53 protein-coding genes (2 of these 53 only partly in view) are annotated in these 56666 nt (G+C 63.2%); 25 read left to right on the top strand and 28 right to left on the bottom strand.

Annotated elements, in window-relative coordinates:
- From Q5064_RS00935 to Q5064_RS00925, 3 genes are all read right to left on the bottom strand, one after another.
- On the bottom strand, positions 1-650 hold the 5' portion of the coding sequence (locus Q5064_RS00935; RefSeq protein ID WP_302961480.1) for an RNA ligase family protein. The gene continues 379 nt to the left of window position 1, outside the view; only the first 650 of its 1029 coding nucleotides appear in the window; the start codon lies at positions 648-650; its stop codon lies off the left edge, out of view.
- A gap of 201 nt (positions 651-851) precedes the next feature.
- Positions 852-1487, bottom strand: a complete 636-nt coding sequence (locus Q5064_RS00930; protein ID WP_302961477.1) for a GyrI-like domain-containing protein — start codon at positions 1485-1487, stop codon at positions 852-854.
- A 69-nt stretch (positions 1488-1556) separates the two neighbouring features.
- Entirely contained in the window at positions 1557-2414 is an 858-nt protein-coding gene (locus tag Q5064_RS00925) for an AraC family transcriptional regulator (RefSeq protein WP_302961475.1), read from the bottom strand.
- 408 nt (positions 2415-2822) lie between these two features.
- Here Q5064_RS00925 and Q5064_RS00920 point away from each other — a divergent pair, with 408 nt between their 5' ends.
- The 5 genes from Q5064_RS00920 (at position 2823) to Q5064_RS00900 (ending at position 6575) form a co-directional block, all read left to right on the top strand.
- Positions 2823-3422, top strand: a complete 600-nt coding sequence (locus Q5064_RS00920; RefSeq protein WP_302961472.1) for an abortive phage infection protein — start codon at positions 2823-2825, stop codon at positions 3420-3422.
- 68 nt (positions 3423-3490) lie between these two features.
- Positions 3491-4273 (top strand): nucleotidyl transferase AbiEii/AbiGii toxin family protein, encoded by a 783-nt coding sequence (locus Q5064_RS00915; RefSeq protein WP_368389088.1) that lies wholly within the window; start codon positions 3491-3493, stop codon positions 4271-4273.
- A gap of 72 nt (positions 4274-4345) precedes the next feature.
- Positions 4346-4948, top strand: a complete 603-nt coding sequence (locus Q5064_RS00910; protein ID WP_302961470.1) for a class I SAM-dependent methyltransferase — start codon at positions 4346-4348, stop codon at positions 4946-4948.
- On the top strand, positions 4945-5505 hold the full coding sequence (locus Q5064_RS00905) for a YdeI family protein (protein ID WP_217952767.1): 561 nt from the start codon (positions 4945-4947) through the stop codon (positions 5503-5505). The genes Q5064_RS00910 and Q5064_RS00905 overlap by 4 nt, the downstream gene beginning before the upstream one ends.
- Before the next feature lie 68 nt (positions 5506-5573).
- Positions 5574-6575, top strand: a complete 1002-nt coding sequence (locus Q5064_RS00900; protein ID WP_302961466.1) for a hypothetical protein — start codon at positions 5574-5576, stop codon at positions 6573-6575.
- A gap of 199 nt (positions 6576-6774) precedes the next feature.
- On the opposite strand, the gene Q5064_RS00895 is transcribed toward Q5064_RS00900, so the two are convergent.
- Positions 6775-7920, bottom strand: coding sequence for a helix-turn-helix transcriptional regulator (locus Q5064_RS00895; RefSeq protein ID WP_302961463.1), 1146 nt, complete (start codon positions 7918-7920; stop codon positions 6775-6777).
- A gap of 313 nt (positions 7921-8233) precedes the next feature.
- Here Q5064_RS00895 and Q5064_RS00890 point away from each other — a divergent pair, with 313 nt between their 5' ends.
- A complete protein-coding gene (locus tag Q5064_RS00890; RefSeq protein WP_302961460.1) occupies positions 8234-8575 on the top strand; it encodes a SemiSWEET family transporter in 342 nt (113 codons plus the stop codon).
- Between the two features lie 77 nt (positions 8576-8652).
- Here Q5064_RS00890 and Q5064_RS00885 read toward each other — a convergent pair whose 3' ends face one another.
- Positions 8653-9027 carry a DUF4143 domain-containing protein gene (locus tag Q5064_RS00885; protein ID WP_302961458.1) on the bottom strand — a complete coding sequence of 125 codons (375 nt, stop codon included), beginning with the start codon at positions 9025-9027 and terminating at the stop codon, positions 8653-8655.
- 212 nt (positions 9028-9239) lie between these two features.
- Between Q5064_RS00885 and Q5064_RS00880 the strand changes: the two genes are divergently transcribed.
- The 7 genes from Q5064_RS00880 (at position 9240) to Q5064_RS00850 (ending at position 17604) form a co-directional block, all read left to right on the top strand.
- The gene (locus Q5064_RS00880; protein WP_302961455.1) at positions 9240-9935 is read left to right on the top strand and encodes a response regulator transcription factor; all 696 of its coding nucleotides are present in this window, start codon (positions 9240-9242) and stop codon (positions 9933-9935) included.
- The gene (locus Q5064_RS00875; RefSeq protein WP_302961453.1) at positions 9935-11131 is read left to right on the top strand and encodes a HAMP domain-containing sensor histidine kinase; all 1197 of its coding nucleotides are present in this window, start codon (positions 9935-9937) and stop codon (positions 11129-11131) included. The genes Q5064_RS00880 and Q5064_RS00875 overlap by 1 nt, the downstream gene beginning before the upstream one ends.
- A gap of 63 nt (positions 11132-11194) precedes the next feature.
- A complete protein-coding gene (locus tag Q5064_RS00870; protein ID WP_302961452.1) occupies positions 11195-11974 on the top strand; it encodes an ABC transporter ATP-binding protein in 780 nt (259 codons plus the stop codon).
- A 10-nt stretch (positions 11975-11984) separates the two neighbouring features.
- Positions 11985-14432 (top strand): FtsX-like permease family protein, encoded by a 2448-nt coding sequence (locus tag Q5064_RS00865; protein WP_302961450.1) that lies wholly within the window; start codon positions 11985-11987, stop codon positions 14430-14432.
- A gap of 228 nt (positions 14433-14660) precedes the next feature.
- Complete coding sequence (locus tag Q5064_RS00860; RefSeq protein WP_302961449.1) at positions 14661-15128, top strand: YbaK/EbsC family protein; 468 nt, start codon at positions 14661-14663, stop codon at positions 15126-15128.
- A gap of 382 nt (positions 15129-15510) precedes the next feature.
- The gene (locus tag Q5064_RS00855; RefSeq protein ID WP_302961447.1) at positions 15511-16998 is read left to right on the top strand and encodes an ATP-binding cassette domain-containing protein; all 1488 of its coding nucleotides are present in this window, start codon (positions 15511-15513) and stop codon (positions 16996-16998) included.
- 117 nt (positions 16999-17115) lie between these two features.
- Positions 17116-17604, top strand: a complete 489-nt coding sequence (locus tag Q5064_RS00850; protein ID WP_302961444.1) for a GNAT family N-acetyltransferase — start codon at positions 17116-17118, stop codon at positions 17602-17604.
- Positions 17605-17761: 157 nt separating this feature from the next.
- Here Q5064_RS00850 and Q5064_RS00845 read toward each other — a convergent pair whose 3' ends face one another.
- Entirely contained in the window at positions 17762-18694 is a 933-nt protein-coding gene (locus Q5064_RS00845) for a radical SAM protein (RefSeq protein WP_302961443.1), read from the bottom strand.
- A 119-nt stretch (positions 18695-18813) separates the two neighbouring features.
- On the opposite strand from Q5064_RS00845, the gene Q5064_RS00840 reads away from it, so the two are divergent.
- Both Q5064_RS00840 and Q5064_RS00835 read left to right on the top strand, forming a co-directional pair.
- On the top strand, positions 18814-19146 hold the full coding sequence (locus Q5064_RS00840; protein ID WP_302961442.1) for a helix-turn-helix domain-containing protein: 333 nt from the start codon (positions 18814-18816) through the stop codon (positions 19144-19146).
- Between the two features lie 64 nt (positions 19147-19210).
- The gene (locus Q5064_RS00835; protein WP_302961439.1) at positions 19211-19966 is read left to right on the top strand and encodes an NAD-dependent protein deacylase; all 756 of its coding nucleotides are present in this window, start codon (positions 19211-19213) and stop codon (positions 19964-19966) included.
- A 13-nt stretch (positions 19967-19979) separates the two neighbouring features.
- Here Q5064_RS00835 and Q5064_RS00830 read toward each other — a convergent pair whose 3' ends face one another.
- Complete coding sequence (locus Q5064_RS00830; protein WP_302961437.1) at positions 19980-21206, bottom strand: ATP-binding protein; 1227 nt, start codon at positions 21204-21206, stop codon at positions 19980-19982.
- A gap of 250 nt (positions 21207-21456) precedes the next feature.
- The gene (locus tag Q5064_RS00825; protein WP_302961435.1) at positions 21457-22107 is read right to left on the bottom strand and encodes an HAD family hydrolase; all 651 of its coding nucleotides are present in this window, start codon (positions 22105-22107) and stop codon (positions 21457-21459) included.
- Positions 22108-22397: 290 nt separating this feature from the next.
- On the opposite strand from Q5064_RS00825, the gene Q5064_RS00820 reads away from it, so the two are divergent.
- Both Q5064_RS00820 and glsA read left to right on the top strand, forming a co-directional pair.
- Entirely contained in the window at positions 22398-22862 is a 465-nt protein-coding gene (locus Q5064_RS00820) for a hypothetical protein (RefSeq protein WP_302961434.1), read from the top strand.
- A gap of 105 nt (positions 22863-22967) precedes the next feature.
- Positions 22968-23936 carry a glutaminase A gene (glsA, locus tag Q5064_RS00815; RefSeq protein ID WP_302961433.1) on the top strand — a complete coding sequence of 323 codons (969 nt, stop codon included), beginning with the start codon at positions 22968-22970 and terminating at the stop codon, positions 23934-23936.
- A 98-nt stretch (positions 23937-24034) separates the two neighbouring features.
- On the opposite strand, the gene Q5064_RS00810 is transcribed toward glsA, so the two are convergent.
- On the bottom strand, positions 24035-24658 hold the full coding sequence (locus Q5064_RS00810) for a TetR/AcrR family transcriptional regulator (RefSeq protein ID WP_302961431.1): 624 nt from the start codon (positions 24656-24658) through the stop codon (positions 24035-24037).
- 203 nt (positions 24659-24861) lie between these two features.
- Here Q5064_RS00810 and Q5064_RS00805 point away from each other — a divergent pair, with 203 nt between their 5' ends.
- Positions 24862-25383 carry an HsmA family protein gene (locus Q5064_RS00805; protein WP_302961429.1) on the top strand — a complete coding sequence of 174 codons (522 nt, stop codon included), beginning with the start codon at positions 24862-24864 and terminating at the stop codon, positions 25381-25383.
- A 181-nt stretch (positions 25384-25564) separates the two neighbouring features.
- On the opposite strand, the gene Q5064_RS00800 is transcribed toward Q5064_RS00805, so the two are convergent.
- From Q5064_RS00800 to Q5064_RS00780, 5 genes are all read right to left on the bottom strand, one after another.
- On the bottom strand, positions 25565-25942 hold the full coding sequence (locus tag Q5064_RS00800; protein WP_302961428.1) for a hypothetical protein: 378 nt from the start codon (positions 25940-25942) through the stop codon (positions 25565-25567).
- A 137-nt stretch (positions 25943-26079) separates the two neighbouring features.
- Positions 26080-27684: an MDR family MFS transporter gene (locus Q5064_RS00795; RefSeq protein WP_302961426.1), complete on the bottom strand. Its 1605-nt coding sequence runs from the start codon at positions 27682-27684 to the stop codon at positions 26080-26082.
- Positions 27685-27838: 154 nt separating this feature from the next.
- Positions 27839-28999: an NrfD/PsrC family molybdoenzyme membrane anchor subunit gene (gene nrfD, locus Q5064_RS00790; RefSeq protein WP_302961424.1), complete on the bottom strand. Its 1161-nt coding sequence runs from the start codon at positions 28997-28999 to the stop codon at positions 27839-27841.
- 12 nt (positions 29000-29011) lie between these two features.
- Positions 29012-29629 (bottom strand): 4Fe-4S dicluster domain-containing protein, encoded by a 618-nt coding sequence (locus Q5064_RS00785; protein ID WP_302961422.1) that lies wholly within the window; start codon positions 29627-29629, stop codon positions 29012-29014.
- A 2-nt stretch (positions 29630-29631) separates the two neighbouring features.
- Positions 29632-32034 (bottom strand): molybdopterin-dependent oxidoreductase, encoded by a 2403-nt coding sequence (locus Q5064_RS00780; protein WP_302961420.1) that lies wholly within the window; start codon positions 32032-32034, stop codon positions 29632-29634.
- A gap of 235 nt (positions 32035-32269) precedes the next feature.
- Between Q5064_RS00780 and Q5064_RS00775 the strand changes: the two genes are divergently transcribed.
- Positions 32270-32866 (top strand): TetR/AcrR family transcriptional regulator, encoded by a 597-nt coding sequence (locus Q5064_RS00775; protein WP_302961417.1) that lies wholly within the window; start codon positions 32270-32272, stop codon positions 32864-32866.
- On the opposite strand, the gene Q5064_RS00770 is transcribed toward Q5064_RS00775, so the two are convergent.
- Together Q5064_RS00770 and Q5064_RS00765 are read right to left on the bottom strand one after the other, a co-directional pair.
- Complete coding sequence (locus Q5064_RS00770) at positions 32863-33564, bottom strand: SOS response-associated peptidase family protein (protein WP_302961414.1); 702 nt, start codon at positions 33562-33564, stop codon at positions 32863-32865. The two genes, Q5064_RS00775 and Q5064_RS00770, sit on opposite strands and share 4 nt — an antisense overlap.
- Positions 33565-33649: 85 nt before the next feature.
- On the bottom strand, positions 33650-35032 hold the full coding sequence (locus Q5064_RS00765) for an ATP-binding protein (protein WP_302961413.1): 1383 nt from the start codon (positions 35030-35032) through the stop codon (positions 33650-33652).
- Positions 35033-35249: 217 nt separating this feature from the next.
- Between Q5064_RS00765 and Q5064_RS00760 the strand changes: the two genes are divergently transcribed.
- Positions 35250-35615 (top strand): arsenate reductase family protein, encoded by a 366-nt coding sequence (locus Q5064_RS00760; protein WP_302961411.1) that lies wholly within the window; start codon positions 35250-35252, stop codon positions 35613-35615.
- Between the two features lie 254 nt (positions 35616-35869).
- Here the strand turns inward: Q5064_RS00760 and Q5064_RS00755 are convergent, their stop codons facing one another.
- Positions 35870-37456: an FAD-binding protein gene (locus Q5064_RS00755; protein ID WP_302961409.1), complete on the bottom strand. Its 1587-nt coding sequence runs from the start codon at positions 37454-37456 to the stop codon at positions 35870-35872.
- Between the two features lie 26 nt (positions 37457-37482).
- Complete coding sequence (locus Q5064_RS00750; protein ID WP_302961408.1) at positions 37483-38022, bottom strand: cytochrome c3 family protein; 540 nt, start codon at positions 38020-38022, stop codon at positions 37483-37485.
- 370 nt (positions 38023-38392) lie between these two features.
- Between Q5064_RS00750 and Q5064_RS00745 the strand changes: the two genes are divergently transcribed.
- A complete protein-coding gene (locus tag Q5064_RS00745) occupies positions 38393-40018 on the top strand; it encodes a helix-turn-helix transcriptional regulator (protein WP_302961406.1) in 1626 nt (541 codons plus the stop codon).
- 119 nt (positions 40019-40137) lie between these two features.
- Here Q5064_RS00745 and Q5064_RS00740 read toward each other — a convergent pair whose 3' ends face one another.
- From Q5064_RS00740 to Q5064_RS00730, 3 genes are read right to left on the bottom strand one after another with little or no spacing between them, the layout of a single operon-like run.
- Positions 40138-40374, bottom strand: a complete 237-nt coding sequence (locus Q5064_RS00740) for a hypothetical protein (RefSeq protein ID WP_302961405.1) — start codon at positions 40372-40374, stop codon at positions 40138-40140.
- On the bottom strand, positions 40364-41017 hold the full coding sequence (locus Q5064_RS00735; RefSeq protein ID WP_302961404.1) for a DUF1700 domain-containing protein: 654 nt from the start codon (positions 41015-41017) through the stop codon (positions 40364-40366). Before Q5064_RS00735 ends, Q5064_RS00740 begins: the two co-directional genes overlap by 11 nt.
- A gap of 2 nt (positions 41018-41019) precedes the next feature.
- Entirely contained in the window at positions 41020-41373 is a 354-nt protein-coding gene (locus Q5064_RS00730; protein WP_302961402.1) for a PadR family transcriptional regulator, read from the bottom strand.
- A gap of 343 nt (positions 41374-41716) precedes the next feature.
- On the opposite strand from Q5064_RS00730, the gene Q5064_RS00725 reads away from it, so the two are divergent.
- Complete coding sequence (locus Q5064_RS00725; protein WP_302961401.1) at positions 41717-42754, top strand: low specificity L-threonine aldolase; 1038 nt, start codon at positions 41717-41719, stop codon at positions 42752-42754.
- A gap of 450 nt (positions 42755-43204) precedes the next feature.
- Positions 43205-44281: a DUF559 domain-containing protein gene (locus Q5064_RS00720; RefSeq protein WP_302961400.1), complete on the top strand. Its 1077-nt coding sequence runs from the start codon at positions 43205-43207 to the stop codon at positions 44279-44281.
- Between the two features lie 502 nt (positions 44282-44783).
- Here the strand turns inward: Q5064_RS00720 and Q5064_RS00715 are convergent.
- The 4 genes from Q5064_RS00715 to Q5064_RS00700 form a co-directional block, all read right to left on the bottom strand.
- The gene (locus tag Q5064_RS00715) at positions 44784-46310 is read right to left on the bottom strand and encodes an APC family permease (RefSeq protein ID WP_302961399.1); all 1527 of its coding nucleotides are present in this window, start codon (positions 46308-46310) and stop codon (positions 44784-44786) included.
- Between the two features lie 70 nt (positions 46311-46380).
- On the bottom strand, positions 46381-48681 hold the full coding sequence (locus tag Q5064_RS00710) for an APC family permease (RefSeq protein WP_302961398.1): 2301 nt from the start codon (positions 48679-48681) through the stop codon (positions 46381-46383).
- Between the two features lie 122 nt (positions 48682-48803).
- Positions 48804-50150, bottom strand: coding sequence for an aminopeptidase C (locus Q5064_RS00705; protein WP_302961396.1), 1347 nt, complete (start codon positions 50148-50150; stop codon positions 48804-48806).
- Positions 50151-50245: 95 nt separating this feature from the next.
- Positions 50246-51604, bottom strand: coding sequence for a C45 family peptidase (locus Q5064_RS00700; RefSeq protein WP_302961394.1), 1359 nt, complete (start codon positions 51602-51604; stop codon positions 50246-50248).
- Between the two features lie 383 nt (positions 51605-51987).
- On the opposite strand from Q5064_RS00700, the gene rd reads away from it, so the two are divergent.
- Positions 51988-52152, top strand: coding sequence for a rubredoxin (rd, locus tag Q5064_RS00695; protein ID WP_016309958.1), 165 nt, complete (start codon positions 51988-51990; stop codon positions 52150-52152).
- Between the two features lie 221 nt (positions 52153-52373).
- Positions 52374-54356, top strand: coding sequence for an MFS transporter (locus Q5064_RS00690; protein ID WP_302961392.1), 1983 nt, complete (start codon positions 52374-52376; stop codon positions 54354-54356).
- A 154-nt stretch (positions 54357-54510) separates the two neighbouring features.
- On the opposite strand, the gene Q5064_RS00685 is transcribed toward Q5064_RS00690, so the two are convergent.
- The 3 genes from Q5064_RS00685 to Q5064_RS00675 all read right to left on the bottom strand — a co-directional run.
- On the bottom strand, positions 54511-55146 hold the full coding sequence (locus Q5064_RS00685) for a hypothetical protein (RefSeq protein WP_302961391.1): 636 nt from the start codon (positions 55144-55146) through the stop codon (positions 54511-54513).
- 124 nt (positions 55147-55270) lie between these two features.
- Positions 55271-56440 (bottom strand): 4Fe-4S binding protein, encoded by a 1170-nt coding sequence (locus tag Q5064_RS00680; RefSeq protein WP_302961389.1) that lies wholly within the window; start codon positions 56438-56440, stop codon positions 55271-55273.
- Position 56441: 1 nt separating this feature from the next.
- On the bottom strand, positions 56442-56666 hold the final stretch of the coding sequence (locus Q5064_RS00675) for a 4Fe-4S dicluster domain-containing protein (RefSeq protein ID WP_302961388.1). Its footprint extends 360 nt past the window's final position; 225 of the gene's 585 nt are visible here — the last part of the coding sequence; the start codon falls outside the window, past its right edge; its stop codon occupies positions 56442-56444.

The raw sequence follows: 56666 nt of genomic DNA, 5'->3' as shown, positions 1-56666 counted from the left end.
TCCCTTAGCCGCTCCTCGATGCCATGTTCGTGAGCGTAGCGCCAAAAGTCGCACTTGCCATCATCGGCGTACTCGGAGTTGTGGCCGCACACCCTGAACGTCCCATCGATTCGCGCCATAGTGACGCTTGTCCCATCCATTTTCGTAGTGATGTAGTAGGGCACATCGGCAAACTCCTTTATGAGCTCAGGAGCTGACTGTATGCGCAACTCTCCGGTTTTGGGAATTTCCGTCGGAAAGTCGGCAACGACTGTGCCTCCGCTTGTGGCTCGCTCGGATATCTCCCACTTCCGTACGCCCAGGACATCGGCAACGTTCTGATTGATGGCCCAGTCCCCTTCTGGAAGAATGGAGAGCGGTAAAACGAGCCCTTGGGAAATTTGCCCACGGAACCGTTGAGTTTTCAGGCGGAAGCCCTCGCCAAGCAAATCGGAATTCTTGTACGAACCCGAACGCAAGAACTCAAATTCTGGCGCAATGGGTAGAAACGAGTCTATCTCGAAATAAACCGCCAAATCGCCCTTCCGAAACTCTCCTTTCTTTGCAACACATTGCCACCCGAGAACTCGAACGAGCTCAATGCGATCGGCTCCTTCAATCGGCGCGACATCGTGGACGTATTGAACCGAAGCCAGCTTTCTTTCAGCCATGCCTTCTCCTTCATATGCGGTTGTCCCTAGATGTTTCGCGCAAAACGTGCTTTCGAGGTTACCGCGTATTACAACCTGGAACAATAGTCGCATTAGTCCGATTTTTAGGAGAATTGGAAAATGCTTAAATAGCAAAGCCTGCCGATTTGTCCTCGGCAGGCTTTCTTTTCTGGCCAGATATGTGGTTGGCGACACGCCTGCCTACGCGGGCCTCACGGGGATGCGGAGGACTGTTTTCAGGCGCTCGGGGGCAACGCGCCTGGGGTCTGAGAGGTAGATCTCGTGGTGGAGGCGCTGCCCGCTTTGGTCGAACTGCAGGCCCTCCGACTCGGCATAGCTTCTCAGCGCGTCGATTGTTGCGGGCTCGTCGTCGTAGGGCCCGATGTGCATGCACTGCACGCACAGCCCCTCGTCCACCGTGATCATCTCCGCCTTCGAGAAGTCGGCCTTTTTCTTGCGCGCGGCCTCCTGCACTGCCCAGTTGAACACGGCGGGCGTTACGAACTCGGGCAGCCTGATGCAGCTTATCCACTCGAGCTCGGCTTTGCGCTTCGGGTCCAGCTGCTCGATGGGCTCCGGGAAAGTCCAGAAGCCTTCCAGCGGCGGAACGACGTAGGGCGTATACCCCTCGATATCGTGACCCGACTTGGGGGACATCTTGATGGTGAAGGAGATGCCGTAGAGTAGCTGGAGGGCGCGCTGGTATTCGCCGTCTTCCTCGTTCGGGTCGCCTTTGCCGCGCACAGCCACGTAGTTGATCGGCGGCATTTCTATGAGAGCCGGCTTCTTCGACGGCTGGTAGATGTCCTTGTACTCTTTCTTGTAATCGAACGGCATGGGGTTCCCTGCTCCTTACGTGATGATTGCTGGTTGCTGCTGGCTGTCGGCGAACGCGGCCGGGAAACCCTAGGCCTTGACCACGGGAAGCCAGACCTCGCTCCTGCTGTCCGGTGCGGTCATGGCCGGCGTGAAGTACCTCTCGACGTCGGTGCCCGAGGCCCACTGGTACCCGGAGGCCGGCAGCCATTCGGCGAGGATGCGATGCCACAGCTCGTTCATGGCATCGGGCATCGGCCCGACGCACTCGAAGACCGCGTAGGTGGCCGCCTCGACGACGCGCTCTTCCATGCCCTCGGGGCACGGCTGGCCCGTGGCCACGCAGGCCATGTAGCAGTCGAACTCGCCGTCGTCGCAGAACTGGACGCCCAACAGGCCCGCAGGCTCGCTGCCGTCCATCAGGCTCAGCACCTTGTGGACGTCCGGCCCGAGCTTCGCCCAGTACTCGGTGGCCTTCGCCCCAGCGCCCTCGACATCCCACTTCCCGTTGTCGGACGGTATCCCGACCACGCGGAAAGACGGCTGCTCAATGATCTTGTAGTCCATTGCCTCTTCTCCCTTCACGGATAGCGCGAACGCAAGGCGCGGATGGAGCTTGAGCTTGGTACCGGGCAGGCGCGCCTCACTCGGCGATACGCCGTGCACGCTTCGAAACGCCCTGCTGAACGATGTCGGGGAGTCGTACCCGTACCTCAGAGCCACGTCTACCACCTTCGCGTCGGTTGACACCAGGTCGTATGCGGCGCTCGTCATCGCCCGGCGCCTGACGTACTCCGAAAGCGTCACTCCCGCCAGGTAGGGGAACATCCGCAGGAGCTGGTACTGAGAGCACCCGGCGATGCGGGAAAGCTTCTCCACATCGAGTGTCCCATCCAGGTGATCTTCAACGTAGCCCATGGCGCGGTTCAGGTTCTCAAGCTGGCTCACTCACGCCTCCTTTCATGTTCAGGCTACAGGACGAGAAGAGGCGCGTCCTCTCATATCCCGTGCGGGTATTGGCTGGACGCACCGCATATCGCGCTTGAACCGACAGCATAGCTTAACATTGCAAAGCATGCAGAAAAACCCTAGGCATCGCGCCCCACAGGACATATCCTAGCGAGATGGTTATACTTGAAGGAATCTAATCTGTTCGGAAGGGGAGGAAGATGGGCGTGCGATGAAGAGGCGCGAGTTCGGCATGAGAGCGTTCTGGACCCCTGCGATTGCCGGGGCGAAATGATTCGCACGGCAAAGATCTGTCAAATGAAAAACCAGACTTACCAGCCAGGTATCTACTGAACTATATTTTACAATCATGCTGAATATATATTAGAATGTCAGCGTGATTGTAAAATGATTACCAAATACGACAAGACACTGAATTCTATCCTCGAAGCCAACGCGGGGATCATAACCTCTGCCGAGGCGCAAGAGGCAGGGGTCACGCGCCCGGCCTTCTCCGACTACGTCCGCAGACGCGGCCTTGAGAAGACCTCACGAGGAGTCTACCTCGACCCCGATGTATTCCCGGACGAAATGGCGCTCCTCCAGAAGCGCTTCCCTAAAGCCGCGTTCTCCCACGAATCGGCGCTCTACCTCCACGACCTGACCGACCGCGAGCCGGTGCCGATATCGGTCACGGTTGAGTCGAGCTACAATGCCAGCCCCCTAAAGGCCCAGGGCGTGCGCATTTACTACACGAAACCGGAGTGGTACGGGATGGGGCTCACGGAGGTCGAAACGCCGAGCGGTGCCAGAGTGAGAGCCTACGACAAGGAGCGCACCATCTGCGACCTCATCCGCAAGCGCACCGCTTTCGACCCAGCAGTATTCCGACAGGCAATCCGCGATTATGTGCGGTCAAGGGACAAGAACCTCGCACGCCTGTCTGACTACGCGCACGCGATGAACATAGAATCCCGCGTTTACGAGGTAATGGAGGTGGCACTGTGATCACGGGAGCCCGGAGAATCAAAGACCTCATCAGGAACCGCGCCAAAGGAGATGGCGCCACGGCACAGATGCTCCTTCGTCACTACGCCATGGAGCGCCTGCTTGAGAGACTGTCCGTGTCCGATTATCGCGATGACTTCGTCATCAAGGGAGGCATGCTCGTGGCATCCCTCATCGGCGTGGACGAGCGCACCACGCGAGATATCGACGCCACGATGCGCGGGCACGACATGAGCCTGGATAACGTCTCTCGCATCCTTGCCGAGGTCGCCTCCATCGACATCGGCGACGGCTTCACCTTCGAGCTCGGCGAGCCACAGGAGATCATGGAGGACTCTGAATACGGTGGCGTGCGCGTCAACGTGAGCGCTTCCATCGAGAAGACGAAGACGACCTTCAAGATCGACATCTCTACAGGCGACGCCATCACACCGGACGCGATCGAGTACGACTACAAGCTGCTGTTTGAGGACAGGAGCATCCCGCTTCGATCGTACAACACCGAGACCGCGCTGGCCGAGAAGCTAGAGACCATCCTCTCGCTCGCGCTCCAAACGACGAGGATGCGCGACTTCTACGACATCTACGCCCTGACGGAATCGGGTCGTGACATCGACTTCGCCCTTCTGAGAGATGCGCTCGATGCGACCATGGCGGTTCGCGAGAGCACGGTGCCGCTCGACCGGAGCGACGAGATGATAGACCTGCTTGCGCAAAGCGAGATGATGGAGGGGCACTGGAGCCGATATCAGGCGGCAAACGCCTTCGCTGAGTCAGTCAGTTGGCAAGACGCGCTCGCGTCTCTTCGCGCGTTGGCCAACGCGGTCAAGGACGCCAAAACTGCCGACTAGCCGTTTTCACGAAGAAATACCAGTTCAGAGCTAATGGGACAATTTGTCTCAGCGGAACGAGGAAAGACCAGAATGTCTATCAACGAGTACATCGCCAAGCAGTTCGCCAACCCCCGTGGTATAGGCGGACGCATCGTTATGGCCGTCATGAACCGTCAGAACGTGCAGATGTACGAAGCGACAGAGAGGCTCCTTCGTCCTCGAAACGACGACACCATACTTGACATAGGCTGCGGCAACGGAATCATGTTGGAGCGGATCGCCCATGCGTGTGGTTGCCATTTGATAGGAACCGACATCTCGGAAGATGCGCTTGAGATCGCGAAGCGTCAGCTTGCCGGAACGAACGTGGAGCTCCTTCGCTGTCCGGTTGACGATATGCCACTCGAAGACGCAACAGTCGACAAGGCTCTAACAATCAACACGATGTACTTCTGGGAGGATCTGGCGTCGGGCTTCGCGGAGATCGCTCGCGTGCTCAAACCCGAGGGCATCTTCATCGGCACTCATTACACGAACCGAGCCCTCGAATCCTACTCTCACACTCAGTTCGGCTATAGGATGCGCACAGAACAAGAGGTTGTTTCGGCTGCGGAGATTGCGGGCTTTACCGTTCAAATCAAGTCCATCATGGACGGAAGGGCGTATTGTGTTGTAGGCAGGAGGCAAGCATGAGCGAGGATTTGCGATTCGCCGACAGGAGCGAGTTCAGAAAATGGCTGCAAGGCAATGCATCTTCCGACGATGGTGTCTGGCTCATCTTCGGCAAGGCAGGAGGCCCTAAGACGCTCAAGGCATCGGAAGCCCTGGAAGAAGCGCTCTGCTTTGGCTGGATCGACGGGCAGATGCAGAAGATCGACGACGTCTCTTATCGCAAGTACTTCTCTCAACGTAGGCTCAACAGCAAGTGGTCTGAGAAGAACAAGAAGCTCGTAGCCGAGCTTGAGAAGCGCGGACTCATGACCGAGCATGGGCGCTCGAAGATCGAGGAAGCGAAGGCCAACGGACAGTGGGATGCTCCGAAGGCTCCTGGCATCACCGACGAGGACATCGAGCGTATCGCGCAGATTCTTGAGCCCTATGAGAAGGCGCACGCGAACTTCCTCGGCATGTCTCCTTCGGTGAGGAAGACCTACACGAGGGCCTACCTTGATGCAAAGACCGACGCTGGTCGCGAGAAGCGTCTCGCTTGGATGGTTGACAGGCTCAACCAGAACCTCAAACCGATGTAATCGGCGAAGAATCACCAGTTCAGAGCAACTGAGATAATTTGTCCCAGTGAAGCAAGGAGGGAGAAGAGATGGATGCAGCAAGAAGGCAGCGATTGAGCTTGATCAGTTTTTGCTTGCTGGATCTCGTTCTCTACACCTACGGCGTCATCTCCGCGCCGCGTATACCTAGCCACATCGAGGGCATCGCCCTGCCGCTTGATTTCATGGCGGGGATACCGCTTGGCTTCTACCTTCTTGTGGCTCGGCCGAGAAGGCTCACGCTGCTCTCGGTCATTCCCGTTATTTGGATCGGCTATGCGCTGAGCGCACTCGCACTCGGGGCGCCAGATGCAGGTATCCTGCCGGCCCTGCTCTCCGCGCTGATCCCCGTGGAGCTCGCGATCGCGGTGAGGGAGTGCCTGAAAATCACTCGCACCTTCAAGGCTGCCAAAACGGAGAGCTCCGATCCCGTGGTCTGGTTCAGGGAGACCATGCTCTACCTCGTCCGCAAAGACGTCGCCGCTAACATGACGGCGGCCGAGCTGGCCGTTTGGTACTACGCGCTGCTCTCGTGGCGAAAGAAGCCCTACGTGCTGTCAGGCGCGCGGGCGTTCAGCTACCATAACGCCGGCGACTACATGAACATGATGCTCGGACTCGCGCTCGCGTTCCCCGTGGAGATCGTCGCGGTGCACCTCCTGGTGTCACAGTGGAGCGTTCCGGCCGCTATCGTCGTTACGGCGCTTTCCGTCTATGCGGCTATTTGGCTCGTGGGCGACGCGCGTGCTCGCATGCTGCGCCCCATCGCGGTCGGAGGAAGCTCCGTTCGCCTGGAATGCGGCATTCAGATGGAGGCCGTCATCCCCATCTCCCATATCGAAGCGGTCTCGCTTTCGGGTAACGAAATTGGGCATATCGAGGAATCGGACAGGCTCAACTACGGCACGTTCTATCGCCCGGATGCATGGTTGGTGATGCGAAGTCCCGTTGAAGTTCGGACGCTTCTGGGCACGAAGCACGTGCGCGCCATCGGCGTAAGCGTTGACGACCCAAAGGCATTCGCCGCCGCGATTAAAGAGGTCACGGAGTAAGACGCCATGTCTTGGCGCATGCCAATCGTCAAAGGATCGAAGCGAATGCCCAGCGACTTGAACAGCTGCTCCTCTGCGGTGGATGCGAGTTCGAAGGCATCGACCAGGGGCCAGGGCGATTGGAAGGCGTGCACCCAGGCGCAAGCAAGCTGGAAGGCGACCGAGATGATCACATACCTCAAGGCTAAATCGATGGTGCTCATACGGAGGCCCCCTCTTCCCCAAGACGGCGCATGATCGCCTTGAACCTTGGGTTGCCGCGAAACGCGGCCCAGCTCTCGTTCGATGCGATGCTGCTCGCGAAGGATGAGCGTAGCGATGCCGCGGCCTCCCCTCTTGCCTCAGCCACCTCCTCATCTCCGCTCTGCCACAAGAATTCGTCGACGGATTTGAAAAAAGGCGGGTTCTGCGGGCTCTCGAACATCTCGCAGCAGCGCTCCAGGTCTTTGATGAATCGCTCCAGCTCATCCAGCGCACGGTCCTCATCCCCCGATTCTGCGAATCGCGCCGCCAACGCAATTCGGACGATTGGGACGAGCGTCGGAGAGAGCGCCTCAAACCCGCTCGGTTCCTGAATGCCCACTGCGAGAGCGAGGATATCTTCGAGCTCTTCAACGCTTATGCCCTCGACACCGGCCAAGGCCTGCGCACAGCTGGCAACTTCGAGGAGCGAGAAGAGAAGCTGGCGCTTGAGCGCGGTCTCCGCTCCCTTTGGATTCCCGGTTCTTATGGCGATTCCCGCGAGGATGATTGCTGCCGTGTTCGGCTTAGCGGGAACCAGCTTCTCAATAAGTTCATCTGCTTGCCCCTCCTTCCCCTCGGACGCGAGCAACATGCAGAGTGCCTGCAGGGTGAAGTCCGTGGAGGGGCCGTCTGGGTCGAGCTGTAGCGCGCGGCGCAGGATCCTCTCAGCGAGATCGGCTAAGCAGGACGCGGGCTCGGAGCGTTCCGTCTCGTCTGGAGCGCTCGGCTCTATCGCTTTCGCGTAAAGCACGAGACCGACAGCCCTGAGAAGTTCGGAATCGGACCAGTACCGGGCGACCTGCTGTTCGGCATACTCGGCAGCCCGAGCGGGCTCCTTCGCCAGCAACCCTTGCAGCTGCCCTACGATCTCCTCCCGCTTTTCCTCGCTAGCCACCGGCTCGTATCCAAACAAGTCGTCCAGGGTTATGGAGAACAGGGAGGCCATCTTGGGCAGGAGGGCGATGTCAGGCAAGCTCTGGCCGCACTCCCATTTCGATACGGCCGCTTTCGACACGCCGAGACGGCGGGCGAGCTCCTCTTGTGTGAGATGGTTGCGGGAGCGCTCTTCCAGGATGCGGTCAGATAAAGAGAGGCGGTTCATTGGCAGTCCTTTCGACGCCTCTCATTATCTCTGCACCAAAATGCCGCAGCAAGCGAGAGGAGATTGACTTTGCCCGTCGCCAAGTCAACCAACGGTTGACTGGCGCTCTTGTAACGCGATTCTGCGATAGCGCCGAGCGAAAGGATCAGCACGGTAAAGAACCGGCTAGCGAGGCGGAGCTCACGCCCCCTCGGCTTCCCGTTACGGAAATCCTACGGCGGCGTAAAAACCCGTTTTCGGCTCCGGGGCGCCCCCTTTCGGCTCTTTTCCGCAATCGCTACGGTAAAGGGACGGAAAACGAAAGGAGGAAGCTATGTCTTCGATCAGCCATACCGTAGCAAAGCCCATCATCAGCCAGCCCGTATCCGAGAAAGTCCAGCGTAAGCAGCACGAGAAGAAAGATATCGTCGCCGTTGTCGGCCGCATCGCCTCCGTCCTCTCGGTGATCATGTACGTGTCCTACCTCACGCAGATCGCCAACAACCTCGGCGGCAACCCCGGCAGCCCGTGGCAGCCGCTCTGCGCGTTCTTTAACTGCACCATGTGGACCATCTACGGCTTCATGAAGCCCAAGCGCGACATCCCCATCATCGTCGCCAACATCCCCGGCATCATCCTCGGGCTCGTCACCTTCGTCACCGCCATCGTGCCCTAGCGCTGTTTCGCGGCGGAGTGCCCGTGGTGTTCGCTTCAGCGCGCATCAAACCCGATGCGCGCATCCGCCTTAGGTTGTCATTTCCAATTCGCAAAAGGGGCGATTGCATAAAGAGGTATATTTTGCATCCAACCCTCGTCGCGATGCCCGGACAGACTGAATCTCCGCGCCTGCATACCTCTGTATTTCTCGCAAAACGCACGCAGGCTCTTTGATTTCAAGTTCTCTTCTGCTTTGACTTCGATCGGATACGTGATGCCATTTTTTTGAACCACGAAGTCAATCTCGCCGCGCGAGTTTTCTGCCGACCAGTAAAACGGGGTCAACCCGCATTCTGCTATGAGTTGCTGGCACACGAATTGTTCTGCGAACGCGCCTTTGAATTCAGTGAAGAGCAGGTTCCCCCCTAAGATGCTGCGGTCATTGGATATTTTAAGGACGTAAAATCTCATTTTTAGGACATTTTCATGACGTAACCCGATAGGGCTGACATTAGGTCTGATCCACCGCCGTCTGAAGGGCATTGACGGGCGAATCGTTCGGAACGTTCGCAATAGCTCCTGTGATTACTGCCGCGTCGCAAGTCTCTTACTGCTTGAGAAGGTAGAATGGCGTAAAGGGATTTTGTCAAAAAGCATTTCAAGCAGGGCGGGCAGGAATAATCATGAAAAGGGTTTTGATTGTTGAGGACGAAGGCGAATTGGCGCAGCTGATGCGTCGCGCGTTCGAGGCGGATGGCATGGCGGCCGATATCGCCGGAAGCGCCGAGGAGGCCTACGACCTTTTGACCAGCGCCGTCTTCGATTGCCTGATGGTGGACGTGAACCTGCCGGGCGATGACGGCTATGCCCTCTGCCGCAATTTGCGCGGGCGCAGCGGGGTGCCGGTGGTGTTCGCTTCGGCGCGCATCGAGCCCGACGCGCGCATCCGCGCCCTGGAGGAAGGGGGCGACGCCTACCTTTCCAAGCCGTTTAGCCTGAGGGAAATGCTTGCCCAGGCGAAGGCGCTCATGATGAGGCCCGAGCGGAAAAGCGGAGCCGATGAGGCGGTGCTCTCTATCGGCCCGTTTGAGCTTGACGGCAGGGCCAAGACCATCCGGAAGAACGGGGAAGCGGTTGCCCTGTCGCCCCGGGAGTTCCAGCTTGCATCCGCCCTCATGGGCAATGCCGGCAAGAGCCTCAGCCGCGACACCCTTCTGGCGAAGGCGTGGGGCGCCTTTGCCGAGGTGGAGCCGCAGACGGTCTCCGTTCACATGAGTTGGCTTCGCTCTAAGCTTGAAGACGATCCGTCCCGCCCCGTCTACTTCAAGACGGTTCGCGGCGAGGGCTACCGCTTCGATCTTCCCGAGGGAAATCGCTGATGGCGAAGCAGGGAGAACGCCTGACGAAGCGACTTGTCGGCGCGGCCTTTGCTGCCACGCTTGCCGTTGTCATCGCCGCCGCTGGGGGCATGGCGGTGATCGTCGGCGGCGGCGAAGAGACGCTACGAAACCAGGTGGTCGAACTCAATGACGCCCGGCAGGAAATCGCGGAAACCGCGCCCGGCGATGGCGAATCGCTTCGCGCTGCCGACCAGGCACTCGCAAGTGCCCAGGATGCGTTGCGGGATGCCGCTGAATCCCGCAACGACGCGGCAGCCGGCGCCGTGGCGCTCACCGCGCTCGTCTCCGTTGCGGCCCTCGCGTTCATGGCCGTCTACCTGCACCATGTGGTGGCGCGGCCCTTCACACGGCTGGAAGGCTTCGCCGAGGAAGTGGCGGCCGGCAACCTGGATGCGCCGCTCGCCTACGAGCGGTCCAACCCCTTCGGCAAGTTCACCTGGGCGTTCGATCACCTTCGCAAGGAACTCGACCGCGCCCGGAAGGACGAGGAACGCGCGAGGGAGGACCACAAGGCCGCGCTCGCCTCGCTTTCCCACGACCTGCGCACCCCGCTCGCGTCCCTCAGGGCCTATGCGGAGGCCCTGGACATGGGGCTGGCGAATTCGGAGGAGGAGCGTGCGGAATATGAGCGCGCCATCGCCCGGAAATGCGACGAGGCCTCGTCTCTGGTGGAAGACCTGTTCCAGCACGCGCTCTCGGACATGGATCGCATCTCGGTGGCCCGCGAGCCCGTGCAGGCGGCTCCGATTGTGAGGCGGTGCGCCAGCGATTCGTCCGGCCTGGCCCAGATTGCCTGCCAGCGCGTAGACGAAGCCCGCGTGGAGGCCGACGAAGCGCGGCTCGCCCAGGCCATCGACAACCTCATCGGCAACGCCATCAAGTACGCGCGCGGTTCGGCCATCGACATCCAGGCCACGGCCGAAAACGGACTCTACACGATAGCGGTGCGCGACTTCGGGCCGGGCATACCGCCTGAGGACATGCCGTTCGCCACCGAGCGCTTCTATCGGGGCGCGAACGCGTCGGGCAAACCGGGTTCGGGGCTGGGGCTCTACATCTCGTCCTACCTGGTAGAGCGCATGGGCGGCCGTCTGCACCTGACCAACGCCTACCCGGGGCTCAAAGCCACCATAGAGCTTCCCCTTTTGCCTGAGCCGCAAACGCTGTGGCCTTAATGATTCCTTAATGACCGCCTCCCTATGATGGGCGCTGACGGCGCACAAGGGAAAGGATCAACCATGCGCGAAACCATACTCTCGACGCGAAAGCTGTCGAAGACCTACGTTGCGGACGGCGTGCAGGCCCATGTTCTGGGGAGCGTCGGCCTCGAACTCTACAAAGGAGACTTCACCTCGATCATGGGCCCCTCGGGCTCGGGAAAATCCACGCTTCTCTACTGCCTTTCGGGCATGGACGTTCCCACCTCCGGCGAGGTCATCTTCGAAGGCGAGGATATTTCCCGCCTTGGTGAGGGCCGGCTTTCCGAGTTGAGGGCGCAGCGCTTCGGGTTCGTCTTTCAGGCGGCGAACCTCGTGAGCAACCTCACCCTGTATGAGAACATCTCCGTGCCCGGTTATCTGAAGCGGGGGCGCAGCGCCTCCGAGACGCGGCGCGCCACCGACGAGCTGATGACGCGCATGGGGCTCTCCGAGGTTGCCTCGCATCTTCCCAGCCAGGCGTCCGGCGGCCAGAAGCAGCGTTGCGCCGTGGCGCGGGCGGTGGTGAACGAGCCGGCGATCGTGTTCGCCGACGAGCCCACCGGCGCGCTCAACCGCGCGAACAGCCTGGAGGTGCTCGATCTTCTGGGTGAGCTCAACCGCGACGGCATCAGCATCCTCATGGTGACCCACGATGTGCGCAGCGCCGTCCGCGGCAACCGCCTGCTCTACTTCGAGGACGGCGGCATTCGCGGCGAGCTGGAGTTGGCGCCTTGGGATCCGGCGCTTTCCGGCGACAAAGCTTACGTTCGCGAGCGCGAGGCCATGGCGAGCGCCTGGCTTGCATCGCTTTCCTGGTAGGGGGTGCGCCATGGAACCGTTGCGCACGCTTGTGCTCGCAGGACTGCGGAAGGACAAGGGAACGTTCGTCGGCCTTGCGCTGCTCTTGTTCCTCGCGGCCCTCGCGTTGACGCTGACCACCAGCCTTTTCGTCGATCTCTCCGCACGCGAGGAGGCCTTGCTCGACCAGATTGCAGCGGGGGATGTTGCTGCCAACGACCCGGTTTCAAATCTCACTGACGAGGACATTGATGAGATAGAAGCGTTGCCCGAAGTGCAGGAGGTGAAGGTGACGGAGGCCTTCACGGCTCCGACGCGCGTCGAAGACGCCCAAGGGAACGAGGTTGTGAAAACTGCTCCGCCATCGGCGAGCGCCTACGAAGCGTGGGGCTCGTCCCTCGATTTCAATGTCTTTGCCGACGACCTCTCATCGTATCGCGATGAGCAAAACGGGCCGGCGGACGGTGAGGCGTACGTTCGCGTTGCGGAGCGCACCCTGCACAATGTAGAGATAGGCGACGTCCTCGTGCTTGACATCGGAGGGCGCGAGACCTCCTTGCGCGTTGCGGCGTTTTATGAAGATCCGCAGATGGGGACGCCCTTCATGGATACAAAGCGCTACCTGCTGTCTTCCGCCACCTTCGAGAAGCTGTTGGCGGAAGTTGAGGAGACGGGCACCTCCGGCGCCGGCATCTCCGGCGGCGCCGTGACCATGGAGAAGGAGGCGTATCCCATCAGGGAGATCAACGTGATGTTGACGCCCGAGGCACGCTCCCAGGGCATCGACGGGCACGATTTGACGCAGCTGATCGATGACGGCACCTCGTGGGGCGATTCCCCCCACACGCTCTTCTCTCGGCAGACCCTTGCCGGCTATAGCCTCCTAGTGGTGCAGGTTATCACCGCGGTGCTTGCCGTGTTCTCGCTGATCCTGTTCGTGGTGGCCCTCATCCTGTGCCTGCATACGGCGTCCTCCAGCATACAGAGCGGCTATGCCGACTGGGGAGTTCTGAAGGGGGTGGGGCTTCCGCGCAATGCGCTGCGCAGGGCCCTTGTCATGCAATATGCGCTCGCCGCGCTCGTCGGCCTCTTCCTCGGCTTCGTAGTGGGGTACCTTCTGGAACCGCTCTTCTGGCCGGTGTTTCTGCTCATCACGGGAATCCTCGTGGTCGAGGCGTCCTTCCCTTGGGCGGGCCTTGCCTGCTGCGGCGCCCTGTTGGCGGCCCTTATGGCATGCATTGCCCTGATGGCCCGCAAGATAGGACGCATCACGCCTTTGGCGGCGCTCCGGCAAGGCGACGGCGACATTCGCTTCTCACCGCGCGGGGCAAGCGCGATATCGGGCAATCGCCTGAAAACGTCGTTGGCATGGCGAGCAATTGTGTCCGAAAAAGGGCGCTATGCGGGCATCGGCGCTTGTTCGCTGCTGTTGTGCGCGTTCGTCGCGCTGTGCTTCGGCATTGGCGGCGCGCTTGCCGGAGATGATGCGGTGTACAAGGCCTTCGGCGTGTGGAAGAGCGACGGCTCGGTTCGCTTCGACGGGCAGGAGGTGAGTCTTGGCGAGGTGCGCGAAACCATAGAAGGCGTCTCGCCTATGACGCGCGAGTGGGAAGAGGGCGCTGCGGTGCTCAATTTGGACGGCGAGGCCTGCACCTTCGTCGGGCTTTCCGATACGGGCGTTCTGGAGGAGGCATCCATCGTCTCGGGGCGCGCGCCCAAGCACGCAAACGAGGCGCTCATAGGGTTGAACCTCGCTCGCGCCAAGGGGCTTTCGGTGGGCGATGAGCTGCGGGTGTCGAAAAGTGACGGCGAAGAGCGAACCTACCTTGTGAGCGGCTTGCTGTCATCGGTGCTCAATGGCGGCAATGGCGTCGTCCTCACCTACGAGGGGTTTCAGGAGTTGGTGGAGTTGGGGTCGGATCCCGCTGACGTTTCGCGCCAGTACCAGTTGGCCGATCCCGACAAGGCCGATGAGGTGGCAGAGGCGCTTGCAAGCCGGTTCGGTGACAGCGTTGACACCGAGCTGACCGGATTGTTCGGGTCGAACACGAACATGCTTTTGCTCTGCAGGGACATGCTGACGGTCATGGGCTATGCCATGTCCGCGTTCGCGCTGGTCCTTGCCTGCGTTGCCGTGATGCTGATAAGCAGGCGAACGCTCCTCTCCGAGCGCCGCGACCTGGGAATCTACCACGCGATGGGGTTCACAGTGGCTTCGTTGCGCGCCTCGTTCGCACTGCGCTTCCTCGGCGCGTCGGCGGTGGGTGCCCTGATAGGGTCGGCCCTCACGATGGCAGCTGGCGGCGCCTTGGTCAGCATGCTGTTCGGCCTTTTCGGCGTCGGTGGGTTCAGCCTCGCGCTGCCTATCTGGGAAGCGCTCGCCATCAGCGCGGCCTTCGCCCTCGCCTTTGCCCTTTCGGCCCTCGGCATGTCGAGGAGAATCAAAGACGTGAGCGTCCGCGAGCTGGTCGTGGAGTAACGCCCACCGCTCCCATGCCGGGGCTTCACCCCTGCCGTCGACAGCTCGGAAGCCGACGGCAGGGGTGGCCCGTTCCCCATCCCGCACATGCAGCTAGGGGAGAGGCGGTGGATTTGGGCTTTCGACCGTAATCGAAACCGCAGCGGCGATCCCGGCTCGTTTCAATTACGGTCGAACCGGGCGTGTGCTATGCTGCTTGCACGTAACGCGCAGCTGGAGGGGGAAATCATGTCGCTGGAGAAGGCGAAAGAGCATCTTGCGAAGTTCGGCAGGGCCGATGCGGTGATGGAGTTCGACACGTCGAGCGCCACGGTGGAGCTGGCGGCCGCAGCCGTGGGGTGCGAGTCCGCGCGGATCGCGAAGACCCTCTCCTTCGCCGTTGGCGACCGCGTTGCCCTGGTGGTATGTGCGGGAGATGCCCGCATTGCCAACCCGAAGTTCAAGACGCAGTTCGCCACAAAGCCGAAGATGCTGAGTCCCGACGAGGCCGAGGCGCGCATCGGCCACGCGGTGGGAGGCGTGTGCCCCTTCGGCGTGAACGAGGAATGCGACATCTACCTGGACGAATCCCTCAGGCGCTTCGACACGGTGTTTCCCGCCTGCGGAAGCTCGAACAGCGCCATCGAGCTTTCCCCCGCCGAGCTAGAGGAAATCACCAGCGGCACCTGGGTAGACGTCTGCAAGCTCCCCGAATGACGGGGTCGTTTGCGGCAGAGGGCCCGGCGGTTCTTGCTGGAGGTTTGCGAAAACAAGAGAAGTTGCTGCGCGCAAACCTCGACTGCCGCAAGATGCCCGCATAAACCTGGTCCGCCCTCGTCGTGGAATGCTATAATCGTGGCACCTTGTCATTCAGCGGAGCCTTTGGCAAGCCTCGCTTCGAGTTAGGTTAGGTTTGATGAAGAACTAGCGATGCCCATTCGGGCGCCCCTTCGACCATTTCCGTATTCCCGGTCGCGCTTTCAGGGTGCCGCATCGCCTTTGCTTCTTCTTCCCCAGAACCGACATACCGCGAGCCTCACCTCGGCGCGGCATACCGCGAGCCTCACCTCGGCGCGGCCTCCTACCCAAGGAGCTCGCCATGCAACTGAATCTCACCTCCATCAGCTACACCTATCCGGGCGGCACTGCGCCCGCGCTTACCGATGTGAGCGCCACCTTTCCCGTTGGCTGGACGGGCATCATCGGCGACAACGGATGCGGCAAGAGCACCCTCGCCCGCATCGCCGCGCGCCTTCTTCGCCCCGATGCCGGAGCGGTGAGCCCGCATCTGTTCTCCGCCTACTGCCAGCAGGACTCCACCCAAACGCCGGCCAACCTGGCCGACCTCGCGTCGGATTGGGGTCAGGACGGCCAACGTATCCGGCGGCTTTTGCACTTGGAAGACGAGTGGTTCTGGCGCTACGAGACGCTCTCGGGCGGCCAGCGGAAGCGACTCCAAATCGCCTGCGCTCTCTTCACGAGTCCCGACGTGCTGGTCATGGACGAGCCGACCAACGACTTAGATGCCGTGACGCGCGACGTTGTGAAGGGAGCGCTTTCTAATTTCGGTGGCATCGGCATCCTCATATCCCACGACCGCGATCTGCTGGACAGCCTCGTCGGCCAGAGCCTGGTGTGCGAGAATCGCCGCTGGGTGATGCGTCCGGGCGGCTACTCGAAGGCCAGCTGCCAAGCGGAAAGCGAGAGGGCCTCCGCCCTTCGCCAGCGCGAGAAGGCCGTACATGAGGCAAAGCGCCTGAAAGCGGAGGCGCAACGTCGAAGCGAGGAGGCCGCCCGGCAACGGGGCAGGCGGAGCAAGCGCAACCTGGCCAAGGGCGACAGCGACGGCCGCGAGAAAATCGGGCGGGCCATCGTCTCCGGAAAAGACGGCGTTGCGGGAAGGCTCTCGGCAACCATGGACCGGCGGCTCGCCCAAGCCGAAGGGGCTCTTGCGGAGCAGTTCGTCGCAAAGCGCTATGAGCACCGCATCAGCGTATTCGGCGAGGCAACGCGAGCGCCGTTCGTGGCCCACTTGGAAGCGAAGGCCCTGCGCGCGGGCGAGTTCGCCATCGAGGTGCCGGAGCTTTGGATCGGACCGACCGAGCACGTGGTGCTGACAGGCGAGAATGGCACGGGCAAGAGCCTGGTCGTGCGCGCGGCACTTGCATCGGCTCCCGAAAGCGTCCGCGTGGCCCTCGTGCCCCAGGACGTCGGAGTTGGCGAGCGCGAGCGCGCGCTGGGCCAACTCCGCGAGCAATCCCCGGATCGGCGCGGTCGCATCCTTTCCATTGTGGCTCAGCTGAACTCAGACCCCGACAGGCTGCTCGATGGCGACGATATGAGCCCCGGCGAACTGCGCAAGCTCCTGCTCGCCGAGCAGCTGGTGCAAGAGCCGAACTTCCTCGTGCTGGACGAGCCCACCAACCACCTGGACGTGGGCTCCATCGAGGCGCTCCAACGGATGCTCGCTGATTTCCCCGGTGCGGTTCTCCTCGTCACCCACGACCGGCAGCTGGCTGACGCAGTCACGCAAACTGCCTGGCACACGGAGCGATGCGACGGCATTGCCAAACTGTGCGTTCGCTGAGCACGTCCCATCGTCCAGAGCGAGCGAAGTGTGATTTCATTTGCAGCATCCTTGCGGGGCGTTGCACCGGACCGTTAGGCTATCATCTTTGAACAAACTGGTAAGAAGGGAGAAGCCATGGGCTGGCGTATTTGGCGGCTGGCGGAGCATACCGAGATGGCGGAGGAGGCGGCTGCATGGTTCTCCTCCAAGTGGGACATTCCCGTTGAGGCCTATCGGGAGAGCATGCAGGAGAGCGATCAAGGCGGCACCGCCGTGCCTCAGTGGTACATCGTGCGGGCCGATGATGCGGCGTCGGGCCGCATCATCGCAGGCTGCGGCATTATCGAGAACGACTTCCACGACCGCCCCGATCTTGCCCCCAACCTCTGCGCGCTCTACGTGGAGGAGGAGCATCGCCATCGTGGCCTCGCGCGGCACCTGCTCGACCACGCCCGCACCGAGGTGTCCGCCATGGGCTATGATCGCCTGTACCTGGTTACCGACCTCGTAGGGTTCTACGAGAAATGCGGGTGGGAGCACCTCGGCGAGGTAAACGAGATCGACGGCGCCCCAATCCGCCTCTACGGCGCCGACGCGCTTTTGCACCGCGAACAGGGGAAGTAAGCGCCTCCTCGAACGCAGCGCGACCGAAGTTTTACTGTCGTTTACTGTTTCTCGCATTTTTTACTGTCGTTTACTGTTCTGTCAGGGGAGCACGGGATGGGACAAGGGCTCATCTCAGGCACAGGTCTTTCGAGAAACTCGCCACGAGCAAAGCCGCTTACAAGTGCCGAAGGTTCGTGCGATAGCTTCGCAGGCGCTCCTCGCCGATCTCGGTAATGACGGTGTCGAGAGCCGTGATGATCTGCTCCCGCTGCTCGGGCAGGCGGCCTTGAAACATCACCGGGTTGGAGGCGCCGAGCATAGCGAACTCGGTCGGCACGGTAAGGGCGCCCACCAGCTCCTTCGCCTCCTCGTACTTCTCCACCTCGGTCGCCTCCTGCCAGTTGCCGGCAACGATTTCCCGGTACAGCTCGGAGTTCTCGTATACCGTGAGCATATTGACACCGATAAGCCAGGGGCGCGTGCAGTTCACCACGGCGGCCGTGCGCCGAGCGCTCTCAAGGCCGCGCCCCTTCCCCGCAATGCCCACCAGGTAGAAGAAGGCGTAGGAAATGCCTGCCGTATCGAGCCGGGCGCACTGCTCAACGATGTCGCGGGCCGCGTGCCCCTTGTGCATGAACGCGAGCGCATCGTCGTCTCCCGTCTCGATCCCCAGGGTAAGCCCATCATAGCCGGCTGCCGCGAGCTCAGCCAGTTCCTCGTCGGTCTTGCGCACCACGTCGGTTATGCGGGAGAAGCACCCGATGCTTCGGCATTCCGGAAAGTACTCGTGCACCAGGCCGGCTATCTCAAGCAGCCCCTTCGCTTTGAGCCCGAAGGGATTCGCCCCCGCCAGAAAAATGCGCTCGCAGCTTGCCCGGCGCGTTTCGAAGAGCCGCTCCTCGGCCTTGCGCAGCGGATCGTGATACCAGGTCTGCGCTTCCAACAGGTCGGCCTCGATATGCTCGATTGGGGATGGCCTGAACTTGAACGGCAAATCGGCGTAAAGCGTGCAGAACTTGCAGGCATGGTGGGTGCATCCCGCCGTTGCCTCGATGATGAGCGAATCGGCCTCGTAGGGCGGCCGCCAGATAGTTCCCGTGTAGTGCATGGCTCGCTTCCTTTCCTTTCGGCTGCTCACCGGCAGCCCCGCTATATGCTGCTATCATGGGAGAAGAGCTACGAACCGTGAAGTACTGTCTTTTTCTGTAGTGCACGAAGGAGGAGCCCATGGCGCAAAGACGCGGCGAGGAGGTCGAACGCTGCCGGTCGGTCTCTACCATCCAGCGCATGATCGGCGGAAAGTGGAAGATCGAGATTCTCTTCTACGTCGCTTTGAAGGACGTGCGCCACTTCGGACAGCTGCGCCGCTGCATCGGCAACATCTCCGAATCGACACTCTCCAAGCAGCTCAAAGAGCTGGTCGAGGACGGCTTCCTCATGCGCACCGACTTCGGCGAGGTGCCCCCGCGCGTCGAGTACACTCTTACGCCCCAAGGCAAAAGCTTCGTGCCGATCCTTCTGGCCATGAAGCAGTGGGGAGAAACCGAGTTGGGACTGTAGCCGACGCAAAGCCGAACATAGCTTCTGCCGTAGTACCATGCAAGTACCCGATAAAGGAGGCCGCATGACCGCAGACGATCAATCCCGAGACGATATCGAGCAGCTGCGTGCGTGGATTCGCGCATGCGCACCAGGGCGCATGGTGTTCTTTGGGGGCGCGGGCGTGTCCACGGAAAGCGGCATCCCCGACTTCCGCAGCGCCGACGGGCTGTACGCGCAGCAGTACCCCTACCCGCCCGAGACCATGGTGTCACGCAGCTTCTTCGACGCCCATCCGCGAGAGTTCTACGACTTCTACTGCGACCGCATGCTGGCGCTGGACGCCGAGCCGAACGCCGCTCACCGCAAGCTGGCCGAGCTGGAGCAGGCGGGAACGCTCTCGGCCGTGGTGACCCAGAACATCGACGGGCTGCACCAGAAAGCTGGCAGCCACACCGTGTGGGAGCTCCACGGCAGCGTGCTGCGAAACTTCTGTATGGACTGCCGCGCGCCTTTCACAGTGGAAGAGCTGCTGGCCCTGCGCGAGCAGGCGCCCGACGGCGTGCCGCGATGCCCGCACTGCGACGGCATCGTGAAGCCCGACGTGGTGCTGTACGAGGAACCGCTGAATGACACCACGGTGCTCGGCGCCGTGCAGGCCATCGCCCACGCCGACCTGCTCGTAATTGCCGGCACAAGCCTGGCCGTGTACCCGGCCGCCGGCCTCATCGACTACTTCGAAGGCGATCACGTGGCCATCATCAACCGCACCCCCACCCCGCGCGACGCCACAGCCGACCTCTGCATCACCGCCAACGTCGGCGAAGTGCTGGGATTTTAGGGGAGCGAGAAGATCAGAGGCCCCACGCAGGAACAATCAGACAGTTTTCGTCTAAGGCTCCAAGATGTTCGGACAGGCAAACGAGCATCCCCATGCCAAGGCCCAACGACGACTTCGCTAAAACCGAAAACGCGCTGATATCCTTTCGTTGCGGGTTGGCACTCCGCTTGATTTCGATAGGATGCAGGACGCCATCGCGCTCGAGCACTGCGTCAATCTCCTTGGCATCGCGATCGCGGTAGAACCAAAGCTTGGCAACATCGCCGCTGTTGGCAAGCGTCTTCATGATTTCGCTCACCACGTAGTTCTCAAGGATTTGCCCCGAGAACGCTCCTACCTCTAATGTTTCCGGCGAGCTCCACCGTCCCAGCCACGCTGCGAGTCCAGTGTCATTGAAATAGAGCTTGGGCGTTTTGACGGCGCGCTTCATCGCATTATTCGAGTATGGCTGCAAGAGGAAAACGATGTCCGACTGCTGAAGAATGCCAAGCCATTCCTGAGCCTTGGCGCGAGGAATGCCCACGTCCCGCGCGAGAGATTCTATATTGAGCAGCTGCCCGGTTTGCGCAGCCACGGCCGCCATGAACCGAGAGAACTCCAGTACGTTAGCCGAGCCGTCCAAATCGCGCACATCACGCTCAATATACGTTTGCATATAGCTGCGATAGAAGTGGTCGACGTTGGGCGTGCGTCCGTTTGCCACCGCCGGCATCCACCCGCGAAAAATGCGCTCATATATTTGAGGGAGCGTGGCGGGAGTTTGGTCGGCAAGCCTCTCCTTAAGCGACGGTATGGCGATTTCGAGACGGCCAAGGGGGCCGCTTCCGTACAGCTCATGCTGGGAGAGAGGCAGCATGTGGAGGATGCCAGCCCGCCCCGCGAGCGACTCCCCCGCAAGCTTCATGAGGGGAAAAGGCTGCGATCCCGTAAGCCAGAAGGCCCCGCACACATCGGGGTGATTGTCGGCATAGATTTTCAAATAGGGAAAAAGCTGGGGAGCATACTGGACTTCGTCAATGATAAGGGGAGGCTCGTGAAGTTGCAGGAACAGCTGAGGATCGCTTTGCGCGAGAGCACGCTCCTGCAGGTCGTCCAAGCTCACAGTAGCGCGACCGTCCTTAGCTAAATGGTTGAGCATGGTTGATTTCCCGCACTGCCGCATACCTGTAAGGAGCACAATGGGAAACTCTGAGGCATAGGCGAGAAACTCGTTCTCGATATCACGTGTAATGTAGTTCACAGGGGCTCCTTCCTGGTGCTTCGGCTAATCTTATCATAAATATAAAATTAGCCGAAGCGAGAGGAGCGTGCCAAGCCATCCTTGTCGCGAACGAAGAGGGGCGGCCGGTTCGTGTACCAGGACGAGGACGAGCTGGTCGAGAAAACGACCCCTTTCCTCATGGAGGCGACCGGCATGTCGCAGGAATAGATCGCCTCGTTCATGGGTGTTATCGTCCCTCACTTGAAGCACTGGCAGCGATAGGACGCCCTCAAATCGACAGGCGCTCCACCATCACGCTCAGCGATTCACACATCATCGTGGGATTTTCGGCGGCGAGCGCCTCGGCGGGGAACATGCCCCAAAGGGCGGCCACGGTGGTGCAGCCAGCGGCGTTGCCGGCCTGGATGTCGAAGGGGCTGTCGCCCACATAGAGGCAGCGAGTCGGATCGAGCCCCATGAGCTCGCAGGTACGCAGCAGCGGCCCGGGCGCCGGCTTGTGCTCGGGCCAGTCGTCGGGGCCGATGAGCACGGGGAAGAACTCGGCGATGCCGCTCATGGCCAAACCCCGCTCGGCCAGGGCGTGGCGCTTCGACGTGACCACCGCCATCGGAATGCCCGCGGCCCGCATGCGCTCAAGGGCCGCCCGCGTATCGGGGAAGGCCCGCACCTGCGCGTCGTGCACGGCCACGTTGTGCTCGCGGTAGGTCGTCAGCAAATGCTCGGCCAGCGCCTCGTCACCTTCCGCAAAGCCGACCATCTGATCGCGCAGAGGCGTACCGACGCCGGCCATGAGCGCGTCATCGGACAAATCACGCCCCAGCACATCGTTGATGGCGTAGCGCATAGAGGCGAGAATGATGTCATAGGTGTCGATCAGCGTGCCGTCAGCATCGAACAAAACGCCCTGAATATCGTTCATAGAAGCCTTTCCGCGGGGCGGCCGATAGGATTGGTAGCCATTGTAGAACAGTTGGCACGTCTCACCTACAGAAGCGGGAGGATACCCCCATTCTGCCCCGCTCGGCCGCCATAGAAAAGGCCGCTCGGAGCGCAACCGCGAAGATCGGCGATTTCTACCACAGAGGACCTCCTTCAACGCCAGCGGAAACAGTGGGAAACATTGTAGCATGGCAGAAAGCCGGCTCTTGCACCTGCAGTACAATCCAAAGACCAGCGAACAATGCGCTCGGAAAGGTTCGGCCTCCATTCATGAGATCTCGAAGTCACAGCGTAGCCACTCTAGCGTGCCGCCCCCGATTCCCCCTCGGCAGCGCAGCCGTCGTCAGACGCACGGCACGAGCGCTCATCTCCTTGGGGCTGGCGGTCCTCCTGTGCTTGCCGGGCTGCGGCTTTACCCCCGGGGAGAGCCAAGGCACACCCTCCCACGATACAGCCACTGCGGAAGCCACATCGCATCTCACGTTCCGAACCGACGAGAAGCTGCAGCAGCATTTCAAGAAGCACGGCTGGGAAACCGGATGCGACACCGCCGAGGAATACCTTGCCGCCGCCAACTCCGTCATCGCCAACCCCGACTCGCTCCACAAACTGCAAGCCGAAGACGGCGACGACCTCTACTTCCTGGAGAGCACCGGCGAGTTCGTCGTAGTCTCCCCCGCCGGCTACATCCGCACCTACTACCTTACCGACCGCGACTACTTCGACCGCCAGTGAGAAAACACCTCATCCCACAGTTTGCCAACGAGGGGCGAGGTGTATCGCCGGTGGCGGGGAAGGCGGCGTACCATGGGGTTGTTCGCGCTTTGAAGGAGAACCGCCATGGTTACCACGCTTTCATTCGACCAAATCAGCAGTGCCGTCCGCGATGCCTACAACGCCTGCAAAGGCGTGACGGGCGGCCAGAATGCGCACTACATTCCCTATCTGGCAAACATCGACTCCAACTTGTTCGGCATCAGCCTGTGCTTGCCCGACGGACGTATCGTCTCCGTCGGCGACACCGACTACCGGCTCGGCATCGAATCGGTCTCGAAGGTGCACACAGCCATTCTCGCCATGGAGCAAGCCGGCACAAAGACCGTCCTAAACGACATCGGCGCCGACGCCACGGGGCTTCCCTTTAACTCCATCTTCGCCATCTTGCTGGAAAACGATCGGCCTTCCACGCCGCTCGTCAATGCCGGGGCTATCGCGGCCTGCTCGCTCGTGGATCCTCACGGCGACGCAGAAGGCAAGTGGAAGGCCATCTTCGACAACATGACTGCGCTCTTAGGCAGCGAGCCCGTGCTCATCGACGAGCTGTACCGCTCGGAGTCGGCCACGAACTTCGAGAACCGCTCCATCGCGTGGCTGCTGCGCGAGTACGACCGCCTCTACGACGACCCCACGATGGCACTCGACCTGTACACGCGCCAGTGCTCGCTCGGCGTGACCGCCGAGCAGCTGGCCGTCTCGGCGGCCACCATCGCCGCCGACGGCGTGAACCCGGTTACCAAAAAGCGCGTATTCGACGCCTCCATCTCCCCGAAGATCGTGGCGCTCATGAGCTCCGTCGGCTTCTACGAGCACTCGGGCGACTGGCTCTACACCACGGGCCTGCCCGCAAAGACCGGCGTAGGCGGTGCCGTCATCGGCGTCATGCCGGGGCTCTTCGGCGTGTGCGCCTTCGCGCCGCCGCTCGACGATGCCGGTAACTCCGTGAAGGCCCAGGCCGCTCTGAAGCACCTGATGAACAGCTTGAACCTGAACGTGTTCTCCAACACCCACTTCGATATCGCCAGTGCCTGAGCGGCGGCAGCGCACCTTTCCGGCACCTGAGCGGGCGAAATGGGGTTACCCCGCCAGCGTTCTCTGAGCAGAACGTGCCAGCAGGCGTGGGAATCGCCCTAGCTGTACAGTGCGTCGCGCAGCAGAGCGAACAACGTCTCGTCGAGGGGCTTTTTGCGGCGCGCGGCATCCACCATGGTCTCCCACACAAGATCGCACACACGATCGGGGGAAAGCGCGCCCACGAGCTTCTCGTGGCATATGGCAGGATCGCGCATGAGCGCCATCTGCAATCCTTGACGCACATGGGCGAAACTCGCCGCCTCGCGACGGCGCGCCCCGGCCAAATCGTAAGACCCGAGCGCGGTAAGCCCCTCGAGGAAATCGGATCGGAACTCCTCCAGGGCCTGACTTACCTCACCGGACAGCTGCTGGCAAAACGCTACAAAGTCATCGCACTCGAACTCTGTCGAGCTGCCCAGGCCAGGGCTGCTAGTACTCTCCGCCTCCTCGCCCCCATTCGCCGTACCCATGCAGCCAGAAAGAGCCCGTTGCCAGAACCGGCCCACGACGTCGTTGACCAAATCGGACTTCGTGGGGTACGAGTTGTACACCGTGCCCACCGCCACCCCGCACGCCGTCGCAACAGCTCGAATGCTCAGCGCGCCCAAGCCCTGCGTGGTTGCAATCTCGTAGGCCGCATCCAAAATCTGATCTTTGCTGATAACAGGGCGATTCCCCATGACCTGTCCTTTCCAGCATGCCAACATGAACAGTGCTCATTATGAATGTCCGAGACGTAACAAGTCCGTGAAAACCTTGCGAATCCGCACAATCGCCCTTGCCCTCGCTGTCCGTTGCTCCTATCATGAACATTGTTCATTAATGAACAATGTTCATGATAGATGCCTGGCGCTCTTATGCCTTCATCTGAGAAAGGAGCCTCATGTCCCCCGAGCTTATTGTTTCCACCGTGGCTATTTCGCTGGCACTCCTCTTCTATACGTGGGGCGTTTTCGGTGAACGCCGTCACGGTTCGCTTAACTTGAAGTACGTCCTGCTGTTCTGGGCGGGTCTTGTCTGCGACACCACTGGCACCCTCATCATGAGCAACATCGCCAGCCAATCGAACGCCACTGGCTTCGGTATCCACGGCCTTACCGGCGCGCTGGCCATCGTGCTCATGATCGTGCACGCGCTGTGGGCCACTTTCACCTATCTGCGCGGCAGCCAGCAGGCGCGCCGTCGCTTCCATACCTTCAGCACCGTCGTGTGGCTGCTGTGGCTCGTGCCCTACATCATCGGCATGCTCGTGGGCATTCCGGCCATTCATCTGAAGGCCGTCTGCGCCATCGGCACGGCCATCGTGGTGGTGGGGCTTCTGGCCGCCTATCTGTTCGCTCGCGATCGCAACGATGACAAGCCACGCCCGTCGGGCCATGGTCACGGCCCCGCGGCATCCCGATAGCCGGCAACGGGCCCTTGCGCTTCATTGCGCAAGGGCCACGGCAGCGCAGGCAAGCACTCTCGTTCAGCAGCCTGCGAACAGTGTCGCAGAACGGGCATCGCCTTCGACCTCGCCATCTGCGCTATCACCTTCAGGATGTCGGGACGCCTATCTGCCGCCAGCTGGGGGGGCGAAAGCGTACCTATCCTCCACCATCGGCCGCAGCTGTTCCTTCAAGAAGGCAGACGCCGTAGAGAAAACGGGGAAGCTCGCAGGCGAGACAGCGCGAGGCCGTCAAGGGGCTCTCTGTGAAGCTGCCATCCTCCTCCCAGCGGCTGCTCGTCTCCCCCAAACGACCGGCCACCTCGACTCGGGCGTGTTCCACCAGCCCCCGAAGGACAGGATTGCGGTACAAGGTGCTGCGAGACACCTGCGCCCGCTGGGCTACCTGGTAGAACGAGGGCACCCTCCCCTCTTCCGCCAGGGAGGCCACCGCATCCCGCACGCGCTGCTGAACCTCCTGACTACGCGCCTGCCGCGATGCCGAAAGCACTTGGGGGCAACATTTCAGCGTTCCCATGATCCCCTCCTTTGAACACAAACATTTGTTCTTTACAGGAAGGTAGTCTAGCTGAAAAAATACTTCTCGCTGGCCTTATTGCGGGACACAGAGGCGCTTTCTCCTCTGAACCTCTTCTAGCAGGGGAACCCGCGCGTCTAATGCTGCCCTTTCCCCTGACCGCCGTGGTTGATGGTGGTGGCCAGAGGGTGGCGCTTCAGCATGAGCATCATCACCAGGCAGGCGAGCATCAGCGGCACGAACCAGAGGAACAGCGGCAGCAGCGCATCGGAGTAGCCGGCCGAGATAACCGCCTGGGCGCTGGCGGGCAGCTTGTCCACCACCTGGGGGGTGAGCGTGGCAAGCGACAAGTTGTCCACATGCGAGAGCTTCCCCGCCACATCGGCCGTGAGCCGTGCCGTGAACAGCGCCCCCACCAACGCCGTGCCCACCGAGGCGCCGATCTGCCGGAAGAAGTTGTTCGCCGCCGTGGCGGTGCCCACCATGGCGTGCGGGAACTCGTTCTGCACGACGAGCACCAGAAGCTGCATGCCGAGCCCCATGCCAAACCCGAGCACGAACAGGTACGCCACGGGAATCCAGAGGGGCTCGTGCACGGCCAGGCGCGACAGCAACAAGAGCCCCACCGTGCTCACCACGCACATTGCCACGAGCATGCCCTTGTAGCGGCCCGTCTTCGACGCGACCCAGCCGGTGACCGTCGAGGTGATGAGGATGCCCACACTCGTAGCCGTGCACACCAGTCCCGCCACCTCGGGCGAGAGATTGTCCACGATCTGGAAATACGTGGGCAGGTAGTTGAGCGCGCCCATGAAGCTGATATTCAAGAACAGCCCCGTGATGGAGCAGAGCACGAAATTGCGGTTGCGGAACAGCCCGAGGGGAATGATGGGCTGCGCAGCGCGGCGCTCCACCAGCACGAAGGCAACTGCCGCCGCGATCGCGAGCGCCACAAGACCGAGGAACTGCCAGCTGCCCCAGGCGAACAGCGTGCCGCCCCAGGCCATAGCCAGCACCAGCGAGGTAACGGACACGGTCATGGCCATCATGCCCGGCCAATCGAGGGGCGTGTGCCCCAAGGGCCGCTCGTCGCGCGGCAGGGTGAATCCGAGCACCGCTACCGCCAGAAGGGCGATGGGCACGGTGAACCAGAAGATCCACCGCCAGCCCGTCACCTGCACGAACCAGCCGCCCATAAGCGGCCCCAGCACGTTCGATACCGCGAACACCGCGCCGATAACGCCCATGTAGGTACCGAGCTTGCGCGGGGGCACCACGTCGGACAGCGTCGCCTGGGACAGAATGATGAGGCCGCCTCCGCCCAACCCCGAAATGAGACGGCCGCCGATGAGCATCTCCATGTTCACCGCCACGCCGCAGAGCACCTTGCCCGCCGCGTACAGGGCAAGCGCGCTCATCAGCAAATGCTTGCGGCCGATAAGGTCCCCCAGCTTTCCGTACACGGGCATCGTGACGGTAGACGCCAGAATGTAGGCGGTGGAGACCCACTGCATGATTTCCACGCCGTTCAGGTCGCCCACAATAGTGGGCAGCGCCGTTGAGGCGATGGTCTCCGACAGCGAGCTGATGAACATGGCCAGCAGCAACCCGAAGAACACGAGGGCCAGGGCGCGGCCGTGCAAGCCGCCCTCCGACGGCCTCGCACCCGCCGCGGCAGAGCCGACGGCGGGTGCGGGAACAGGTGCGGAAGAGGAAGAGGAAGCGGGTGAGGAAGCAGCCATGGGCGACGGTCCTCCTTCGGGGAAATCGAGACGTTTCCCCTGATTGTAGAAGACCTGCGAAGCCATCGCCCCAGGTGAATGGCCATTCCTCACCAGACCGTTGCCAGCCCGTCGCCGACGCTGCCCCAGCAAGCGCTCCCCGAGGAGGAGCTTGCTACTTCCCCAGCAGCTTCTGGCAGAGCACTGTGAACGCGCACACGCCCAGGGCGAAGATGCCCACGGTCAGCACGACCTCCGGTACCGTAGGCGCGTATGCGCCCATTACCGACCACATATCGGGCGCGCCTGCCGCCTGGGCAGCCGTGGTGCCCAGGGTAATGCCCGGGCCACCGACGATGTTGGGCACGGCGAACCCGGTGAACATGAGCCAGCAGCGCTTGCAGAACACGCCGGCCACCACGAGCGCAGATGCCACACCCACGATCTTCATGCTGCGGCGGTTCTTCGCGAACACGAGCAGGCAGAAGGGAATCACCAGACCGCACATCACCTCGAACCAGAAGAAGGGGGCCGTGCCGCCGGCAAGCAGCGTGTTCAGCACCGCCAGACCGCCCTCGGTGCCGTTGTAGGCCGTCGTGAGGATCTCGCAGCCGATGAAGTAGGCGTCCACGGCGATGCAGGTGCACAACAGTCCCGCCAGGCTCGTGATCAGCTCATTGGCCGTCTGGAACACCCCGCGCGCTCGCAGGCCGAGCAGCGCCAGCACCAGCAAGGCCAGGCCCGAGTCGAGCGCCGAGGCCACGAAGATGGGCGCCAGAATAGCGGTGTGCCAGGCCTCGCGGGCAATTTCCAAACCGAAGATCCACGCGGTCACGGAGTGCACGAGGATGGCCACCGGCAGCGCGAAGCGCGACACCACCGCCACCTTCGCCGGATCGGCCTTCGCGGACGTCATGAAGTACAGGTACAGCAAATTAATGACCAGGTACAGCGTGATGACAATCATGTCCCAGGCCAGGGGCGACATGAAGTTCAGCCCCGTCACCATGCGCCAGATGCGCTGGATGCCGCCGAGATCCACGAGCACGCAGATTCCCGCGCAGCAGATGCACACGAGCGACAGGATGACGGCCGGCAGCGCCACGGCCTTGTACTTCTTAATGCCGAAGATGGAGGCCGACGAAGCAACAATAAGGCCGCCGGCGGAAAGGCCGACGAAGAACATGAAGCAGGTGAGGTAGAGCCCCCAACTCGTGGAGTTGTTCATGCCGGTTATGCCGAGTCCGAACATCAGCTGGTAGACGTACACGCCGGCACCCACGAGGGCCAGCACGCCCGACCCGACGACAAGCGGATTTTTCATCAACGAAGTCATAGCACCGTCCCCCTAGCGAACGTAGAAAACCTGCGGGCGCGTGCCCTTATCTTCCAGCAGAACCTCGGCGCTGCCCTCGCGGCGCAGGCGCGATACGGCGGAATCAGGGTCGTCCAGATCGCCGAAAATGCGCGCGTCACCGGGGCAGCAGTGCACGCACATGGGCACCTCGCCCTCGTCGGTGCGCTCCTTGCACAGGGTGCACTTCTCCATCACGCCGCGGCTGCGCTCGGGCACCCGCGCATCCCCATAGGCCGCCCCCGTGGCGCGCGCCGGCTCATTCCAGTTGAAGACGCGGGCGTTGTAGGGGCAGGCGGCCATGCACATACGGCAGCCGATGCACTTGTCGTAGTCGATCTCCACGCGACCCAAGTCATCCTTGTAGGTGGCGCCGGTGGGGCACACGCGCTCGCAGGCCGGGTTCTCGCAGTGCTGGCACGCCAGGGGCAGATAGGTGCGCGTGAGGTGCGGGTAGACGCCCTCGGCGCCGTCGAACTGCTCGCAGCCCTCGGTCAGCACCCGGTTCCACAGCATTCCGTCGGGCACGTTGTTCTGCATCTTGCAGGCCACCGCACAGGTGTTGCAACCAATGCAGCGACGCAGGTTGATGCCGATGGCAAGCTTCGTCATGGCTACTCACCAGCTTTCTTGATCTCGATGAGGGTGTCGTTGTAGGGAATCATGGGGCCGAAGGGCAGCGCGTAGCCGCGCTCGTTCAGCGTGTCGTTGGACACCGCCTGCATAATGGTGCCGTCCAGGTACTGGCGGTAGGTGCTCTCCACCATGAAGGCGCTCTCGGGGCGCACCGCCTCGTTCAGCCGCAGCACCGTGCGGAAGGAGCCGCGGTCGTTGAACACCTCCACCGCGTCGCCGTCCTCCAGGCCGCGGGCAGCGGCATCCACCGGGTTCAGCTCGATGTGGGGCTCGCTCACTTCCTGAATCCACTTCGCACCTGAATAGGCCGAGTGCACGCGGAAGCGGGAACGGGCCTGGTTGAACTGCAGCGGGTACTTCTCGCGCAGCGGGTTTTCCGGATAGGCCTCGCACGGCTGCTCCCACGCGGGGAACGCCTGGCCGAACTCCAGCATCGCCTCGTAGTAGGGCTCCTGCTTGCCCGACGCCGTTCCGTAGGTGAAGCCCACTTCGGGCGCGATGAGGTCCTCCGACCCGATGAGGCGCAAAGCTCCCCCGGCCTCCTGGAGCTTCTCCAAGGTAAAGCCGGCCACTTGCGGGTCGTCGGTGGTCAAAAGAGCCCGCGCATATTCCTCGCCATCGGCCGGGAACAGATCTCCCAACCCCATGGCCTCGGCGATGCCCTTCTCGATGTAGAAATCCGACTTGCTCTCGAACAGCGGGTCGAGCGCCTTCAGGTTGGCCAGGATGTGGGCGTTCGCGCACTTGATGCCGCCCACGGCATCGGCGCACTCGAACTTGCTGCACGAGGGCAGCACCAGATCGACGAAGTCGGTCACCGAGCTGTGGTAGATGTCGGCCAGGCACACGAAGTCGAGCGAGTCGATCCACTCCAGGGTCTTGTTCCAGTTCGCGGCCTTCTGGGTGGGAATGTCGCCGAAGAACATCGCGCCGTGAATGGTGTCGCCTTTGACCACATCGTAGAAGCCCTGGGGGCTGGGCGCCGGCGCCATGCCCTCGGGGAGCGGCCAGGCACCCAGGTGCGCCTCGTAGGGCGTCACATGGTAGCCGTAGATGCCGCAACCGGTTCCGCGCTTGCCGTAGTTGCCCGTGAGCGAGGCGATGAGCGCATAGCAGTGGCCGGCGATGTCGTTGTTGCCGAACTTGTCGATGCCGCCCACGCCGTTGTCGATGATGGAGGGGCCGGCCGCGTACTGGGTCGCCACGTCGGCCACCACATCGGCGGGAATGTCGCAGGTGGCGGCCGTCCATTCCAAGGTGTAGGGCTCCATGTCCTTCCGCAGGCGCGTGAACTGGGTGAGGTAGCGCTTGCCGTTAACGGTGAACTCGCCCTCCAGGGCAGCCGTAACCCCCTCGGTCTCCTGGGGCACCGCCGCGTTCGCGTTCTCGTCCCACACGTAGAAGGTCTTCAACTCCACCGGCTCGCCGGTCTCGGGGTCGGTGCCCGGCGTCACGTCCACAAGGCACGCGCCCGTCTCCGCATCGATGAGGAACGGCAGCGACGTGTGGGCGAGCACGTGCTCGCGGTCGAACAGGTCCTCGTCCAAAATGTACTTCGTCATGCCGAGGAAGAACGCCGGGTCGGTGCCGGCCCGCAGGTTCACCCACTGGTCGGCCTTGCCCGCCGTGGGGCTGAAGCGCGGATCCAGGCAGATGAACTTCGTGCCCGCCTCCTGGGCGTCAAGCATGCCGCGCGACCAGGTGAGGCTCGTCTCCACCAGGTTCGTGTTGGCCAGAATGACCACGGCGGCCTCGGGCCACTCCCAAATGGTGTTCTGCGCGAACATGCCGATCCACGGCGAGAAGGCCATGATCTGCCCGTTGCCCTGGCCCATGTCGTAGCCGTTCATGCCGCCGGCCTGGGCACCCAGCACGCTCGCCAGAAGCGGTGGGAAGCGCTGCGATGCCTCGGTGGAGAACTGGATCCACAGGGCGTCCTTGCCGTACTTGTCCTGGATGGCCTTGAAGTTCTCGGCGATCATCTGGAAGGCCTCCTCCCAGCTGATGGCCTCGAACTCGCCGCTTCCCCGCTCGCCCACGCGCTTCATGGGGCGCTGGATGCGCGCCTCGCCGTAGATGTTCTGCACCTCGGAAAGGCCCTTCAGGCACACGTTCTGGAAACGGTGGTCCTCGTTGGGCCGCGGCTGGATCATCGCGAGTCGCCCGTCGCGCACGGTGCACTGGAGCATGCAGTTGCACAGGCAATGCTCGTTGTGATAGGTAAAGGCTTGGGTCTCGCCGGTTGCCCCCGCAGATCCTTCGCCGGCGGCCTCGGCGATACCCGCCAGACTCGAGCCCGCAAAGCCGGCCGCACCGACGGCGGCAGCGGTTTTCAGGAAGCTGCGACGGCTGAGCGCGCCGCCCCTCGGTTTCTGCTCCATGGTATCCTCCTGCTCTTCTCGTACCCTTCTTTGGCCGCTCGCTCTTTCCCCAGGGCCAGCGGCGGTTCCTGGGTGCAGTCTACGAAGCGTCAACAGCGAAATCACTGCCCATTTGAGAGGGTGCGGGGCTTATACCCCACTTTTGGGAATGTGGGCATAAACGCAGTCGTCGAAACAGCATTCGACCCGCTAAGATACGGAATACGAGAAGAAGAGGGGCCGCGAGGAGGGAACGATGGTCGACAGGAAAAGCGATCTGCGCGTCGTGCGCACGCGCGCGGCGCTGCGCGGGGCCTTCGAGGAGCTGATTGCCGAGACGACCCTCGACAAGATCACCGTGAAGGCCCTCACCGACCGCGCCGGCATCAACCGCAAGACCTTCTACCTGCACTACGAGACCATCGAGGCCTTCTACGATGAGATCATGAACGGCATCATGGACGAGTTCTTCGCCTATTACGAGAAGACCCCCGACGATCCGTGGGATATGGACGGCCACGCCCGGCGGTTCTTCCGCTACCTCGCCGCCCAGCCGCCCATGATCGAGCGGCTCGTTTGCTCGCCGAGTTTCTACGACTTCGGCGAGCGCATCTACGCCACCCAGATGAATCGCTACCGCGCCTTCGCCGACGAGTTGTTCTGGCGCGAGGAAATTGACTCCGACAGCGAAGAGCTGGTGTGTGCACTCATCCGCAACATGGCCCTGGAATGCTACCGCCAGTGGGTGCGGGCGGGGAAGGTGATCCCTGTGGAGGAGGCCGCCCAGCTGCTGGGATCCATGACGCTCCACAGCGTGGAGCACCTCATGAGCCCCCGGCCCGACGCCTCCTAGAACAGCGACAGCTGGTCGGGGTCGGCGGGACGCTCCGGCGCCTTCGCGGGCATGGGCTCCTCCTCGGAGGCAAGGGGGATAGGCACGTGGCGGGCGAGCAGAGCGCGGGCGTCGGCGGCGGCGTTCAGCCACGCGAGCGCCTCCGGGGCCGTGAGCGAGAGCGGCATGCGCGTGTGCACCGCGCCCACCACGGCATCGGGCTCGCAGGTTACCAGCACGAAGCGGTCGCCCAGGCGCAGGCCAGCCAGCAGCAATGCCTCGCTTCCGCGGGCAGAGAACCGGTACTGGGGGCGTCGACCCGAAGGCGCGTCCACGTTCCGCGTCTCATAGAAGGCGTGCACCGGCACGATGCAGCGGGCCTGCTCCATGGCCTCGTGCCACATGCCCGAGCCGCCCAGCGCCGACTCGATGCGCGCGTTGAACACAAGCCCTCGCTTCCAGGGTACTTCCACGCCCCAGGCCAGATCGGCGCGCGCAAGTTCATCGCCCTCCGCGATGACGACCGGGCTCTCCGCGCCGGGATAGCAGTCGATGGCCCCAAGCGGAACCTCGGCCGGACGCCCGAACGACAGCGGTGCCACCGACGCCGCACCCACCCCGAGCGCCACCGCCCGGCGCACCGCGTACAGCCAATCCACCACCGCATCGGCCTCTTCCCCACTCACCATCTCAAACCGGTGGCACACCGAAACCTCCATTCTGCGGCCGCCTCAAGCAAAACCTGACGGCCGTGGCTCTCTGTTGACTGCACCTGCAAATCGCCTCAAAAGCCCTCGGTAAACGCTAGACGGATGGCAGCACGATCTTGAAAGACTCCTCATTGGCCCCAAGCGCCACCTCGCCTTCTAGTCCCAACGCCTCGGCAAGGCAAAGCGTGGCGTACCACGGCAGATTCACGACCTTGTCCTGCACTTCCACATTCAATCGGGAGAATACATAGCCCCTCGGGATGCCGTAGGACGAGTTCGCCAGCAACGCATCGAGGGCCGCGTGGGCGCGCGGGCTCCTTCCCGATTTCACCTCGATGGGAATCACCCTACCCCGACCATCTTCGGTGAGAAAGTCCACCTCCCCGCGCTTGCGGTTCATATAGTAGAACAGCGGGCGACCGCAGCTTGTAAGCGCCTGAGCAAATGCGTTTTCGAACAACGGGCCCAGATTCGGCTCGCGACGATCGAGGTAAATGTCGCGAGCTAGGGAAAACGGGTAGCGACTCACTAGCATACCCGTGTCGGACTGGTACAGTTTGAAGCTGGAAGCTTTCTCCGTAGCCTGAAGAGGCGACCGCGGGTCGCCCACAACGTTGCACTTCAGAGCCACATGGGCCGAAACGAGCCAGTTGAAATCGAGCCGGAATTTCTCGTACCGTGCCTTGGGTTCAAGGGAGTTCAACCGAAAGCGCACCGACTTCGCATCCAGCTGCAAGGGCAGCTGCTCGAAAATAGCTCGCACGTTCGGGGCCTCCCGGCCAGCATATTTCGTGATGTCGCTCACATAAGCCGCCCCCAAAGCCTCCTGCAACGCGCGAACAGCAGCCAGATCGCCTCGGGAATCGATGAATGTTTGAACCGCCGCTGGCATCCCTCCCACCACCATGTAGCCCCGGAAATGCGCAAGAAACCGCTCGTGCAGAAAGTCGGGCACTGCGATGCGTCCGACGCAGCATTCCCTCACCGTTGCAAGGGCGTTGTCGCTCACGCCTACCGCCCAGCAGAACTCTTCGAAGTCCATCGGGAACATGGTAACTTCGGTGACGAATCCGACAGGGTACGAGCGCACATGCCTCAGCTCGGTTCCCAGCATTGAACCAGAGAACGCATAGGAGTAACGACCGTCTTGCACGAGGAACTTCACCATGGTCATAAGATCGGGAAGCTCCTGTATCTCGTCGATGAAGATAAGAGTTTCACCAGGCACCAGGGGGACAGAGGCGATAAGGCCAATGCGGGTGATGAGATCCTCGGCATCCACTGCCTCGGCCAGAGCCTGCTTGGCGATCTTGTCCTCGTAGAGGTTGATCTCCACCATATGCGAGAAAGACGTGCGGCCCATATGTTCCACCAGGTAGCTCTTGCCAATCTGGCGCGCTCCAGTCACGAGAAGCGCCGTCTTGCCTTCCTGCTCCCGCCACCGTTCCAGAGCCTTAAAGGCCTTGCGCCTGAACATGCTATCACCACCTTCCACTTTTCTGCACCAGCGGAATTACACTTTTGTAAGTCTTCATTTTGCTAATTTTAGCACTTTTGCAAGTCTTTTATCATCGATTATCTACACTTATAAAGAGATTCACAGGCATGAGAAAATTGACGACCGTCTCTCGCAGGATAGGCCGCCAGAAGACTATAATTTTGCTCCTAATAGAAGCCGGAATGAGGAGAACCCCATGGCCGATACCGTTCTGTTCCTGGAGTATCCGAAGTGCTCCACCTGCCAGAAGGCGAAGAAATGGCTGGATGCGCAGGGCGTGACTTACGCCGATCGCGACATCGTGACCGACAACCCCACCGCCGACGAGCTGCGGCGCTGGCACGAGCGCAGTGGGTTGCCGCTCAAGCGCTTCTTCAACACGAGCGGCATGCTCTACCGCGAGATGGAGTTGTCGAAGAAGCTGCCCGACCTGTCCGAGGAGGAGCAGTACGCCCTGCTCGCCACCAACGGCATGCTCGTGAAGCGCCCCCTCCTCGTGACCGACGCCACCGTCATCCCCGGCTTCAAGGAAGCCACCTGGGAAGCAGCGCTTAAAGGGTAGGCGGTTCGGGCGCGGTGGACGCAGCGGCCACGGCAACCCAGTACCTGGCCGCGAAAAACCCGGCCGCAGAAGCAGCCCGCGAAGCCTCGGGCAGATGCGCCCCTCCCCAGCGCCCCAAACGCGCGCGTCCCGCCGGCTTACGGGGAAGCGCCGGCGGGACGCGCGGAGGCCGTCGATGAGGGGAGGGGGAAGGGTCGACGGCCAAAGCTATGCGACTGCGCCGCCCGAGGACGGCGCAGGGATCGCTTGGGGAGCTACAGCGTGGGGAAGTACTCGTTCACGGCGTGGTCGGCCGCCCAGTAACCCGACACACGGGCCCACAGCTGGGTGGAGCCGGGCGCGCAGGACACGTCGTAGTAGGGGCCGAACAGGGCGCCGGCATCGGAGCCGCCGGCGTACAGACCGGGAATTGGCTTGAAGTCGTCGCGGATGACGCGGGCGTACTCGTCCACCTTCAGGCCGCCTACGGTGTTGTAGAAGGCCAGCAGGCAGCGGAAGCCGTAGAAGGGCGGCGTGTCCATCTTGCGCAGGAACTCCGGCGCCTTCAGGAAGTCGTGGTCGTAGCCGCCGTCGCAGTAGCCGTTGTACTTGTCCACCTCGGCCTTCAGGGCAGCGGGCTCCATGCCCAGCATCTCGGCGAGCTCCTCGATGGTGTCGGCTTTGAACACGCGTGGGTTGTCGCGGACGATGGCCGCGTCGATCTCCTCCTGGAAGTGGGGCACCGGCTCGCCGGGCTCGAAGTAGTTGGCACGGCGGGTGACGACGCCCTCGGCCATGATCTTGTCGACGAAGGCCTGGTCGATCACGGCGAAGACGTGTTGCTGCTGGGAGCCAATGTTGCCGGACAGCGTCCAGTCCTTGATGACGCTCTCATCGCAGAAACGGCGGCCATCCTGGTTCAGGAAGATCTCGTCGGCCTGGTTCACGCCGCATACGGTGAGCGCGCCCTTGTTGTAGTGGCCGGGCAGAATCCAGCTGCAGTAGTTGATCGCCTCGGGGTGGTGCAGCAGCGCGCCCAGCTCGAGGCCCATGTTCAGGCCGTCGCCGCGCTGGGTGCCCATGGAGCCGCGGGGGATGACGCAGTCGTAGGGCACGTTGGTGTAGTGCTCGAACATTTCCTTGTTGGCCGCGAAGCCGCCGGTGCACAAGTCCACGGCCTTAGCGTTCACCTGGGTGATCTCGCCGGTGCGGCTCTTGCACAGCACGCCGGTCACCGCGCCGACCTCGTTGGTGAGCAGCTGGTAGGCGCGGGCGTCGAAGAGGAACTGCACGCCCAAGTCCTGGGCCAGCTGGTACATGGTGTAGATGGCGTTCAGGCCGCCGGAGGTGCCGTCCTCGCCGTGGTCGTACTTGCCCTTCTCGTTGTAGGTGACACCCTGGAAGTCGGTGGTCCAGGCGCGCACCTTCTCGCCATCGTCGGCGTAGCGCCGCGTGACGATGGCGTTGCTTGCATAGCGGTGGTAGGAGGCCAGTCCGTCGTAGTAGTGGTCGGCCGCGCCCACGTTCTCCAGCGCGTTGTCGGTGCCCATGGCCACGTTGCCGATGTTCTCCACGTAGCGGGAGTTGCCGCCGATGCCGTTTTCCGTGTTCACGTCCACGAGGATGACCTTGGCGCCCAGCTCGGCGGCGCGGGTGGCCGCGCACAGGCCGGTGGTGCCGCTGCCGCACACCACGAAGTCGCAGTCGTAAGTGGCGCTCACATTGCCGGCCGGGGCGGCCTCGTCGGCCTCGTCGGCATGGGCGACCTCGGGGGCGAGCCCCAGGGCGCTTGCGGCCAGGGCGGCGGCGCCCAGGGTGGTGGAGCCGAGCAGGAAGCTGCGGCGAGAGAGTTCTTGCGTCATGATAGTTCCCTTCCTTCCGTGCGTTCCTACTCGAAGCCGTCCCAGCCCTCGGGCAGGTCCATGTAGTGGCATTCCACGCAGTTCAGCGTCGGCTGGCCGTGCATGGAGTGGCACTCGCCGCAGTCAACATCGCCGCGGTGGTTGTCGTGCACGTTGTACGTGCCCTCGGGGTTGTAGATGGTCTTGTCGCCGTCGAGCACCGTGGTGTCCACGATCTTCTCCCAGCTGTGGCAGCCGTCGTTCAGGCAGAACTCGCGCGTGGCGATGGTGTTCTCGGAGGGACCCACCAGCTCGGTGAAGTTGCCCACCTCCTTCATGACGGCATCGTCGTGGCAGCTCTCGCAGGTGTTGCCCAGCTTCTTGTGCATGGTGATGAGCGTGGAGGGGTCCTCCGCCTCGTAGCTCGCCACATAGGGGTCGTCCGGATGCTCGGCCACCACCGCATCCCAATCGCCGCCGGTCTGGCTCAGCGACTCGGTGCTCGGGCTGCATGCGGCGGCCACGCACGCGATGGCGCCCATCAGCGCCAGCGTCGCCACGGCGACCATCATTTTCCGTGCCTTCATAATGCGTCCCTTCCTTCCTCGTCTTCCCCGGCTTCTCTCGCGCCGGGTGCCCCGACTTGCTCTTTTCCTCTTGTTTCTCGGGGCGCTTCGATTGTGGCTCGCGGGCCTTCGGAAATCACCTCATGTTTCATGGGGAAATCGGCATCCCCCTCCCCCTTCCACGACCCCATAAAAGCAGGGGGAAGCGAGGGTATTGCCTGTTCACCTATCCTTTCTTGCCGTGCAAGGCGCTGGCGCGGCGCACCAGGGGACCCGTTGCGAACCAGCGGGCATTCCGTTTCCCCTTCCCGTCCTTTCGGTTAGAATGCCCCTAGCTACATTCGCGACGCCCGGGGGTGCCGGGCATCAGATGCATCAAGGGGATGAGATCGTGCGCACGCTGCGAGGGGGCCAGTTCGCCCTGGCCATGGTGGGGCTTATCTTCAGCTGGGTGTTCTTCCCGCCGGGGATGATTCCGGGGTTCTTCCCCGAGGCCCGCGCCTACTCCCATGCCAACGAAACGCTGCTGGGGTTCTGCCTTGCGCTCTTCCTCGCAGCGGCTGTGGCGCGCCGGCCCCTCGAGCGGCTCGTCGAGGGCCATCGCGGCGTCATGCTGGCCCTCGTGCTCTCGGGGCTTGCCGGCTACGGGCTTCTGGCGGCGGCCCTCGCCGTCGGCCACTACTCGCTGCCCTTCGCGCTCGTCGTCACCTTCGTGCTGTCCGTCAGCTACGTGGCCCTCATGCTCTGCTGGATCATGACCCTCGCCCGCACCGAGGCGCGCCAGACCATGGTGCTGCTGTTCGGCTCGGCCATCGGGTATGCGGCGCTCACCATGGGAAACTTCCTGCCCGTCGAAGGCCGCATGGCCCTGTGCGCAACCTCGACCGCCCTCTCCGGCCTGTGCTGGTTCCTCGTGAAGCCGGACCGCGCACCTGCGGCCGCCTACAGCCACGAGGCGGCTGCCCTGCGCCACGCGCCCTTCGCGCTTCTCGGGCTGCTCGCCGTGCTGCTCATCGGCGGTCGCGTGGTCACAGGGCTCTACTTCAACCTGGATAAGGAAGTTCCCTTCGGCGAGCTGCTCGTGCGCTGCGCCTGCATCGCCGGCGTCATGGCCTACTGCCTGGTGTCCGCGCGCCGCGGCGCCAGCCTCGAGCAGGGCTACCGCAACACGTGGATTCCCGCCGCAGGTCTGTTCCTGCTCGGGGCCATGATGATCATCGGGCTGCAGGGGCCAGCCTCCTACCTGGGACTCGGCATCACCCACGGCGCGCTAAACTGCTTCGAGGTGCTCGCCTACCTCATCATGTTCCGCTTCGTGAAGAACGACCGCATCTCCCCCATCATGGTGGTGAGCCTCGGCATGATCGTGTTCAAGGTGCTGCCCATTGCCCTGCAGCGCCTGGTATTCCCCCAGGTAATAAGCGGCCTCGGCCTGACCGAGGGCGACGTGGTGCCCGCAGTTATCCTCATGTCCATGGTGGTGCTCGTCTCGGTGCTCGCCTTCGCGAACCACCGCCTGACGGCCGCCGAGCTGCGCGCCCTGGCCCAGTCGGACGAGGAGGAGGGCCCGGGCGCAGGCGGTGTGGGCGGCGCATTCGCAGGCGCGGCGATCGCAAGCGCCGGGAGCGGCGTGGCGGCTGGCACGACGAGCGGCGCAGACGGCGCAGCGGCTCAACCGGAAGCCGGGATGCAGGGCGAAGCAGGTGGCGGAGCGCAGGGCGGCGCGGATGCCGGAGGGGTTCCGGCGGCCAGCGCCGGCGGCCGACCGGCACCCCACGCGCATCCCAGTTTCGACGAGGCCTGCGCCGAGGTGGCCCGCGAGGCGGGGCTTTCCGAGCGCGAGGCCGAGATCATGGCGCTCATCGCCCACGGCAACAGCCAGAGGCATATCTCAGAAGTGCTCTATCTGGCCCTCGGCACTGTGCAGTGGTACGCCAAGGCCATCTACCGCAAGCTCGGCATCCATTCCAAGCAGGAGCTCATCAACCTCGTCACCGAGCGCGTGGAGGGAAATTAGCGAAGCCCCTCCGCTCCTTCGCGCTTCGCCGCGTCCATTGGCACCACGCAGCGCATGCCCAGCTGAGGCCACGCCGCTCCGAAAAGCAAGCGGCCGCCTCGTTGGCGGCCGCTTGTCGCTTACGATATCGCAGGGGGCGTCGGCGGCTCAGGCGCGGTGGGCACGGCGCCCATCGCGTCGCCGATGCCCAGCGGAGGACCGGCGAACTGCGCGACCAGGTCCTGCCAGCCGCTCGCGCTCACCGCCGCCAGCGCGCCGCCGAGCATGATGAGGGCCACGCCGGCCACGATGCAGGCCACGGCGGTCAGATGGATGTTCTTCCACGTCAGCCAGGGATGTTTCTCGCTAAGCCTCATTGACGGCCTCCTTCGCCACCTCGCCCAACACGCCCGGCACCGCCACCGTACGCTGGCCCTTCTCCTTCACGAACGGCGCCTTCGCCTTCGCGATCCACTCTCGCGAGACCTGGGTGAGCGCCTTGCTGGCCGCCAGCGCCCCATGCAGGCAGAAGAGTCCCAAGCCGAAGCACACGAGCCCCGACCCCAACTCGACGATGCCATAGGGAACCTGCCCGTTCGCCAGGCCCCACAGGCACACGACGATGCCGAGCGGACCGCCCGCGAGCAACCCCGCCGCCAGCATCCACAGCCCCGCGACCAACAGCCAGATGACCAGCACGCCCGCAAACGCCACCGATGCGGCTGCCGCCAGCAGCGTGAACCACAAAGGGAATCCCAGAATGACAAGCGTCCAGTACAGGACGCGGTTCTTCTGCTTGGTGCGCACCGCCGCGCGCGGCACCGGCGGCAGATCGGCGATGATGGCCCGCGCCGCGGCCTTCGGGTCGTCCAGCTGGGCCACCGCCTGTTCCTCGGTCATGCCGTCGGCTACGCGATCGTCGATCATCTCGGCGTAGAAGCCCACCGATTCCTCGATCTCCGCCTCAGGCAGGCACGCGAGCGCCGCCCTCAGCTGGTCCAAGTACTCCTGCCTCTTCATGATTAAGCTCCTTCCCCTGGCTGCGGCCGTCCCGACCCCGCCGTGTCACCCGAGGCCTCGCGCACAAAGCGGTAGATGGCCTCGACCTCGTTCCATTCCTCGATGAAGGCGGCCACACGCGCACGGCCCTCCTTCGTGATGCGATAGTACTTGCGCAGCCGCCCGTTGTGCTCGGCCGATCGCACGGCAATGCAGCCCGAGCCTTCCAACCGCTTGAGCAGCGGATACAGCGTCGACTCGGTCAGCCCGAGCGTCGGCGGCACGTCTTTTATGATCTGGTAGCCGTAGGATTCCCCCCGGCTCAGCACCGCCAGCACGCAGGCTTCCAGAAACCCGCGCTTCATTTGTGCGTCCACCGCGCCTCCTCTCTCGCTTCCGCGTTTAATACCCTTTGTTGTGTCATACTATGTGTTGCATAGTATTTACGAGAGCGCTGTCTGTCAAGGGGAATTTCCTTAAGATTCGCTGAAGAAGGCAGGGCGATGACCGAAGCGCATCGCGAACGCAGACCGCGTAAGCGCAGACCGTGAAGGGCGGAGCGGAGCCGTCGAAAAAAGGGATGGCCGCTGAACCCAGGGGGATAGCTGGCAAGCGGGTGCGGAACCTTCTAGCGAGAAAATCGGCGGCCTTGATGAATGCTATTATGGGCTGCATCCCATACCGACGCCCCATCCCTTCCCCACCATCCCGAGGAGTCCCATGATTTCGTTCGAGAACGACTATTCCACCGGCGCGCACCCGCGCGTGCTGGAGGCCCTGGCCGCCACCAACCTGGAGCCTGCCTCGGGCTACGGCACCGACCGGTTCTGCGCGAGTGCGGCCGAGCGCATCCGCGCTGCCTGCACTGACGAGACCGCCGACGTGTTCTTTCTCACCGGCGGAACCCAGACCAATGCGGTGGCCATCTCGGCACTGCTCGCCGGCCATGAGGGGGTCATCGCGGCCGACACGGGACACATCGCGGCCCACGAGGCCGGCGCCATCGAGGCCACCGGCCACAAGGTGCTCACCCTGCCCGAGCACGACGGCAAGCTGCGGGCCGCCGACGTGGAGACCTATCTCGAGGGCTTCTACGCCGATGCCAACCACGAGCACATGGTGTTCCCGGGCATGGTGTTCATCGCCCACCCCTCCGAGCTGGGCACGCTGTACTCGCTAGCCGAGTTGGAGGCGCTCTCGGCCGTCTGCCGTCGTTTCCGCATCCCCCTCTATCTGGACGGTGCGCGCCTCGCCTACGGCCTCGCCGCACCTGAAACCGACGTCTCCCTGCCCGATATCGCGCGCCTCGTCGACGCTTTCTACATCGGCGGCACCAAGTGCGGTGCCCTCTGCGGCGAGGCCGTGGTGTTCCCGCGCGGCGGCATGCCCCGGCACTTCCTCACCCATGCGAAGCAGCACGGAGCGCTTCTGGCGAAGGGCCGCCTGCTCGGCGTGCAGTTCGATGCGCTTTTCACCGACGACCTGTACGGCGAGGTGGGTCGCACCGCCATCGACGCGGCGGCCGAGCTGCGGCACATCTTGCACGAGGCTGGCTGCGACCTCTTCCGTGAGTCCCCCACCAATCAGCAGTTCGTCATCTTGGAGAACTCCCAGATGGAAGCCTTGACCGAGCATGTGCGTTTCAGCTTCTGGGAGCGCTATGACGACACCCACACCGTCGTGCGCTTTGTCACCAGCTGGTCCACCACCCCCGAAGACCTCACTACCCTGGAAGAGGCCCTCGCCGCCGCCCTCTAGACAGCGTGCGACAACCTGCAGCATTCCATGGCGCCGAGATGCTGCAGTCGACGCGGCAATGCAGAGGAGCCGCCCGAATCTGGCAAGTTTCCTTCGTTTTCCAACATGTAATCCGCGTCCACCTCTCCCTCCCCTGTAATTTAGAGGGCGAAATTCTAGAACCAGGGCTCAGAACGCTCGGATTCGCTCTGTTTTGTTGGAAAATAAAGGAAACTTGCCAGATATTCAGTCTAATCATGCACTTTCGTTCGGCATTCTTCTGACCGGCCGCTGCCTTACCCGAATGTCCGCAATTTCCGGCGCAAATCTCTCTAAAGTGTTTTACAATATTACAACTTTCTAGAGCCAGTGCGAATCCTGCTGAGCAGCCCATGATCGGAAGCGTCGCCCACTCTTCCGCATACCAGATTCGCAAGATCCTCTCCACCTTGGGCGTGAGAGGAGTGCGCCATGACCACCCGCCATTCTCTTTCCAACGAGGTCTGTCTCGGATATCTCTCAGCCCTTCAGGCATCGGCCATCCGAATTCGGCAGAGGAAGCCTCTTGCGGCCACCCGACGCCGCACGTTTCCTAGAGGCGAACTGCGTCTCGAGCACATCAAGAGGCTTGCTCCTCTTCCCGAAAAGCGACCGGCGACCAAAAGCTCCAAAGCCTTCAGAAGCCCTATCGGAGCGAAGACCTCCCCTGAAGGCCAACCGGCGACCGGAGGCATCTCGCTTCCTATCCATTTCATCACCTCCGATAAGGAATTCCGGCGCCCCTCGCAATTTCGACAGCCCCATAGCTGCAGCCATGTTTTCAGCGGCCGGGCGCTTGATCGATGGGACGACAAGATACTGCTCGCAAGTCCCGCGCTTGCCTTTGTTCAGGAAGCCTCGCGGCGCTCGTTTATCGATACGCTCTGCTTGGGCTATGAGATATGCGGCACGTATCAACAGGCCGTTACACCCGGTGCGATCGTATACCAAACGCATCCCCTCAGCTCAACACGAGACATTCGGCGTCTTTTGAAGAACAACCCCTCTTTGCCGGGAGCCGTCCAAGCCCGAAAAGCCCTTCGCTACCTGGCAGACAAATCCGCCTCGCCGCGCGAGACCCAAACTGCTCTTCTATTGGGGCTACCGCCCTATTACGGCGGTTATGGTCTCGGCATCCCCTCCATGAACCACAAAATTCACTGCACCGCCGAAGCGGCCGCCATAGCAGGTCGGAAAACCTTGCGATGCGACTTGTTCTGGCCCGCAGCGAACCTCGCCGTGGAATACCAGAGCCGGGAATTCCATACCGGCGAGCAGCAGCGCGTACGCGACTCGCGGCGCACCAACGCTCTGCAGTCAATGGGCATTCAGGTCGTCGCCATCACCAACGACGAGCTTGACTGCATCGATGCCGTCGATGTAATTGCCGCCACTATTCGCAAGGCGCAGAAGCGCCGATTCCGCACGAGCGTAGGTGACTACCACCGACGCAAGATTAAACTGAGGCAGCAACTCGGGCTGCCCCTCAGACCTCGGGATGCCTATTGAGACCGGGAGCGATTCTGGACCCTCCCTCGCTCTTGGAAGGGAGGGGGATTGGGCAAACCCGGGGGTCAGCGACCAAGCCTCGGAAATCTCCGCAGTTGATTCTCGGGGGGCCCGGCGGACAAGTCGGGGGGCGGCCAAACCTTGCACTGTTTTCGGCGCTTTTTGGCAAGTTTTCTTCCTTTTCCAACAACCCTGCTTCGTAAACTGCCTCTGACCACCGATTTCGGCAGTATTTCGCACCCAGGGCAAGCGGAATACCCACAAACGACCGATCAGCTGTTGGAAAACGAAGGAAACTTGCCAGCAAGAGAGGCTGCCCCTGCAAACGATTCAGCACAGCCTCAACCAAATCGTTTCAGTATGCCAAGCGCGCCCTCAGCTAGATCATCTCAGTGCGCCGGGGGAAGCCTTTTCGCGCAAAACGGCCCGGCGGCGATCATGCGCTGCCGGGCCGAATCGATCGGAACTCACGCGAGGCGCATACACCCTCGCGCCGTGCATCCTAGCCGAGGTTGATCTCGCGGTGCAGCACTTTGGTGAGCACCAGGTAGTAGGCCACGCCGATGAGGATGAAGATCGCACCCACGGCCAGGGCCACGTTGCCCACCGACAGCATGATGGCGAAGCACACCGCCGCGCCCAGCGCCGGGAAGATCAAGTGCATGAACAGGGCCTTGGCGCCGGAGCGCTCCTTCAGCTGGAACCAGCAGAACACGATGACCGCCAGGTTCAGCAGCGTGTAGGTGGAAAGCGCGCCGAAGTTGGAGATCTTCACCACGGTGTTCATGTCGATGCCGCTGAACTGGAAGATGAGCGTGAGCACCACCGACAGGCAGATGATGAAGATGACCGCGTTCAGCGGCGAGTTGGTGCGCTTGTCCATCTTGGCCATGAACTTCGGCAGGCAGCCGCCGTTGGCCATGGTGAACATGACGAAGGCGATGGAGTTCTGCTGCGCGATGGCGGTGAACACGCCCTGGGCCAGGGCCACGCCCACAGCGCACACGACCATGAGCCACGGGCCGGCGGCCACCTTGGCCACCAGGTAGAAGGCGTTGTCGGTGTCGCCGGCGAAGGCCGCGCCCGACGGGTCGATGCAGGTGGCGATGAAGCACTGCAGCACGTAGAGCACGCACAGCAGGATGGCCATCACCATCATGGCGCGGGAGGGGCCGTGCTTGGGGTCTTTGGCCTCCTGGGTCAGCGTGGCGATGGCGCCGAAGCCCACGTAGGACATGACCGCCAGCGACACGGCCGACATGGTGCCGCCGAACTCGAACTTAGCCGGATTGAACACGTTGGTCAGCGAGAAGTTCGCGCTCTCGGGATGCTGCACGACGAACATCACGCCGCAGATGACGAACAGCGCCAGAATGACCAGCTGGGCCACGAGCGCCACCTTGTTCACCACCATGGCCGTCTTCATGCCGATAAGCGACACGATGGCCACAATGGCAAGAAAGCCGAAGCACAGGGCCAAAATGGGCACGTCGGGCAACATGGAGTGGATGGCGATGGCGGCGATGAGGTACACCATCGCAGGGCTGACCAGATACTGCAAAAGCATCAGCCAGCCGGCGATGAAGCCGGGCATCTTGCCGAATACGTGGCTCACGTAGGTGAAGATGGAGCCCGAGGACGGGAAGTGCTGAATCATGATGCCGAAGGAGAACACCGAGAACAGCACGGCCACGAACCCGATGAGGAACGCGAGCGTGGGCATGCCGCCCGAGTCGGCGAACACGCCGCCGTACACGGCCATGGGGGAAATGGGCACCATGGTAATGAGGCCCCACACCACCATGTCCTTCACGGTCAGCGTGGCCTTGAAGCTGTCGCCGACCTTCTGCTTGGTGGCCACCGTGGGCTTCGTCACCTTCTCGCCGTTGTTCTCGGGCATGGACTTGCGCGCGGCAGTCGCCGGGTCGTCCATGGCCTTGACCGGGCTGCCGCCAGCAGCGGCAACGGCCGCAGCTGCGACGGGCGCCTTCGGCGGCGCGCCCGTGGTCGTCTTTCCATTTGCGCTCATTGAGAACACCTCTTTTACCCTCTACCGGGCCGCGCCGCCCTCGCGACGGCGCGGCCCGGAACCGTAAAACTTACTTCGCAGAACCCGCGCCCGAGCCCTTCTGAGCCCCGGCATCCTTGCCGGAAGCCTTCGCACTCGAGCCCTCGGCCGCATCCGCGCCAGCGCCCACAGCGCCGGCCGCGGGAGCAGCGGGCTTCTCGGCGGCATCGCCGGCCGCCTTGGCAGCCGGACGCGCAGCCTCGCGCTTGGCCTGGTCGGCCGCAGCCTTGGCCTCCTTCACCTCGCGGCGGGCGGAAGCCAAGTCGCTGTCGGCCTGAACCTGCTGCTCGAGCGCCTCGGCCTCGACCGCGTAGGCGTGGGCCTTGGTCTCAGAGGCCTTCTCGGCAGTCCGGGCGGCAGCGGCGGCGGCACCGGCGCGCTCGGCATCGGCAGCCGGGTCGCGCGGCACCCGCTCAGCAGCCACCTCGTCAGCGGGCGCGACGGGTACCTCGGCATCCAGCCGCACCGGCTCGGTGCCCTCCACCGGGGCCGTCTTCTTCAGGCCCGCCGTGGCGGCCGTGCCGATGCCGGCCTTCTGCGAGATAATGGCCGGCTGGCTCATGGGAATGGCCGCGATGGCGCCGATGGACGTGCCGTTGGTCTTCACCGGGTGGTTCATGGCCGCGGGATCGTCGCCAGCCTCAATGGCGGGCGAGGACGGATGGTGTTTGCCCGGCACGTACTCGTCGGGCAGCACGATCTGCTCGTTGGGATCCCACAGCTTCTTCACGGGCATGCCCATGGGGTTCTGGTCCTCGCTCATCAGCTCGGACGGCACGTTGGAAAGCACGCGCTGGGGCTTCTTCAGGCCCTCGAGCTGCCAGGTGAACGGCGCGAACACGTTGTTGGGGTCAACCCAGTTGTGATGGCGCGAGGCCTGGTAGACGCCGAAGCAGATGGCGAAGGTCACGAGGATGATGGCCACGATGACCACCACGTAGGTCACCGGGCTGCCCACTTCCTCGGCCACCTGAGCCGGCGGGATGATGGCGAGCACGATGCCGAACACGCAGGCAAGCAGGCCCACGCCGGCGACAATCCAGGCGCCCACGTTGCCGCCGGGCACCTTGAACAGGCGCGGACGGTTCGGCTGGTCGTGGCGCAGCTTCAGGAACGAGATGAACATAAGCACGTAGTACATCATGTACAGGATGGTGATGGCCTGGGTGATCAGGATGACGAAGCCCTCGATGTTCGGAATGAGGAAGCACAGGAAGGCAACGCCGGTCATGAAGGCCATCTGCAGGTACATCAGGCGGCTCGGCATGCCGTGCTTGTTGGAGTTCTGCAGCACCTTCGGCAGAAAGCCGGAGCGTCCGGCCTGGCCGAGCATGAACGACGGACCAGCCATGTTGGTGACGAGCGACGCCATGGAAGCGCCGAGGCCGACCCATACGAAGGCCACGTAGATCCAGGGGCAGTTGAAGGTGGCACCGAGGATCTTATAGGTCTGGAACAGGCCGTAGACCAGGTTCATGTCGGACTTCGGCGTGACGATGGCGATGCAGACGGTACCCGCGATGAACATGATCAGCGTCAGGATCATGGCGATGAAGATGGACATCGGGAATTCCTTCTGGGGCTTCTTCAGCTGCTTGATGTGGGCGGCGTTCATGTCGATGCCCGCGAAGCTGAAGAACACGCCGGCGGCCAGGGCCAGGTTCGTCAGGCTGAAGCCGCTCGCGAACGGGTTGAAGGCCTCGGGCGTGGGCGTGACGTTGGACACGTTGCCCTGGGCCAGCCACACCACCGTGAAGATGACGATGAAGGCCAGCGGGATGAACGTGCCGATGATAACGCCGTACTTCGTGATACGGGCGAAGGCCTTCACGCCCTTGGTGGCCATGAAGGTGAGGCCCCAGTAGTAGGCGAGCCATGCCAGGATGATGAAGAACTGGTTCTCGGGATGGTTCATGAAGTTGACGGCCCAATCCCAATCGGGCGTGTAGAAGCCGATGGTCGCCGAGGCCGAGGCCACGCCGGAGCCGAAGTTGATGGAGGTCTGGAACCAGAGGATCAGCAGGCAGGTGAATGCCAGGCCGGGCCCTAAGGCCTCGCCGACCCAACGGAAGATGCCGCCGCGCTGGCCCCAGCCCGAGGCCAGCTCCGCGGCCACCAGGCCGGTAGGCAGGAAGAACACGATGGCGCCGATGATGAAGAGCGTAACGGAGGACAGCCCGTAATAAGCCTGCTGGACGTCGTTGGCAACGCTGCCGATGATGGTCACGTTCATCATGACCAACGCCATAAGGCTAATATAGGCTCCACTGCTGGCCTTCGCTGCGCCCTTCGCCGGCGCCTTCGCCGGTTTCGTTGCGGTTTGGGAGCTCATGGTTACCCCTTAACGGAAGGTCCGGCGGGACGCGGGGCGCGCCCTGTGCCCCGCCGGACAGCGGATAGAAACGGTCGGGAACCGCGCCGCGAAGCGCACGGGCGGCCCGGCCGGATGGTGCCTTACGCGGACACCGGGTTGAAGGTGTTCCAGAACGGCCACACGATAGGCTCGCTCTCGAGCGCCTTCTGCATCTCGGGGCTCAGGCGGTCCTTGCGGATGGCCACCTCGTAGACGAAGTTGTCGAACCACTCGTCGCTGCAGACGAAGTAGCCGTTGTTGCCGGTCTTCTTGCCGCCGTTCTCGGTGCCCCAGCTGTTCTCGATCTTCCACTTGGTGGGCTTGCCGTCCTTGATCTCCACGCCGGCGATGGTCATGGCGTGGGTGGGCAGGCTCTCATGGGTGGCGAAGCGCTCGGCCTTGTCCATGGTGAACTTCACACCGAACATGGCCTCCAGATCGAACAGGTCGAAGTCCATGACGCCGGCCACGCGGTCGCAGTGCTGCAGCACGTCGCTGCCGAACCAAATGGGCTCGCCGTCCTTCAGCGAGTCGATGACGTAGCCCTTCAGCTCCTCCATCGGCACGTTGAGGTACAGGTTGCGGCGCTCGGGAATCTGGTCGGAATCCTGGATGGCGTACACGCGCCCGTAGGGCTTGTCGTCGCCGGGCACGTTGATGACGCCCACGTAGTCGTCCAGGTTGATGGGCACGTACTTCTTCAAGAACTCGAGCGGGGTGAGGCCCAAATCGGCATGGTAGGCGCCCTTGGCGTCCTTATAGGTGAAGTCGAACTTCTGCACCGGCTCGCCGAAGCACACGGCCAGCACGCGGTACACCTCGGAGAGCATCTCCTCCTGGGCGGCCTTGGTGTCCTTGCCCTCGCGCGCCATGGTGCGCAGCTTCAGGCCGTCCTGGCGCAGCAGATGCGACAGCACCGTGTTCAGCTCGGCGGTGTTGTTGGTGCAGTGGGTCTCGCTCATGGCCTCGTGCGGCACCACGCCGTACTTCTTCACGAGCGCGCACACCATATCCCAGTCGCCGCCGTCGGCCATGGGGGTGCTGAACAGCCAGTCGACCTCGCGGTCGCCGAGATCCTTGTCGGCCGTGGCCACCACGTGCTCCATGAACCACGCGGCGCGCTCGAGCTTGTTGAAGAACGCCAGGTAGGCCTGGGAAAGCTCGAAGGTGCCCTTCGGCAGGTCGAGCTCCTTCTCGATATGGAAGCGCAGCACGTTCAGGCAGGCGAACATCCAGCAGCGGCCGGACATCTTCTGGTTGGCCACGGCCTGGTCGTCCACGTCGATGGAGAACGCGAAATTCGCCGGGCTCATGCGCTTGAGCACTTCCACGCTCTCGGCGGATTCCAAAATGCCGTTCTTCGTCACCGCGCGCTGGGCGACATGCTGGGTGTCGGCCTTCTGGTAGGCCTCCGACATCTTGGCGATTTGCTCTTTTGATATCTTCATAGCGGATACTCCTTATCTCAATGGGGGTGAATGATGTATGGAAAGGGCGCGGGGCCGTGGAGGGGCGGCGCGCCCGGATTCCCGGAAAGGCGCGCCTAGTCGAACAGCGTCCAGGGCTGGGTGGGGCGATCCTCAAGGTAGCCGTCCATCCACTTCCACAGCGGATGCTGGTCCATGAAGTCGCGGGCCACGAACTCCACGCCGTCGGCGCGGCCGTAGCGGCCCCACATCTTCATATGCTTCACGTCGTCGGGACCGGCGGCCTTGGCGTCGCAGGAGCCGGCCGGGTAGAACGGGATGTTCCACACCGCGTCCGGATCGTCGGCGTAGTACTGTGGGTCCACGTCGTAGTGGGCGCAGATGTCGCGGCTCGACGGGCAGTTGTAGCCGAGGTACACGTCGTAGGTGTCGGCGAGCATCTTCTTCACGACTTCCAGGTCGATCTTGCCGTAGTACTGGTCGATCAGCTCCATCCAGCGCTGGCGGCGGGCACCGGTCTGCTGACGCGGGTCGTTGAAGCCGTTGTCCTTGCATTCCAGGTTGCGGATACGCGGGTCGAACACGGCGTTGCAGCCGAAGTACGCACCGTCGAAGGTGCGCTCCAGCGAGGTGAATTCCAGGCCCTGCTCGAAGCGGGCGATCTCGCCGGTGTTGTGGTCGGCGATGAGCCAGGCGTTGGCGTAGCCGCCGTTGTTGCCCTTATTCAGACGCTCGACGAACTCGTCGATGGTGGCGGAGAACTGCACGGCGTCGCGGATACGCACCCACTCGGGCATGCCCGCGTCGTCGTAGCGGTCGAAGCCGGCCAGCGTGGTCTCGGTGATGTTCAGGCCGGCGGCGGTCACGTAGAAGTCAGTCATGGACGACAGCATGCACGGGGCCGAGGCCTGCATGATGAACGCATAGCCGTCATCGGGCTCCACGCGCTTGCACACGTTGAAGTACTGGCCGCTCCAAAACTCGTCGAAGCTCTCGTGGCCGAGGTAGGGCTTGCCGTCCACGGTGGCCGAGCCGGTGGCTACGATGGCCGAGCAGTGCTCCTTGCGGTGAGTCTTCATGAGCGGGCGGCTCATGACCTTGCCGGCGTTCTGGGGCCACCAGTACCCGGTGATCTCCATCCAGTCGTTCCAGGCGATCATATCGTCGGTGGTCGTGGGAATGCCCGCGGCCGTCAGGCCCTCGGCCATGCCGCGCAGCTCTTCCAGCCAGCGGGCGGGAATCATGTCGCGATGCAGCTTCAGGGACTGCTCGGCGAACCAGTCGTAGTCCATGCCGAAGCTCTCCAACGTCATGAACTTGTACACGCGCAGGGCGTCCTTGTACTCGTCGGCCAGAAGGTAGCCCTCCTGGAAACCGCACTCGTAGGGGGTGCCCTTCACTTTGATGTGCTGCCAGCCGTTGATCTTCTGCAGCTGGGCGCGATCGATAATCGATTGCTGCTCTTGGGTGATCATCACTGCTTCCTTTCCGAAGCGCTCGGCTTGCGCCAGGGCGCCTAGGGCCCGTAGATTCATTCCATATCCTGCGCTCTTTCAGCGCGTTTAGGTGATGATCCTGGTTTTCGTTGCCCCACCGTCATTGATTAGTTTTCCGCTGCTTTTCTTATTTCCATCTGGGCATCTTCGTAAAAATGACTGCGGAGGGCACCTTTTAGCACCTTCCGATTCACCATCTGGTTTCAAACGGGGAAGATGACGAAATACCGTTGAAATCCGTGCCATGATGGGCTCGTGACGCCGGCTGCATGACGCGCGAGGCCTCGGGCCCCAAAGCCTTCGGGGCGGTTCGCGCCAGGCAGCGGCGGGCGAGACGGATTCAAGCGAGCAAGGAGGCTCCCATGGACAAGTACATCTGCGACGTGTGCGGCTACATCTACGACCCGGCAGTAGGCGACCCCGACGGCGGCATCGAGCCCGGCACGGCCTTCGAGGACATTCCCGAAGACTGGGTGTGCCCCGTGTGCGGCGTCGGCAAGGACGACTTCTCCCTGTACGAGGAGTAAACGCCCCGCCGCTCGCGGATTCGCGGGCACCCCGTGCAGGAGGGGCCGTGGTACCATATTCCCGCTAACTGAATAGGGTACTGCAAACGACACATGTAGCGCTCGGCGCGTAAATCTGATCACGGCACAGGAGAAATCCCTGCCGTGGCGTATTTGCCGCCGAGCGCTTTTCTCTTGCCGCGACACTGCCGCCGCCGGCGCTGCGGAAAGAGAGGACACGCATGGCAGCAGATACCGCTACCCGCCCGTCGAGCGAGACAGGGGCCTGGGACGCCCCGAGCGCCAACGTTGCCGGCGGCGCCGGCTCCCGCAAGCCGGCGGCCATCTTGGCCGTGGCCGCCTTCGCCGCCTTCTTGGCCACCTTCAACGAGACCTTCCTGAACGTGGGCTTCGCGCCCATCATGGCCGATCTGGCCGTGGACGTGTCCACGGTGCAGTGGCTGGCCACCGCCTACATGCTCGGCGCGGCGGTGATGGTGCCCGTCTCGGCCTTCGCCTACCGATCCTTCCCCACTCGCCCCTTGTTCTGCGCCACGGCCGCGCTGCTCGTCGTAGGCTCGATCATCGGCGGTGCCGCACCGAACTTCGCCGTGCTGCTCGTGGGGCGCATTGTGCAGGCGCTCGGCACGGGCATGCTCATTCCCATCGGCATGAACATCACCCTGGAGATCGCACCCCGCGAGAAGCTGGGCACCTATATGGGCATCATGGGCGCCATGACCACGCTCGGCCCCTCGTCGTCGGTGATTCTGGCCGGCCTCATCCTGGCCGTGGCTGACTGGCATATGCTGCTGTGGGTGTTCGCCGCCCTCTCGGCGCTCTGCCTGCTTTCCGGCGCCGTCATCCTGCGCGACATCGCGCATCTCACCCACCCGCGTCTCGACGCCGCCTCGGTGGCCCTCATCGGCATTGCGCTCATCGGCATCCTCTACGGCGTGTCCACCGTGTTCAGCGGCAGCGTGCCGGTGGCCTGCGTAGCCGCCGTGGTGGGCATCGTGGCCCTCGTGCTGTTCGTGCGGCGCCAGGGGACGCTGGCCGAGCCGCTCATCGACCTGCGGCCGCTGTCTATCCCGCCCTTCACCGTGGGCGTCATCGTGAACATGCTCTCGTTGCTCACCATCTTCGCCATGAACATCATCGTGCCCACCTTCATGCAGTCGGTGCTGGGCACTGAGCCTTTGGTGGCCTCGCTCACCCTGTTCCCGGCCATTCTGTGCTCGTGCGCCGTGTCACCCCTGGCCGGCCGCATTTACGACAAGCAGGGCCCGGGCGTCATCCTGCCCGCTGGCTTCGCGTGCATCGCCGTGTTCTCCATTCTCACCGGCGCCTTCATCGCCACGGCCTCGCCGGTGGTGCTCGCCGTCATCTACATCCCGGTCATCTGCGGCTCGGCGCTCGTCATCGGGCCGGTGCAGAGCTTCGCGCTCTCGAAGCTGCCCTTCGAGCTGAACCCCCACGGCGTGACCATCATGTCCACGGGCTTCCAGATTGCCGGCTGCATCGGCTCGTCGGTGTTCACCGGCGTGTACGCCGCCGTAAGCGCCGGGGCCGTGGCCGGCGGTGCCGCCTTTGGCGATGCCTGCGCCCAGGCCATGCTCGTGACGGGCATTCTCGTGGGCGTCGTGGGCCTCATCGGCCTGGCGCTCGCCTTCTGGATTCGCTCCGTGGCCCGCAAGCCCGCTATCGCCGCGACTGCTGCGACGCCCGAGGCCGCCGGGGCCGCGGCCGCGCTGGAAGAGCCCACGGTGGCCGGCATCATGAAGACCGACGTGTACACCCTGCCCGAGACCGCCCTTGTCGGCGAGGCCCTGGAGCTCTTCTGCGCCAAGGGCATCTCGGGAGCGCCGGTGGTCGACGACAAGGGCCGCGTGACCGGCTTCATCTCCGATGGCGACGTGATGGCCGCCGTGGCCGATCAGGTGCCGGCCTTCAAGAGCGCCTGGTCGTTCATCGTCGAGCGCGAGAACGCCGACTTCGACCGCACCATGCGCGAGACCATGGCCGCACCGGTCGGCAGCATCGCCACCCGCAACGTCATCTGCGTGAACGTGAACGACGACATGGGCGCGGTGGCCCGCGTGCTGGCCGAGCATCGTCTGAAGAAGGCCCCCGTGCTCGACGGCGAGCGCATGGTGGGTATCATCAACCGCTCCAACATCACCGGCTACGCCGTGCGCCACTACCTGAACGAGGAACGCGCCTAACGCGGGCCCCGCAGCCGCCAGCGCCGCCGCGCGGCCCATCCAGCGCCGCGGCGGCGACCTTAAGGCTCCCGTCACGCAGAAAGGCGACCCCGAGGGGTCGCCTTTCTGGTTAAGGGCAACGGGAACGCGGGTGCCCTTGGCGCGGGTGCCTCGTCTAGCGCAGCACGATGAGCCGCTCGACGGAGCCGTCCTCCACCTCGGCAGCATAGAGCTGGGCGTGCCAGCCGCGGGTGAGGGCCCCGTGGAACTCGAAGGCGTAATCGGGCTGGAGCAGTTTCAGGGCCGGAGCGGCGCCGGCCCCCTCCGCAGCTGCGGGCTCGGGAGTCTCGTCCGTAGGGGCCTCCACGTCCACGGACGCCTCGGCCGCAGGGGCTTCTGCGCCCTCGGGCGCCGCGGACCCCTCAGGCTCTGCGGGCAGATCGGCCAGCTCTCGGATCGCCGTCGCAAGAGCGCCCGCCGTCGGCGCGGGCGTCACGTCGTCGGGCAGCGCCATGATCTCGGGCGTGCGGCCGATCTGCACGCACTCGTGACGGCCGCTGGCGAAGGGCTCGTAGTACTGGGCCGCATAGCAGGACAGATCGGACGGGTCCACGAAGGAACCGTGCTTCAAACGATACATGCCCCGCCGCACCCAGGCGCCGGGATGAGCAGCCTCGTCCTTGTGGCTGTACCACGCCACCGGCGTCTCGGGCGCAACCGCGTCGAGGAAGGCCGCGAATGCGGCGGCGTCCTCGGTTTCAATCGATTCAACCTTGCGGAAATCAGCGGTCGGATTCTCGGTATACTGCATGAAAATCACACCTCCAGGATTTGACGGAAAACGGGTGCGGGGACGGACGATCGAAGGGGTGTTTCAATGCCGCCCCCGCATATCAGGGCCGCGTTACGGGCACGGGCCTCGCGGATAGGTACGGTTAAGGGAGCTCGGAGATAAGCTCCTCCTCGAAATCGAGCTCTTCGGCCATCGCGGGCTGAGGGCGGCCCGCTCCCGGGTGCTTCGCCTGCCCCTTCGCGTCCGCAGTCGCCGGGACGCCGACACCCGCGCGCTTGCGGAAGGAGATGGCTCCTACCGGGCACGCCTCGGCGCACTGCCCGCAGCGGGTGCACTCCGGAATGGAAGCCGCGTGGGGGTCGAGCGCCTCGGGGCATGCCTTCACGCACGCCCGGCAGTCGACGCCCTGCCCGCGCAGGCACCTGCTTGCGGCCACGCGCGGCCGCAGCAGCGCGGCCTTGGCGCCCACCAGGCTCATAAGCGCGCCGATGGGGCAGATCTTGTGGCACCACTTGCGGAAGAAGACCACCTCCACCAGCAGAATGGCGGCGAAGATGAGCAGCGACACCGTGGGATCCTGCTCGAACAGGGCACGGTAGACGCCCACGACGACCGCGATGGAGAGGCCCACCGGGCAGATGAGGCAGAACACGGGGAACCCGAAAAGAGCGCTGGAGAGCAGCGCGCCGACGAGCACGCCGTGGCGCGAGTCTATCTGCAGCCCGTCGCGCTTGCCGCCCACCGGCGGCAGCCCGCAGGACGAGCACGAGGCGCAGGAATGGCCGGCCTGCGAGCCGCAAGCAGCCGAGAGCGAAGCCGTCTCCTCGGCGGAAAGCGGCCGCACTGCCGAAGCCTCCGCATCGGCGGCCTCGACGCACGATGCCCCTGCCGACCTTGCAGCCGACGCTCCCTCGGCCTCGCGGTCGGCATCCCCAGCCTTCCCCTTGTCGGCATTCGGCCGGAAGAAGTGGCGCAGAGGGGGCACGGGGCACACCCAGGCGCAGAACGCCCGCCCGAGCAGCGCCACCACCGCGAGCACGCACACCAGGGAGATAACGCCGCGCAGCACCGGGGAATGGCCGGCGATGAGCGTCTCCAGGGCACCCAAGGGGCACAGGTACGCGATGGCGCCCACGCCCAGCGAGGAGAGCGTGCCCCAGCCGTTGCCGAGGATGAGCCCCGCCACGATGGAGAGGAACACCACCAAAAGCACGATGGTGCGCACCCGGCTGATCTTGCCCGCGGCCTTCTTCGCCGCCCGCTCCTTCTCGGACGCGGCCGGCACCTGCCGGGAGGAATCGTTCTCGGCCATGCTACACCCCCATCGAGCGCACTTCGATGGCCCGATCGAACGAGCCGTCGAACGCACGATTGACATTCACGTTGCACGCCATGACGCACTCGCCGCAGCCGTTGCACGCCCCCTCGTCGATGACGGGATGCCCCGCCTCGTCGAAGGAGAGCGCCTCGAACTGGCAGGAGTTCTGGCACACCACGCAGGTGCGCCCGCTGTAGGCGATGCACTTTCCGGTATCCAC

The organism is uncultured Adlercreutzia sp. (genome assembly GCF_958431955.1).
Taxonomy (GTDB): Bacteria; Actinomycetota; Coriobacteriia; order Coriobacteriales; family Eggerthellaceae; genus Adlercreutzia.
The sequence above is the reverse complement of the archived record's forward strand: the minus strand, read 5'-3'. Positions and strand labels throughout refer to the sequence as shown.

Coding starts and splice junctions, on each gene's coding strand:
- Q5064_RS00930 (WP_302961477.1), bottom strand. CDS start 1,487: ATGCCGTTCGATTACAAGAAAGAGTACAAGGACATCTACCAGCCGTCG.
- Q5064_RS00920 (WP_302961472.1), top strand. CDS start 2,823: ATGATTACCAAATACGACAAGACACTGAATTCTATCCTCGAAGCCAAC.
- Q5064_RS00915 (WP_368389088.1), top strand. CDS start 3,491: ATGCTCCTTCGTCACTACGCCATGGAGCGCCTGCTTGAGAGACTGTCC.
- Q5064_RS00910 (WP_302961470.1), top strand. CDS start 4,346: ATGTCTATCAACGAGTACATCGCCAAGCAGTTCGCCAACCCCCGTGGT.
- Q5064_RS00905 (WP_217952767.1), top strand. CDS start 4,945: ATGAGCGAGGATTTGCGATTCGCCGACAGGAGCGAGTTCAGAAAATGG.
- Q5064_RS00900 (WP_302961466.1), top strand. CDS start 5,574: ATGGATGCAGCAAGAAGGCAGCGATTGAGCTTGATCAGTTTTTGCTTG.
- Q5064_RS00895 (WP_302961463.1), bottom strand. CDS start 7,920: ATGAACCGCCTCTCTTTATCTGACCGCATCCTGGAAGAGCGCTCCCGC.
- Q5064_RS00890 (WP_302961460.1), top strand. CDS start 8,234: ATGTCTTCGATCAGCCATACCGTAGCAAAGCCCATCATCAGCCAGCCC.
- Q5064_RS00885 (WP_302961458.1), bottom strand. CDS start 9,027: ATGAGATTTTACGTCCTTAAAATATCCAATGACCGCAGCATCTTAGGG.
- Q5064_RS00880 (WP_302961455.1), top strand. CDS start 9,240: ATGAAAAGGGTTTTGATTGTTGAGGACGAAGGCGAATTGGCGCAGCTG.
- Q5064_RS00875 (WP_302961453.1), top strand. CDS start 9,935: ATGGCGAAGCAGGGAGAACGCCTGACGAAGCGACTTGTCGGCGCGGCC.
- Q5064_RS00870 (WP_302961452.1), top strand. CDS start 11,195: ATGCGCGAAACCATACTCTCGACGCGAAAGCTGTCGAAGACCTACGTT.
- Q5064_RS00865 (WP_302961450.1), top strand. CDS start 11,985: ATGGAACCGTTGCGCACGCTTGTGCTCGCAGGACTGCGGAAGGACAAG.
- Q5064_RS00860 (WP_302961449.1), top strand. CDS start 14,661: ATGTCGCTGGAGAAGGCGAAAGAGCATCTTGCGAAGTTCGGCAGGGCC.
- Q5064_RS00855 (WP_302961447.1), top strand. CDS start 15,511: ATGCAACTGAATCTCACCTCCATCAGCTACACCTATCCGGGCGGCACT.
- Q5064_RS00850 (WP_302961444.1), top strand. CDS start 17,116: ATGGGCTGGCGTATTTGGCGGCTGGCGGAGCATACCGAGATGGCGGAG.
- Q5064_RS00845 (WP_302961443.1), bottom strand. CDS start 18,694: ATGCACTACACGGGAACTATCTGGCGGCCGCCCTACGAGGCCGATTCG.
- Q5064_RS00840 (WP_302961442.1), top strand. CDS start 18,814: ATGGCGCAAAGACGCGGCGAGGAGGTCGAACGCTGCCGGTCGGTCTCT.
- Q5064_RS00835 (WP_302961439.1), top strand. CDS start 19,211: ATGACCGCAGACGATCAATCCCGAGACGATATCGAGCAGCTGCGTGCG.
- Q5064_RS00825 (WP_302961435.1), bottom strand. CDS start 22,107: ATGAACGATATTCAGGGCGTTTTGTTCGATGCTGACGGCACGCTGATC.
- Q5064_RS00820 (WP_302961434.1), top strand. CDS start 22,398: ATGAGATCTCGAAGTCACAGCGTAGCCACTCTAGCGTGCCGCCCCCGA.
- glsA (WP_302961433.1), top strand. CDS start 22,968: ATGGTTACCACGCTTTCATTCGACCAAATCAGCAGTGCCGTCCGCGAT.
- Q5064_RS00810 (WP_302961431.1), bottom strand. CDS start 24,658: ATGGGGAATCGCCCTGTTATCAGCAAAGATCAGATTTTGGATGCGGCC.
- Q5064_RS00805 (WP_302961429.1), top strand. CDS start 24,862: ATGTCCCCCGAGCTTATTGTTTCCACCGTGGCTATTTCGCTGGCACTC.
- Q5064_RS00800 (WP_302961428.1), bottom strand. CDS start 25,942: ATGGGAACGCTGAAATGTTGCCCCCAAGTGCTTTCGGCATCGCGGCAG.
- Q5064_RS00795 (WP_302961426.1), bottom strand. CDS start 27,684: ATGGCTGCTTCCTCACCCGCTTCCTCTTCCTCTTCCGCACCTGTTCCC.
- nrfD (WP_302961424.1), bottom strand. CDS start 28,999: ATGACTTCGTTGATGAAAAATCCGCTTGTCGTCGGGTCGGGCGTGCTG.
- Q5064_RS00785 (WP_302961422.1), bottom strand. CDS start 29,629: ATGACGAAGCTTGCCATCGGCATCAACCTGCGTCGCTGCATTGGTTGC.
- Q5064_RS00780 (WP_302961420.1), bottom strand. CDS start 32,034: ATGGAGCAGAAACCGAGGGGCGGCGCGCTCAGCCGTCGCAGCTTCCTG.
- Q5064_RS00775 (WP_302961417.1), top strand. CDS start 32,270: ATGGTCGACAGGAAAAGCGATCTGCGCGTCGTGCGCACGCGCGCGGCG.
- Q5064_RS00770 (WP_302961414.1), bottom strand. CDS start 33,564: ATGGAGGTTTCGGTGTGCCACCGGTTTGAGATGGTGAGTGGGGAAGAG.
- Q5064_RS00765 (WP_302961413.1), bottom strand. CDS start 35,032: ATGTTCAGGCGCAAGGCCTTTAAGGCTCTGGAACGGTGGCGGGAGCAG.
- Q5064_RS00760 (WP_302961411.1), top strand. CDS start 35,250: ATGGCCGATACCGTTCTGTTCCTGGAGTATCCGAAGTGCTCCACCTGC.
- Q5064_RS00755 (WP_302961409.1), bottom strand. CDS start 37,456: ATGACGCAAGAACTCTCTCGCCGCAGCTTCCTGCTCGGCTCCACCACC.
- Q5064_RS00750 (WP_302961408.1), bottom strand. CDS start 38,022: ATGAAGGCACGGAAAATGATGGTCGCCGTGGCGACGCTGGCGCTGATG.
- Q5064_RS00740 (WP_302961405.1), bottom strand. CDS start 40,374: ATGAGGCTTAGCGAGAAACATCCCTGGCTGACGTGGAAGAACATCCAT.
- Q5064_RS00735 (WP_302961404.1), bottom strand. CDS start 41,017: ATGAAGAGGCAGGAGTACTTGGACCAGCTGAGGGCGGCGCTCGCGTGC.
- Q5064_RS00725 (WP_302961401.1), top strand. CDS start 41,717: ATGATTTCGTTCGAGAACGACTATTCCACCGGCGCGCACCCGCGCGTG.
- Q5064_RS00720 (WP_302961400.1), top strand. CDS start 43,205: ATGACCACCCGCCATTCTCTTTCCAACGAGGTCTGTCTCGGATATCTC.
- Q5064_RS00715 (WP_302961399.1), bottom strand. CDS start 46,310: ATGAGCGCAAATGGAAAGACGACCACGGGCGCGCCGCCGAAGGCGCCC.
- Q5064_RS00710 (WP_302961398.1), bottom strand. CDS start 48,681: ATGAGCTCCCAAACCGCAACGAAACCGGCGAAGGCGCCGGCGAAGGGC.
- Q5064_RS00705 (WP_302961396.1), bottom strand. CDS start 50,150: ATGAAGATATCAAAAGAGCAAATCGCCAAGATGTCGGAGGCCTACCAG.
- Q5064_RS00700 (WP_302961394.1), bottom strand. CDS start 51,604: ATGATCACCCAAGAGCAGCAATCGATTATCGATCGCGCCCAGCTGCAG.
- rd (WP_016309958.1), top strand. CDS start 51,988: ATGGACAAGTACATCTGCGACGTGTGCGGCTACATCTACGACCCGGCA.
- Q5064_RS00690 (WP_302961392.1), top strand. CDS start 52,374: ATGGCAGCAGATACCGCTACCCGCCCGTCGAGCGAGACAGGGGCCTGG.
- Q5064_RS00685 (WP_302961391.1), bottom strand. CDS start 55,146: ATGCAGTATACCGAGAATCCGACCGCTGATTTCCGCAAGGTTGAATCG.
- Q5064_RS00680 (WP_302961389.1), bottom strand. CDS start 56,440: ATGGCCGAGAACGATTCCTCCCGGCAGGTGCCGGCCGCGTCCGAGAAG.